Raw genomic sequence first — 57,671 nt, forward strand, 5'->3', positions numbered from 1 at the left:
GGTGTCGCCGTGGATGCCGCCTTCGAGCACGAAGAAGGCCGCGAGATCGTCACTGATCTGTTCGGTGCCGCGGAAACCCCAGCGGCTCTGGGTCGCCATGCCGCTGGTGACGCGGGTCGAGGTGCCGGCGATGCCGCCGTGGTCGGACGAGACGCCGAGATCCATCACCCCATAAAACGTGACGTTGGACTGTGCCTGTGCAACTGCGCTGGCAAAGGTGAGCAGCGAGGCTGCGATAACAATTTTCTTCACAATGTTTCTTTCCATTCTCAGATTGCGGTGACAGGTTCGGCTTGTGCTTCCGGTTCGGGAACCGGCTCGATCTTTCCGAGCACAAAGACAAAGCAGAAGATGCCGACCACGAGAATGACGCCCGCGACGAAGAAGGCATTGGTGAAGGAATTGGTGGCGCCGACGATCATGCCGGTGATAATCGGGGCAGCCGCGCCCATCAGGTTGTTCGCGAAATTCATGATGCCGCCGATGGTGCCCGCGCCGCCTTTCGGCGCGATCAGGGACGGCAGCGACCAGCCGACCGGCGCCGCCGAGGCCAGGCCGCCCAGCGCGATCGAGATCCAGAAGATGGCCCAGACCGGATCCGTGGTCTGGGTGGCGCCGAACACGGCCAGGCCGAACAGCATGCCGATCACCAGCACGCTCTTGCGCACCACGGACTCATCCTTGCCGCGCGCAATCAGGTGGTCGATCAGCCAGCCGCCGACGAACAGGTCGGTGGCGGTGGCGAAAGCCCAGGGGATGGCCGCGAAGCCGGCCGACTTCAGGATGCTCATGTGCATCGACTGCACCAGGTAGCCCGGCAGCCAGGTCAGGAACAGGTAGAAGGAATAACCGTAGGCGGCGAAGCCGATGGTCAGGCCCCAGACCTTGGTCTTGGTGAGCAGGTAGCCCAGCATGCCCAGCGCGCCCGCCTCCGACGGGCCTTCCGGCGCGCCGCCGCCATCCTTGATGTACTTGTGTTCCGCTGTCGACAGCTTCGGATCGGCGCTCGGGTCGCGGTAGATGAACAGGAAGGCGAAGAAATACAGGAAGCTCAGGAAAGCCGTCAGCCCGAAGCCCCAGCGCCAGCCGAAGGCGACCACGGTGACCGCCACCAGCGGCACCCCGATCACGTTGGAAAATTTGGCGGCGGCATCGAACAGCGCCGTGGCCATTGCCCGCTCGCGGCGTGGGAACCAGTAGCCGGTCGCTTTCGAGCTGACCGGGAATGCGGGCGCTTCCGCCACCCCGAGCAGGACGCGGGCGATGAAAATGCCGGCGAAGCCGCTGGAGAAGGCGGTGATGGTCGAGGCGATGCCCCACAGCAGCGCGCCCCAGCGGCCGACCTTGGTCGGGCCAAAGCGGTCGAGCACCATGCCGACCGGGATCTGCAGCACCGAGTAGGACCACGCGAAGGCGCTGAACAGCAGCCCGAGCTGCACCGGGGTCAGCTTGAATACATCCTGGATCTGCGGCGCGGCGACCGACAGGCCGATGCGGTCGATGTAATTGATCAGCACGCCGACGCCGAGCAGCGCGCCGATGCCCCAGCGGCGCCGCGGGATGGTGGGGGATGTCATGTTGTCTCCTGAATTGTAATTATGATGAAAGTTCAGCGGTCCTGGTGGCGACGTATCTGGTCGGCCAGGACTGCCGGGGAATTGCTGATGTCCAGCAGCACGCCGGCCTCGGTTTCGTCGAGCGGTTCGAGGTCGCGCAGCTGGCTGTCGAGCAGGGAAAGCGGCATGTAGTGCGCGGTGCGCGCCTGCATGCGTTCGGCGATGAGTTCGCGCGGCCCGCTCAGGTGGGCGAAGCGCAGGCCGGGATCGCCGGCCCGCAGCAGGTCGCGGTAGCGCCGCTTCAGCGCCGAGCAGGCCAGCACCAGGCCCACGCCGGCGGCCCGGGCAGAAGCGATCTCTTCCTGCAGGCGCTGCAGCCAGTCGGCGCGGTCGGCGTCGGTCAGCGCAATGCCTGCCGCCATCTTCGCGACGTTGGCCGTCGAGTGGTAGGCGTCCCCTTCCAGGAAACGCACCCCCAGCGCGGCCGCAAGTTCGCGCCCGACCTCGCTTTTGCCGCAGCCGCAGACGCCCATGACGACCCAGCGAACGGGTTCAACTGATGAATGTTGCATATGAGATTAGATTCCTTGAGAACTTGGTAGCGCTACCAAGTGAACGCAAGTCTAATCGCATTCCAGGATTTGTAAACGACTATCGATGCTGCAGCGCAGCGAAACCAACAGGAGGGAAAAGCGGCCAGGAAAGGCCGCCGGATCAGGCGCTCTCGCGCGCCATCAGGGTAAAGCCGAGGTCGATACGGCGCACCGGCGGGGACTCGCCATCGATCACCTTGCGCAGCAGGCTGGCCGCTTCGAAGCCAACCTTATAGCGCGGCGTGGCGATGGTGGTGACGGAAGGATTCATCCAGGCGGAAGCAGGCAGGTCATTGAAACCGCAGATCGCCATCTGCCGCGGCACCGCAATGGCGCGGCGCTGGCACTGGTAGATGGCGCCGTGGGCAAGATCGTCGTTGCAGCAGAAGATGGCGTCGGTATCGGGCGCCGCCGCCAGCATCCGCCCCAGCAGTTCGGCGCCGAGCGCGATGGTCGAGGGATCGGGAACCATGGTCACCAGTGCCGGATCGTATAGCCCCGCCTCTTCCATGGCGCGCCGGTAGCCGGCCGCGCGCTTGAGCATGCGCTCGTCGCCCTGCGCGCCCATGAAGCCGATGCGCTTGCGCCCCTTGTCCAGCAGGTAGCGGGTCATGGTGTAGCCGGCCAGTTCCTGCGAGAAGCCGACCGAGAACACATCCGGCGAAGCTGCCAGGTCCATCATCGACACCACCGGCACGTGGGCCGCCGCCAGCATCTGCTCGACCTGTTTGCTGTGCTTCAGGCCGGACAGCAGGATGCCGTCCGGGCTCGATTGCAGGTAGGTGCCGAGCAGCTTTTCTTCTTCCGCGTCGTCGTAGCGCGTGTTGCCGATCAGGATCTGGTAGCCGTCCGATTCCAGCGCCTTCTGGATGCCCGACAGCACCTCGGTAAAGACGAGGTTCGACAGCGACGGCACCAGCACCACGATGACCTTCGAGCGTGCCGAGGCCAGCGCGCGCGCGGCGCGGTTGGGCACGTAGCCCAGCTCCGCCACCGCCTGCGCCACCCGCGCCCGCAGCTCGGGCGACACCTTGTCGGGCTGGTTGACGGCGCGCGACGCGGTCATGGCGCCGACGCCGGCACGGGCGGCGACCTCGGCAAGCGTGGCGCGTCCGGTGGCACGGGTTTTTGCAGGGGGCGTCTTGGTCATCAAAAATCTTGGTAGCGTTATCAAATCCTGCCTGTGCGGTGATGCCTGCAAGGCAATGTGCTCGATTATGACAAATGTGGCGGCACTTTGGCGGGATTTGCTGCCCTGCCCTGCAGCTCGTCCTTACATCTGATTACGATTGATACAGCAACACGTCTAGTTCGCCGGAATGCCTCGCAGTAATCTAGCCCTGCCTCACCGAACAACATGCATACAAGGAGCCAAACATGGACGCGACTACCACCACCACCACCGCCAAACGCATTCACCCCCTGATGGCCGCAGCCGCAGTTTCCGTCATCATCGCCTGCGCCGCGGGCACCGCCGCGATCACGGGCCTGCTGCCCAGCTCGCACAGCGCGACCGAACCGCAGTCGAATGCAGCAGCCAACCCGGCCCAGCAACTGGCCGCGGCGCCGGGCTCCGCCGCACCGGGCGCTCCGGGCGCCGTGCCGGCTCCCGCACCGCAGCCCTACGGCCAGCCGTATGCGCAGCCCTACCAGCCGGCAGTGGCAGCCGCCGCGCCCGTGCCGAACGCCGCCGCCTACGCGCAGCCGGCCCCGGTCGAGCCCGCCCCGGCCGTGCACAAGAAGGTCGTGCACCACCACACCCAAGTCGCCCGCTATGACGACCCCGGCTACCAGCAGCGCCAGGCCGCACCGGCGCCGCACCAGCCGAACTATGTGGCGATGGGCACCGGCGCGCTGATCGGCGGCCTGGTCGGTAACCAGGTCGGCAGCGGCAACGGCCGCAAGCTGGCCACGGTGGCCGGCATCATCGGTGGCGGCATGCTCGGCAACGAGATCGCCAACCGCAACCAGAACCAGTAAGCAGGCGGCAAGTCAGGAGGCCAGCTCGGCGCGCGTCGAGCTGGCCTCTTCTTTGCGCCTCGAATGATAACGATACCGCAAGAACTATAAGGCACGCGCTTTACATTTGAAAATTTCATGGAGGAACGCGCTTCTGCTTGAGCTAATATGCCTGTGCACCAAATGATAACGTTCACACAACGGAGACAAAATGATGCATAGACAATGGTTGCCGCTGCTGTTGGCAGTGGCGCTGAGCGCATGCGGCGGTGTGGCGCCTGAGCAGCCCGCTTCGACCAAACTTCTCTCAGTGACTGGCACCACCACCACTGCCGACGAATACGACAACCTGCGCGCAAAGTGGAGCGTACAGATCACCGGCGGCAGCGGCGTGAACACGGCCGATCCTGACATCGCCGCCCAGGTCACATCGCTGACCAGCACAGCCCAACACGACTGGGACACGATGAATACCGCCAGCGGCCGCACCTACCTGTGGAGCGACCTGGCCACCTGGACCCAGTCCAGCACCAATACCAACACCTACAACCGGCTGAAAGCGATGGCGCTGGCGTGGGGCACCGCCGGCTCTTCGCTGCAGGGCAATGCCTCCTTGGCCGCCGCCATCATTTCCGGGCTGGACTGGATGAACGCCAACCACTACGGCAGCGGCATCACCAAGTACGACAACTGGTGGGATTGGGAAATCGGCTCGCCGCAGGCGCTGAACGACCTGATGGTGCTGATGTACGACCAGCTGGGCTCGACGCAGTTGAACAACTATATCGCCGCGATCGACTACTACGTGCCTGACCCCACGCTGCGCACCGGCACCACCATTGTCGAGACCGGCGCGAACCGGCTGGACAAGGCGTCCGTCGTGGCCGTGCGCGGGGTGATCGGCAAATCCTCGGCCAAGATCGGCCAGGGCCGCGACGCCATCAGCCAGACGCTCCTGTACGTCAGCAGCGGCGACGGCTTCTACACGGACGATTCCTTCATCCAACACACCAACATTGCCTACACGGGCAGCTACGGGCTGGTGCAGATGTCGGACGTCGCGCGCCTGTACTACCTGCTGAGCGGTTCCAGCTGGGCGGTGACGGATCCGAACGCGAACAATGTGTACGACTGGTACGCGAACGGCTACAAGCCGCTGGTGTACCAGGGCGCGATGATGGACGCGGTGCGCGGCCGGGCGATCTCGCGCTACAACTCGTCGGACCACGACGCCGGCCGCTCGCTGGCGGTGTCGCTGGGCCGCCTGGCGCAGGGCGCCCCGGCTACGACTGCCGCCGCGATCAAGAGCACGGTCAAGCACTGGATGCAGAGCGACACCACGTACTCGAACTATTTTTCGGGCATGTCCGTGTACGACATCAGCAACCTGAAGGCGATCCTGAGCGACAGCACCGTCACTCCCGATCCCGAGCAGATCCAGACCCACGTGTTCAGCGGCATGGCCCGCGCCCTGCACAGCTACGCCGGCTACTCAAGCGTGGTGTCGATGTTCTCGAACCGCATCTCGGCCTTCGAGTACGGCAACGGCGAGAACCTGCTGGGCTGGTGGACCGGCATCGGCATGACCAATGTGTACAACAGCGACCTCACCCAGTACTCGGCCGGTTACTGGCCCACGGTCGACCTGCACCGCCTGCCCGGCACCACCACCGACGGCTCGGGCAGCGGCACGCCGAAGAACTTCGGCAGCTACCTGAACACCTATAACTGGGCCGGCGGATCGGAAATCGACAACCTGCACGCCACGGCGGGGATGCAGTTCTCGATGACCCCGGTCACCGGCACTACGCTGCAGGGCAAGAAGTCGTGGTTCCTGTTCGGCGACAAGATCATCGCGCTCGGCGCAGGCATCAGCAACACCGATGGCCGCAGTGTCGAGACCATCGTCGAGAACCGCAAGCTGAACGCCGCGGGCGACAACGCGCTGACCATCAACGGGCTATCGATGCCCACCACGATCGGCTGGTCGGCCACCACCACCAGCGTGCAGTGGGCCCATCTGGCCGGCAGCGTCAGCGGCGCCGACATCGGCTACTGGTTCCCGTCGGCCGTCAACCTGGCGGGACTGCGCGAAACCCGCAGCGGCACCTGGCAGCAGATCAACACGGGCGGGCCAAGCACCACCGTCACCAACAACTACCTGAGCCTGTCCCTGCAGCACGGCGCCGGCCCGGCCAATGCCTCGTACGCCTACGTGATCCTGCCGAATTACACGGCATCGGGCATGGCCTCGTTCGCGGCCACCCCGACCGTGACAATCCTCGAGAACAGCACGGATGCCCAGGCGGCGCGGGACAGCGCGGCCGGGGTCACCGGCGTCAATTTCTGGAACGACATCTCGAAGACCGTCAGCGATGCGAACGGCGCCTACCTGACCAGCAACCACAAGGCCTCGGTCACGGTGCGCGATACCGGAACCGAGCTGCACATCGGCGTGTCCGACCCGACCCAGGCCAACACCGGCACCATCGCGCTGGAGCTGAACCGTAGCGCGTGGCAAGTCATCTCCAACGATCCGGCCGTGACGGTGACCCAGCTGTATCCGACCATCAAGCTGACCGTCAACGTCAATGGCTCTCTCGGGCACAGCTACAGCGTGAAACTGGCGGAAGCGACGACCATCGCGGTGAACCCGATCGCCGACACCTATGTGCAGGACGGCAGCTACGCCAACACCAACTTCGGCACCTCGAACACGCTGGTGGTCAAGAACGATGCGGTCGGCTACGCACGGCAGGCCGCGCTGAAGTTCAGCCTGCCCACGGTGCCGGGCACGCTGGTCGGCGCCACCTTCGCGATGATGCCAACCAGCGCCGGCGCGGCCAACAGCTTCACCAACCGTGTGTCGCTGCTGGCGTCGGACAGCTGGACCGAAACGGGGCTCACCTGGAACACCATGCCCGCCGTGTCCTCGGTGCTCGGCAGCTGGACGGTCGGCGCGGCGGGCCAGGCGCTGATGCTGGACGTGACCGCGGCATTCAACAATGCGATGGCGGGCGACCAGCTGCTGCCGCTGAAGGTCGATTCGCCGACCAACGTCGGCAGCACCGGCTGGACCGACTACGGATCGCGCGAGGCTACAGCCGCCAACCGCCCGGTGCTGTATGTGACCTATCATTGAAAGGCCAGCGCCAGCGGCCGCGAGTCGCTGGTGCCGCCATCATCTTGATCGCGCGCGGACGAGGCCGCGGCCGCGCGCTGCCAGCCTGCGCCGCCGCGCACGGCCGGGTCAACGGCAATGCGCGGTGGGGCCCGACATGCTCAGGGCAACGCGGCGACCGCCCCGATCGCGGCAATCGCTGTCGCATCGCCGCTGCTGCGGGAAATCCGCACGCGCACGTAACGCGCCGCGCGCGGGCGATCGAAGGACAAGTATTGCTCGATCGGGTTGGCCGCGATGTTGGCCAGCTCAGTGTCGGCGGCGTTGTCCCAGTGCCGGCCGTCGACGCTGACCTCCACCACGCAGCGCAAGGGATGGCCCGCGCCCGCCGGCAGGCGCCGGGCCGGCAACAGCGTGATGGCGGCCAGCCGCATCTCTTCTTCCAATGCCAGGGTGACCTGCGGCTGCGCGCCGCGCCCCAGCCACAGCGTGTCCGGATCGCCGTCCAGCAGCTTGTCGGCGCCGGGCGAACTGGCACTGTCGATGCGAAGCCGTGGCGCCGGCGTCCGCGCTGCCAGCGCGCCACCGGCCGCGCCTTCCCACGCTTCAGCCGGCGGCAGCAGGAACAGGCCGAAGGCACACAAGGCGGGACTGGCCGCAGCGTCCAGCACGCGCAGGCGTACGCGGCTTGTGCGCACCGGAGACACCAGCCGTAGCAAACGCTCGCTGCCCACCGACGGCGCCTGCGCGACCTCACGCCATCCGCCGTCCTGCCACGCGTCGACGGCAATCGCACCGACCCGCTGCCCGAGCGGCAGGTATTCGCGCAGCCGGACCAGGTCGAAGCGCTGTTCATCCGCCAGCGCCAGTTCGACGCTGGAAGCGGTCGCACCCTCGCCGGCGCACCAGTAGCCATCCTGCTCCGATAGCAGCTGTGCCGCGCCGCAGCCCGGATATTCGCTGCTGGCGCTTACCCTCGCGCCGCGCGCCAGGTTGGCGGCGAAAGTCTGGCGCAGCAATGCGCCCCAGGTACGCAGGCTGGCCGCATCCCGCTCCGGCACCCGGCCGCTGCTATCGGGTGGAATGTTCAGCAGCAGCCCGGCGCCCCGGCCCACCGACTCCAGGTAAATCTTCAGCAAGGCGGCGGGCGTCTTGACCTCGCTGTCCTCGCGCGCTTTCCAGAACCAGCCCGGCCGGATCGAGACGTCCGCTTCGGCCGGGCGCCAGACCGCGCCGTTACGCACGCCATGCATGTTCTTCTCTTCCGAGTACGTCCCGGTATCCATGGTCGCCCAGCACGGATCGCCGGCAAATCCCTTCTCGTTGCCGACCCAGCGCAGCTCCGACCCCGACGAGCCCCACACAGCTGCCTGCGGCTGCAGCTCGTGGACCAGGTTCCAGGTCGTCGGCCAGTCGTAATAGCGCGACGCATCGATCTGGCGCCGCTCGCGCGCGCCGCCGTACCAGCCGTCGCCGCCGTTGGCGCCGTCGAACCACATTTCGAAGATCTCGCCATACGAAGTGAGCAGCTCGCGCAACTGATTGCGGTAATACTCGATGTAGGCCGGACGCCCATATTCCGCATGGTGGCGGTCCCACGGCGACAGGTAGACGCCGAAGGCCAGGCCATGCCGGCGGCACGCATCGGACATCTCGCGCACCAGGTCCGCCTTGCCGTCCCGGAACGGGCTGTTGCGGATGCTGTAATCCGTGTAGGCACTGGGCCATAGGCAAAAGCCATCGTGGTGCTTGGCCGTGAAGATCAGGCCGCGCAAGCCGGCATCGCGCGCGCAGGCGGCAATCTGGTCGGCATCGAATCCTGACGGATTGAAGGTGGAGGCCGGGTCGCTGCCGTCGCCCCACTCGCGCCCGGTCATCGTGTTCATGCCGAAGTGGACGAAGGCGCAGGCCTGCAGCGCGTGCCAGCGCAGCTGGCGTGCATTCGGCGTCGCGCCCCAAGGCGCAGGCGGCGCCACCGCGGCCGGCGCGTACGCCATTCCCCATCCGTTGCCGGCGCAGGCGAGCGCCGCGCCGGCCAGGAAATCACGGCGCCTCATGCCGCCACCTGCGTGCGTGCTGTCGTCGTCGGGCTTGGCGGAATCGGAAAACGCGTCGTCATGAAGGCATCCTATGTGTGCACAATCGGATAACGATATCACACATAGTTTTGTGTGCGGCAAGAAAAGCCGCGGAAAGCCCTGTGTTGAGCGCTTATTCGCCGCCGAGCACGTGCAATCGGCCGCGCAGGCGGCGGATCTCGTCGCCCAGGTCGATCACCAGCGCGGCCAGCTGTTCGTTGGCGTCGAAGTCGCGCTCGATGCGCACCATGCGCCGCGCGCGGTCGAGGTCGCGGCTGTGAAAGCGCCAGCTCGTCACCTGCACCGTGACGTCGCCGTTGAGCGTGCCGGCCTGCACGTGGCGCACCACCCACTCCGGCTCGACGCCGGCGGCGCGCGCCAGCTCGTCCAGGTTCAGGGCCACCTCGTCCAGCAGCACCCCGCTGATTGCTTGGTTTGCTTGCATCGCTGTTCGTCTCCTAGCGCGGATTGAAGGCCAGGTCGCGCGCCATTTGCTGGTACAGTTCGCGCGCACGTTCGCTGTCCGCCGGCGGCAGCACCACTTCCAGGATCAGGTACAGGTCGCCCGGCGTGCTGGCCGGAATGCCGCGTCCTTTCAGGCGCAGCTTGCGGCCGGCTTGCGAACCGGACGGCACCGTCACCTCCACCTGCCCCGACGGCGTCTGCACCGCGATGCCGGCGCCGAGCGCCGCCTCCCACGGCGTCACCGGCACGTTCTGGTACACCTGCGATCCGTCGACCCGGAAACGCGGGTCGGGGTTGAACTGGATTTCGAGATACAGGTCGCCCGGCGGCCCGCCGCCGATGCCGGGATGGCCCTGCCCTGCCAGCCGCAGCTGCTGGCCCGGCGTCACGCCTTTCGGGATGTTCACGCTCAGGGTCTTTTCCTGCATGTGCACGCGGCCCTGCTCGTCGTGCTGGGGCACCCGCATCGCCACCTGGCGCGCGGTGCCGGTGTAGGCGTCGCGCAGGTCGATTGCGATCGCGGCGTGGATGTCCTCGCCGGGCATCTGGAAGGCGTGCCCGCCGCCACCACCGCGTGCGCCGCGCCGGCCGCGTCCCATGTGCGCGAACAGGTCGGCGAACAGGTCCTCGGCATCGGCGCCCGCGTAGGCGTGCTGCTCGCCCCAGTCCGGCGGCGGGCGGAACTGCTGCCCCTGCTGGTAGCCGCGCCCGAGCTCGTCGTAGGCGGCGCGCTTTTCCGCATCGCCCAGCACCCCGTAGGCCTCGTTGATTTCCTTGGTCTTCTCGTCGGCGTCCTTGTGCTTGCTGACGTCGGGATGGTACTTGCGCACCAGCTTGCGGTACGCAGCCTTGATCTCGTCGGCGCTGGCGCTCCGTTCAAGGCCGAGGATCTGGTAATAGTCCTTGTATTCCACGCGATCTCCCGAAAGCGGTTTTCGTCATCGTAACCCTGCATTGCCCCTTGCAGCGCACCCTTCGGCAAGTGATTGACAAATAAAGACATTTCCTTGCGTTCGCTGACAAACGAATACAGCAAGCAGCGCCGTATTTACATAGACTCGTCGTTTCCCCAACCTCCATGATCCTACAACATGAAACGCCGCACCCTGCTCCTCGGCGCCGCTGGACTACCCGCCTGCCTGACGGCCTGCGGCGGTGGCGGCGCATCTTCCTCGCCCAGCCCCAATCCGGTCGCCGCCAAGATCGACAGCGTGGTCATGGACAAGCCCGGTTACTTCGTCGGCGACTCGGCCAACATCACGGTGCGCTTCACCGGCACCAGCGCTCGGCTGGAACCGGGCGCGATCGCGGTGACGAATAGTGCCGACGTGACCATCGGCCCGCTCACCAAGGCCAGCACCTACAAGCTTATCGTCACGTCGGGGACCGTCGAGGTCAAGCAGGACATCCTCGTGCCGGTCGCCTATCGCCACACCTTCACCACCCTGTCCATGGGCGTCGCGCGCGCCATGCACCAGGCGGTCTTGCTGGCCGATGGCCGCGTGCTCCTGATCGGCGGCGAAGGCAATGGCGTCGCGTCGCCGGCCTCGGTCATCGCCTTCAACTGGCAAACCCGCGCCTTCTCCTCCATTGGCGAGCTCAGCACCGGAAGGACGGAACACACGGCCACCGTGCTGGGCGATGGCACCGTCCTGGTGGTCGGCGGTTCGCGCTCGACCTCGGGCACGCCGCTGGCCGAACGCTTCGATCCGCGCACCGGCACCTCGCGCGCCACCGCTGGCCAGCCGATCGACAACCGCTGGCAGCATAGCGCGACCCTTCTGCCCGATGGCAAGGTGCTGATCGCCGGCGGCCGCACCAGCGGCGCCAACGCCAACAGCGACACCATGGACCTGTTCGATCCGGCCACCGACCAGTTCACGCGACTGCCGGCGCGCCTGGCATTCAAGCGCTACGGGCACGTGGCGGTGAAGGTGACGGACAGCGCCGTCATGCTGTACGGTGGCGCGACGACTGGCGGCGGCAACGCGCCGCCCGAGCAGTACGACATTCCGGGCCGCAGCGCGGCCGCCCTGGCGCCGCGCGCGTCCGACCCGGCCACCCGGATGAACCCGGCGCTGGTCAAGCTGGCCGACAGCGATTACCTCGTCGCCGGCGGCGCACTCCTGCCGAATTTTTCGGCGCTGGCCTCGGTCACCGCGATTGCGGTCGGCGGCATCGCCATCAACGCGCTCGCGCCGATGACGGTGGCGCGCAGCGGGCTGGCCGGGGCGACGCTGGCGGACGGGCGCGCGCTGCTGACCGGCGGCGCCATCGACGATCCATCCGGCGACCCGGCCAAGCCGCAGGTCGCCCTCGCCAGCACCGAGCTGGTCGCGCTGATGCCGAACTCGGTGCAGGCCGGCCCGCCGATGGCGGTCGCACGCTACAACCACACCGCCACCGCCCTGCCCAACGGCATGGTGCTCGTCGCAGGCGGCCATGGCGCCGACGGGCTCGCCCTTGCAAGCGCCGAACTGTACTCCTGAGCACATGGTGTTGCTGCCCAGCTACCAAAAATGCGTCCAGACCGACTTTCAGTTTCGCTCAACAGGCAAGCAGTGCTAAATTTGTAACATCGAGATGTCGTCCACGACGGAGAAATCAAGATGAACAAATGGGTGAAACGCACCAGCATCTTGCTGCTTGGGTTGGTCTTGCTGGGCATCGTGATGACCGTCGCCGGCAAGGTGCTGGGCGAGCGCAAGATGATGCGGCAAGTGGCCTTCACCATGCCGCCGCTGACGGTGGCGCCGGATGCCTCGCGCATCGAACAGGGCCGCTACCTGTACGCCACGCGCGGCTGCGCCGAATGCCACGGCGGCAAGGGCGCCGGCAAGGTCGTCATTCGCGACGGCGGCATGTTCGTGGTGGCGCCCAACCTCACCGGCGGCGCCAATGGCGTGACCGGGCACTACACCGTCGAAGACTGGGTGCGCACGGTGCGCCACGGCGTCAAGCCCGACGGGCGGCCGGTGCTCATCATGCCGAGCGCCGACTACAACCGGATGAGCGACGAGGACATGGCGGCGCTGGTCTCCTATCTGCAGCGGATGCCGGCGGTGGCGGGCGAAAAGGCGCGGATCGAGGTGCCGATGCCGGTCACGGTGCTGTACGGTTTCGACGTGATCAAGGACTCGGCCGAACAGATCGACCACCAGCTGCCACCGCCGCAGGCCCTGCCGCAGGAAGCCAGCGTGGCGTATGGCGCGTATGTGGCCAACACCTGCATCGGCTGCCATGGGCCGCAACTGTCCGGCGGCAAAATTCCGGGCGGCGCGCCGACCTGGCCCGCGGCCGCGAACCTGACGCCTGGCAAGGGCAGCGCGATGGCGCGGTATCCGACGCCGGAGCTGTTCATTGCGATGATGCGCAGCGGGCATCGGCCGGATGGCGAGGTGATCAGCGCGGTGATGCCGTTTGGGTCGCTGGGCAAGATGAACGAAACCGAGCTGCGGGCCTTGCATGCGTATCTGCGGACGGTGCCGGCGCGCGATTCTGGCGGGCGCTAGCGGCCGATCAAGCGAAATGGGGTGCCCGCCTGCGCGGGAAGTCGGGCCCGGCAGTGCCGGGCACGACGAAATCTCAGTGGTAGCGCGAGCGCTATAGACCGTCGTTCCGCCGCACGCGGGAACCCCATTTTGCTAGCACACCGCTAACATCAACCTTATCAATACCGCTAAAATGACCGGTTTCCCCACTCCACCCGGCCCATGTCGTCCAGCACCGCCCTGACCCCATCCCCCACCCCGATCCGCACCGAGATTGCCACCCTGTGGCGCCTGTCCTGGCCGATGCTGGTCGGCCAGGTGGCCACGGTCGGCATGGGCGTGGCGGACGTGGCGATGACCGGCCACGTCAGCGCCGCCGAACTGGCCGCCGTGTCGCTCGGCGCCTCGGTGTGGTCGATCGTGCTGGTGACCGTGATGGGCACGATGATGGCGATTAACACCGTGGTCGCGCACGAGATCGGCGCCGCGCGCCATGACAAGATCCCGCACTCGGTCCGCTCCAGCCTGTGGAAAGGCGCGCTGGTCGGCATCATCGCCTGCCTGCTGGCCAACCTGTGCACCCTGCTGTTCGACCACATCGGCCTGGAACAGGACGTGGCCGACCGCGCCGCCACTTTCCTGCACGTGATCAGCGCCGGCATGCCTGCCTTCGCCTGCTACCGCGCGCTGTACGGCTACACGACCAGCATCAACCAGACCAAGCCGGTGATGATGATCGCCATTGGCGGCCTGCTGTTCAACATCGTGCTCAACTACCTGCTGGTGTTCGGCCACTTCGGCTTGCCAAAGCTCGGCGCGGTCGGCTGCGCGGTGTCGACCGCGGTCGGCATGTGGCTGATGCTGGCCGCGATGGTGTGGTGGGTCCGCACGTCGCCGGTCTATCGCTCGACCTTTCCCTTCTCGCAATGGGACGGCCCGGATTGGCCGGAAATCCGCGCCATGTTCAAGCTCGGGCTGCCGATCGGCGTCACCTACTTCGCCGAGGTCAGCGCCTTCGGCCTGATCAGCTTGCTGGTGGCGCGCTTCGGCGTGGTCCAGGTGTCGGCGCACCAGATCGCGCTCAACTTCACCTCGCTCGTGTTCATGGTGCCGCTCAGCTTCGGCATCGGCGTGCTGACCCGCGTCGGCCAGGCGATGGGCGAAGGCAATCCGCAGCGCGCGCGCTTCGTGGCCCACGTCGGCGTCGGCCTGTGCCTGGCCTTCGGCTTCTTCTCCGCCGCCTTCATCGCGATCTTCCGCTGGGATATTGCACGTGCCTACACGTCAGACCTGGCGGTGCAGGCCACCACGGTCAAGCTGCTGCTGTTCGCGGCGCTGTTCCAGCTGTCCGACTCGACCCAGGTCGCGGCGGCCTCGGCGATCCGCGGCTATAAGGTCACGCGCCCTCCGATGCTGATCCACATGGTGGCGTTCTGGGTGTTCGCGCTGCCGCTCGGCTGCGTGCTGGGGCTGGCCCCGCAATGGGTGCCGTTCGCGCCACGCGTGCCGATGGAAGCCACCGGATTCTGGATCGCGCTGATCATCGGCCTGACGGTGGCGGCAGTTGGCCTGTCGTGGTTCCTGGAGCGCCTGTCGCGCCACAAGGCGATGGCCTGAGGCCGCCTCGCCGGCTGCGCATATTTACAGCTTTTCAGGAACGACTCTGGTATTGTCTCGGGGTTACAAAAATTACCCCAAAGAGAGACGATTCATGCGCCTGATTTTCGCCTTGCTGGCCGCTATCGCGGTCCTGCCTGCATCTGCCGAGCAACTCACGCTCGACCGCATCTACGCCGACCCCGCCCTGTCCGGTCCCGGTGTGCGCAACCTGCGCGTGTCGCCCGACGGCGAGCGCGTCACCTTCCTGCGCGGCCGTCCGGACAACCAGTTCCAGATGGATCTGTGGGAATACAATATGAAGGACAAGACCACGCACCGCCTGGTCGACTCCAAGAAGCTGGTTCCCGAAGAACACCTGTCCGCCGCCGAAAAGGCCCGCCGCGAGCGCGCCCGCACGGCCAGCCTGTCGGGCATCATCAGCTACAGCTGGTCGCCGGATGGCAAGCAGCTGCTGGTCCCGATCGCCGGCGACCTCTACCTGGTCGACGCCGCCAAGCCGGACCAGGCGCGCAAGGTCGCGTCGGGCAATGTCGGCGATCCGAAGATTTCGCCCAAGGGCCATTACGTCTCCTTCGTGCGCGACCAGAACCTGTATGTGATCGACCTCGCCACCGGCAAGGAGCGCCAGCTGACCACCGACGGCAAAGGCACCGTGCACAACGGTGAGGCCGAATTCGTCGCCCAGGAAGAAATGTCGCAGCGCACCGGCTACTACTGGGCGCCGGACGATTCGGCCATCGCCTACCGCCGCTACGACGACGCTTCGGTGCCGAACGTCAAGCGCTACGAAATCAACGCCACCGGCATCGAGAGCTTCGAACAGCGTTACCCGGCCGCGGGCGACCCCAACGTCGAGATCGGCCTGATGGTCGTGTCGCCGACCACCGGCGTGCAGCGCAAGATCGACCTCGGCCCGGACAAGGACATCTACCTGGTGCGCGCCGACTGGAGCTCGGACGGCAAGACCCTGGTCTACCAGCGCCAGACGCGCGACCAGAAGCGCCTCGACCTGATCGCCGTGGACGGCGCCACGCTGGCCCAGCGCCCGCTGCTGACCGAAACCTCGAAGACCTGGGTCTCGATCCAGGACAGCCCGCGCTTCCTGAAGAACCGCCCGGCCTTCATCTGGGAAAGCGAGCGCAGCGGCCGCAACCACCTCTACCTGTACGACCTGAACGGCAAGCTGCTGCATCCGATCAGCAGCGGCGAATGGGGCATCGACAACGTGCTGGCGGTGGACGAAAAGGCCGGCAAGGTGTACGTGTCCTCGAACCGCGACGCGGTGACCGACAAGCAGACCTACGCGCTGAACCTGGACGGCAGCACCGCCGACCAGCCGGTGCGCATCACCAAGACCGACGGCATGCACGACGACGTGTTCGCGGCCAACGGCTCGCTGTTCGTGGACACCTTCTCGGACCCGAACACGCCGCCGCAAGTGTCGATCCGCCGTCCGGACGGCAGCATGGTCGAGTGGCTCGAACACAACGAAGTCAACGCAAATCACCCGTACTACAAGTACATGTCGAGCCACCTGCCGACCGAGTTCGGCACGATCAAGGCGCACGACGGCCAGACCATGTACTACTCGATGATCAAGCCGGCCAACTTCGACCCGAACAAGCGCTACCCGGTGTTCCTGTTCGTGTACGGCGGCCCGCACTCGCAGCAGGTCACGCGCGGCTGGGGTTCGCCGTTCAAGCAGTACATGGCGCAGCAAGGCTTCGTCGTGTTCACGCTGGACAACCGCGGCTCGAGCCGCCGCGAGCGCGCCTTCACCGACGCCATCTACGGCGAACTGGGCAAGCACGAGGTGGAAGACCAGCTGACCGGCGTCGACTGGCTCGGCAAGCAGGGCTTCGTCGATCCGAAGCGCATCGGCGTGTTCGGCTGGAGCTATGGCGGCTTCATGACACTGCGCCTGCTGGCGGCCGGTTCGGACAAGATTGCCGCCGGCGTGTCGGTCGCGCCGGTGACGGACTGGGCGCTGTACGACACCCACTACACCGAGCAGTTCATGGGCGGCGGCCCGAAAGCGATGCCGGAAGCGTATGCGCAAAGCGGCGTGTTCGCGCACCTGGACGGGCTGAAGTCGCCGCTGCTGCTGGTGCACGGCATGGCGGACGACAACGTCCTGTTCACCAACAGCACGCGCATGATCGACGCCCTCATCAACCGCAACATCCAGTTCAACCTGATGACCTACCCCGGCGCCAAGCATGGCATCTCGTCGCGCGCCGGGCAGCGGCACGTGTATGGGATGATTGCGAATTTCTTCCAGACCAAACTGGGTGAGCAAAAGTAAGTATCGCCTGGTCTGAAAAACGGCCGCGGATTCCGCGGCCGTTTTTATTTCGAGCCTCGCTTCAGGGACGAAAGCCCCTCGAATGCCCTAGTGTCAAGGCGAGAACGAGATCTGCAAACCGGCCAAAAGGCGCATGCAGTAATCGTGGAAGACTCCACTTCCCTTGCACATATACCCCCTTGGCGTGACTCATCGCCCGGAATCCTTCGATGCCGTGATAGGCCCCCATTCCGCTCGGACCAACCCCTCCGAATGGAAGATCGTCTTGTGCCACGTGCATCAGCGTATTGTTAATGCCCACGTTGCCTGAAGTCGTGCGCGTCAACAACAGCTTGCAGCGGGCGTCATTCGGCCCAAAGTAATACAGGGCAAGCGGCCGGGGCCGCGCGTTCACGTACTCGATGACTTCCAATAAGTTACTGTACGTGCAAACCGGCAGGATTGGGCCGAAGATCTCTTCTTTCATGACTGCCATGCTGTCGTCGACGTTGACAAGCAATGTCGGCGCGAATGTACGGATGTGCTTGGAGGCGTTTTCAGGCGATTCGCCGACGACAATCACCTGCGCTCCTTTGTGCCTGGCGTCCATCAGAAGGCTGGTCAGTCGATCATAGTGACGCTCGCTGATGATGGACGTATAGTCGGGACCGGCCGGTCCGTTTGGATAGAAGGCGGAGGCGGTCTCCTTGTAGAGCGAAATAAATCGCTCCAAATCATCCGCGTGAACGAGTGCGTAATCGGGCGCAACACATGTCTGCCCTGCATTTGACAACTTGCCGTACACGAGACTCTTCATGGTTCGCGTATTGACGTGCCCGGGTGCGAAGACTGCCGGGCTCTTGCCACCCAGTTCAAGCGTCACCGGCACCAGATTATCGCTTGCTGCCTTCATCACCTTGCGTCCTACCTGCGTGCTGCCGGTGAACAGCAAGTGATCGAACGCCAAGGCACTGAATGCTGCGCCAACTTCCGCTCCGCCGAGCACGACCGAAACCTCTTCTGCGCGAAACACGCATGCCAACATTCGCTGGATCAGTTCGCTCGTACGTGGAGTAAGTTCGGATGGTTTGATCATCGCCCGATTGCCAGCGGCGAACGCCGTCGCCAAGGGAATCATCGTTAGCGATAAAGGATAGTTCCATGGCGCCATGATCCCGATGACGCCCAAGGGCTGGTATTCCACGTAGGCGCTCCCCCAACGATACGGGATGCCGACATGCCTGCGCTCGCGTTTCATGAAGCGTGACAGGTTGCGCACGAGGTAGTCGATCGACTGGACGACACCCATCAACTCCATGATGCCCGTTTCGTGCCTGGACCGGTTCCCGAAATCCGCGCGGATTGCACTTTCCAGTTCCATGCGATGGGCAAGGACGACCGCTCGAAGCCGCTTCAATCGATCCTTGCGCTCCCCAATGCCCGGTGCACCCTCGTTGAGAAAAGCTGTCCGCTGCTGACAGAGCGTGACGGCCATCGGTTCTTCGCATGGGATATCAAATGGAGTAGTCATTAGAATGGTCCTGATATCGGTTCATCGAAACGCGTCGAGGAGATTCTTGCTGTCAGGCTGCCTGTCGGCTCATCCAGCGTCGATATCGCCGGGTTTTGATCATCGTGTCAAGCTGCTGCTCCAGGAAGGCAAATGCCGGCATGACGGTCGGATTGGTTTTTTTGCCGCCGCTCACCCTGCGCAATTGATGTTTGACCATCGACATATAAGCGATCGAGGCCAACACTTTGTTCTTCCACGTGATGGCGCGGAGCATGGGTGCACTTGCTTTACCCGCCTTCCACTCCTTTGGGAGACTGGGGTTCAACGCCAAGGCTGTGCCGATGCCCACCATATCGATACCGCTATCCAGCACTTGCTCAGCAACAGGAAAGCGACGAATGCCGCCGGTCACCATCATCGGCATTCCGGCGACAGTGCCAATATCGCGAGCAAACTCGAGGAAGTACGCTTCGCGCGCCAGCGTCCGGCCGTCACGGGCCTGCCCGTGCATGGCCGGTGCCTCGTAACTCCCGCCGGAAAGCTCAAGGAGGTCGACACGCAAAGGGTTCAGCATGGACACGACTTGCTTGGCATCGTCCGAGCTGAAGCCGCCGCGCTGAAAGTCGGCAGAGTTGAGCTTGACCGAAAGTGAAAACCTGGTACCCACGCGGGTCCGGATTTCCTTCACCACATCGAGCAGGATGCGGGCCCGGTTCTCGATTGCACCGCCCCAGCGGTCATTGCGCTTGTTGGTCAGCGGCGACAGGAATTGACTAATTAAGTACCCGTGCGCGGCGTGAATCTGCACGCCGCTGAAACCGAATTTTTCCGCCAACACGGCAGCGTCGACAAAGCGGCGCTTCACGTCGGCGATCTCCGCTTCCGACATTTCTTTCGGGGCCGTAAACTGTTTGGAAAAGCTCCCCATATCCATCGGCACGGCTGAAGGAGCAATCGTCTCCTGCCCCAGCGCAGCCGGCATCTGGCGGCCGGGGTGGTTAAGCTGCATCCAGATCTGTGCCCCGCGGGCGCGCGCGGCGCGTGCCCATTGTTCGAAACGTTCCCTGTTACCCTCAGACTCGAGGACCACGCCACCGGGCCCGGTCATGGCGCGGCGATCGACCATGACATTGCCAGTGATCATTAATCCGGCCTCGCCTTCCGCCCAAGCTTGGTAAAGACGAATCAGCTCATCGGAGGGGGCGTGATCGGCGTCTGCAAGGTTTTCTTCCATTGCAGCCTTCGCAAAGCGGTTGGGCAGCGTGGTGCCATTCGGCAAGGTCAACGGGGAGAACGGGCTCATTTAGGACTCCTTGGTGGGAATGGAGCGGATCGTAAGCTTAAAGTTCACTTTAATGTCAATAGGCAGATGCAGATTTTTCCTTTACTGCGGAGTAAGGAGCGCCACGTACCCTATTGACATTCAAGTTAACTTCATGTGTAGAGTTGCTGTGAGGTCGTCGCATCGGAACAAGAGCGATGCGCTCCGGTGAGACCCATTCGGGGCTCCGGATATATCGATGAGATTGGAGCAAACATGATTACCAAGATCGGCAAATGGCTGTACCTCGGAATATTTCTGGCTAGTTTCGGGCCGCTCACGCCAGGTGCAGCGTCAGGTAAGGAAGAAGTACCGCGACCAAAGGCGAAGAAGGTCCTGATTGTGATGACGAATCATTCCAAGTACCCGACACGGAGCGACACTACTGGCCTGTGGCTCACGGAATTGACTCATTTTTACGAAGTCTTCAGGGACGCAGGAATCGACTTGGATTTTGTCAGTCCAAACGGTGGCCCCGTTCCGTTGGACCAGCGGAGTCTGGGCCGTCTGTACATGGATGAGGGAGCGCGTAGTCTGCTGAAGGATCCCCAATTCAGCGCGCGTCTTCAGGAAACGCTATCACCCTCCCAGGTCGACGCCAGCAACTACATGGCAATTTTCTACACGGGCGGACACGGGACCATGTGGGACTTTCGAGGCAACGGCGAATTGAAAACCCTGGCCGAACAAATCTATCGTGACGGTGGTGTAGTCGCATCGGTCTGCCATGGCGCAGCAGGCTTGCTGGATCTGGACGGCGACAACGGGCGGCCATTAATCGTTGGCAAGAAAATTACCGGGTTCTCAAACTCGGAGGAATATCTCTCTGGTGTCCAGAACCAGGTTCCGTTCTCGCTTCAGGACGAACTCAAGAGCCGTGGTGCCGCTTATCAAAAGGCTGTGATTCCCTTCGTCTCGTATGTCGTAACTGATGGGCGAATTGTCACGGGACAAAATCCTGGTTCCAGCTCCGAAGTAGCAAAAGAAACGCTCCGCGTGATCGCTTCACAACATTCCATTGACTAGGCGCATTGGACAATGCGCCGCGACATAACAAACGCGGGGACGAAGAAATGAAAATTGGTGAGCTTGCAAAACGGAGCGGACTCTCTGCTTCCGCAATTCGCTTTTATGAGTCGAAAGGACTGCTAAAATCCGGCAGCCGATTGTCGAACGGCTATAGGGAATACCCTCCCGAAGCGGCAGCGATATTGTCCATTATCATTAATGCACAGCAAACAGGATTTACCTTGGACGAGATAAGAAGTATTTTGCCCGCGGATGCAGCAGGCTGGCAACACGACCAATTGATCGCGACACTAAGAAAAAAGATTGATGACATCGAGTCGATGGAGCGCCGTCTGGCGGAGAACAGGACACATATCATGTCCTTGATTGACTTGATCAATTCGAAACCGGAAGGAATGGAATGCAAAGACAACACGGCCAGGGTGATGGATAGCGTGGGGAGACATGCGAACAAGAAAACCGATTGATCACCATGTGCACGATACATGCTCCCACAATCATTCCCCTTGACCTTCAAGTTGGCTTGAAAGTTAGTATTCCTATGGTCGAATTCGAAAACGTCGAGATGGGAACATGACTATCAGAAATATTGGAATATTGACGGGCTTACTCTCAGGGGGAATGGCGATGGACTCCATGGCACAAAATCCAGCGATCACCAAGGTTCAGGCCAACAAAATAATTGAAATTGCGGGCAATCAAGTCCCGGTTGTGTCGGGAGGACTTTATGACCGCTACCGCTCCAATCCGCCGCTTTCCGTTATCGAAAATGAAGCACCGGATGTGGATCTGAGCTGGTTCCGAACCTTGAAGAAGACAAAGGTGGATGTCGGCTTTGAAACTTATTCACCAAATTTTTATTACAAAGACAGCAGAATTACCGCGATATTTACCGCCGACATCAATAAGCTAAGAGAACTCATTCCACCCAAGATTGGCGAACAAATCCAGCCGCTTCAAATATGGCCTGGCAGGGGCGTCATCGCATTGACTGCCTACGCCTATCATTATTGTGACAATGACAGCTACACTGAAATCTCGCTTTCCATCGTCACCAATAAGCCGGGTTCGGCAAGTTTTGGACCATTGACTTTGCTTGGCCAATCCATGTCGAAGTCATTTTGGGGTTATATCTTGAAATTACCTGTAAATACTGAACTGGCAAGGGTAAGAGGTGTAGTCGGGTACAATCTGCCGAAATGGTTGACTGAGATTAACTTTGAGGAAAATGAAACTGCAATAAAGTTTGAAATAATGGACAAGGAGTCTGACAGGTCCGATGTGGTCTTCGAAGGAAAAAAATTAAAAGATCTTTCGAAAGACGTCGAATTGATTACCAACAGCTTTACCAATGTCAACCAAAACGGGAAGTTGACTTATGGATATGCGATTTCACGGCAGCTCAGTCACGCCACAAGCACAGACCCGGATTCTGCGATGTTGAGACTTGGCGACGGCGCTTTATCCAACTACATCAAGTCCTTGAAGTTGGGTAAGCTCTTGAAATACGAATACGTTCCTGAATTCCAGAGCGCACTGTACGCGCCTCAGCCCTTGCCTGCTGATCGTTAAAGGGCAGGAGAAAGTACAGATCGCAAGTGACCTAGTGAGATTGACGACTTACCACCTTAGAGGAGTATCGATCATGGGATTTGTCACAACGAAGGATGGCGTGGAGATTTTCTACAAGGACTGGGGCCCAAGGGATGCACAGGTGATCTTTTTCCACCATGGATGGCCACTCAGCGCGGACGATTGGGATGCACAGATGCTCTTCTTCCTTGATCACGGTTTCCGGGTTGTCGCGCATGATCGGCGCGGGCACGGACGGTCCAGCCAGGTGTGGGAGGGGCATGATATGGACCACTACGCCGACGACGTAGCAGCGGTCGTCGATAATCTTGGCGTTCGGGGCGCGGTGCATGTCGGTCACTCAACGGGTGGCGGCGAGGTTGTCCGCTATATCGCCCGGCACCCGGAGGATCGCGTCGCCAAGGCCGTCCTCGTCAGCGCTGTTCCGCCATTGATGGTGAAAACCGAGGCCAATCCCGACGGCACGCCCAAAGAAGTGTTCGACAATTTCCAGGCACAGGTCGCTGCGAACCGCGCGAAGTTTTACCACGACATCCCGGCGGGGCCGTTCTACGGCTATAACCGCCTGCCGTCCGAGGCATCTGAAGCGGTCATCCTCAACTGGTGGCGCCAGGGCATGATGGGGAGCGCGAAAGCACACTACGACGGTATCGTTGCCTTCTCCCAGACCGACTTCACTGCTGACCTCCGGGGAATCACCGTCCCGGTCCTGGTCGTCCACGGCGATGATGACCAGGTCGTTCCTTACAAGGATTCGGGACCGCTATCGGCCAAGCTGGTCCAGAACGGTACACTCAAGACCTATAAGGACGCACCGCACGGCATTCCGACTACCCACGCCGGCGAGCTGAACGCAGACATCCTGGCGTTCGTACAGGACCGACATTGAGCGCGGCGGAATTCATCACCCTCTAGATCTTTCGCCAAACACTCGCCAGCCAAGGCTGCTGCTCGCGCGGCAGCCCTGTCGGCCGATAGTAGTGGTGCAAGGGCCGGAACCCCGCTGCCGTCAGGTAGCCTTCCCACGTCTCGTAATCGTAATAGCTCCCGTAGCGCTCGCCGTTCCAGCCTTCCTGGTTGTGCCCGCGCGGATTCGAACTGAACAGCACGCCGCCGGGCTTGAGCGCCGCATGCAAATCGCCAAGCACCTTGGGCAGCTGCGCGCTGGGCACGTGGAACAGGACGGCGTTGGCGAAGATGCCGTCGAACATCACAGGCGGCAAGTCCAGGTGCAACAGGTCCTGCTGCCAGACTTCGCAGCCGCTGAACTCGCGCGCCATCTCGACAAATTTCGCGCAGCCGTCCAGCCCGATCGCCTTGTGGCCAAGCGCGGAAAAAGTCTTCAGGTCACGGCCCGGACCGCAGCCGAGATCGAGAATGGTGAATGGCGGCTCCGCCTCGATGGCGCCCAGCAGCGCATCGACGTTCTGGCTGACGTCGTGGTCGATGGTGCCGGCGAAGAATGCGCGGGCGTTGTGCTCGTAGTGGTCGAGCGTGCGGCGTGAGATGTCGTCGTAGGATTCGCTCATTGCAGTTCAAGAGAGGATTCATTCCCGGGCAGGCTTATTGGCAGTATAGCCCCTGCATGCAATGAAAAAGCCGCGCCCACGGCGCGGCCTTTACTGAAGCGAATGTTGATCAGCTACCCTGGCGATTACCACCGCGGTCCAGCGGACGGTCACCCTTGTCCAGGCTGTCCTTCACGTTTTCCTTCAAGTTGCCATACTTTTCCTGCACCTTGCCTTCGACTTGCTTCGAGAGCCCCTTGGCTTGCTGTTCGCTGCTGCCGACCACCTTGCCGACTTCTTCCTGCACCTTGCCGCCAATGTCCTTGGCCTTGCCTTTGATCTGGTCCTTGTTCATCTGAAATACCTCGTCTCTGTCGTTGATACGAGCTTGTATTCTAGGCCGCGATGTCACATCGATCCGTTCGCCAGGTAACACTTAACGCGTACATACTGTAATCAGACGCCGGTTGCACCGCTGTGCAGCTAGCGAGACAATCAAACGGTTTGGGGCCTGTGCCCCGCAAAGCTGAGCATATGGATGAGCGCCGCACGAAATGGCTCGCGGTGCTGGGAATTGTCCTGGCGATAGCCTTACCCGTCGGACTGGCCGTTTTCCTGGCGCGGCATGAAAGCTTGGCCCAAGAGAAACAGCGGGCCCTCGCGTTCGCACGTGAAGTACTCGTCCGTTCAGAAGCCAGCACCGACGAAGTCGAAGCCGCCTTCGCCTCCCTCGCCAACACCACCGATCCCGAACCCTGCTCGCCCTACAACACGCAGCTGATGCGGCGGCTGGACGTGACCTCGGCTATGATCCAGGCCATCGGCATCCTCGAACACAACACGCTCGTGTGCTCCTCGCTCACCGACCGCAACCAGCCGGTTGAACTCGGCAAGCCGCAAGTGGTGACCCCCAGCGGCGCCAGGATCTGGAGCGGCGCCGAGCTGCCGTTTGCGCGCGGGGTGCGCTTCGTGGTGATCGGCCGCGGGCAGTACGCCGCCATCGTCCACCGCACCGCGCCGATCACGGTCAGCAGCGCGGACCCGCAACTGGTCGTGGCCGAGGTAGCCTTGCCGGAGCGCGTCGTGATTACCGGCCACGGCGACGTCAAGACCAGCTGGCTGAACGGCCTGAATCCCGGCACCGAGACCACCTTCTCCGACAATGAGGACGTGGTTGCCGTCGCCGTCTCGAAACGCTATGCGCTGGCCGCCATCGCCGCCTTGCCGGTCAGCCGGGTGAACGGGATGGCGTGGTCGATCGCACGCTGGCTGGTGCCCTGCGCCTTGCTGATGGGTGTGCTGCTGGCCTGGGCCGCGATTACGCTGGCGCGCGCGCAGCTGGCGCTGCCGATGGTGCTGAAGGCGGCCCTCAAGCGCAAGGAATTATTCATGGTCTACCAGCCGGTGGTGGACCTGCGCACCGGCAAATGGGTCGGCGCGGAAGCCCTGATCCGCTGGAACCGCCCGGGCGGCGAGGCGGTGCGGCCGGACGTGTTCATCGTCGCCGCCGAAGACAGCGGGCTGATCGCGCAGGTGACGCGCCAGGTGGTGCTGCAGCAGGTGCGGCGTCACGCCGAGATCCTGTTCAGCCAGTTTCCGCACTTCCACATCGCGATCAACCTGGCGGCGGAAGATTTACAGTCCGAACACACGGTGGCGCTGCTGCAGGAGCTGGTGACGGCGACCGGTGCGCGCCATGGCAACCTGATGGTGGAGGCGACCGAGCGCAGTTTCGCCGATCCCACCACCGTGCGCGGCATCGTCAACGCGTTGCGCAAGGTGGGTATCCGCATCGCCATCGACGACTTCGGCACTGGCTACTCCAGCCTGTCCTTCCTGGAAAGCGTGCACTTCGATTTGCTGAAGATCGACAAGTCTTTTGTCGACACCGTGCAAACCGGGGCGGCCACCAGCCAGGTGATCCATCACATCATCGAGATGGCCAAGGCGCTGCGGCTGGAGATGATCGCGGAGGGTGTGGAGACCAAGGCCCAGGCCCAGTTCCTGCGTGACCGCGGGGTGCAGTATGCGCAGGGCTGGCTGTTTGCGGAGCCGATGATGTTCGAGCAGATGCTGGAGGAGTTGAAGGAGCAGCAGCAGGAGGCGCCGGAGGCGGCGGCGAGCGGGACGCGGTGATGACGCTTGGGACAACCATCGCGTAAGAAAGAACGTCGTCCTCGCGAAAGCGGGGACCCCATTTCCCGTGCTGACCACTTACGATCACCGTAGTGGGATACCCGGGCGCCTAGCCCCTCCGCGGGAACGACGTTCTCTCTTTAGCTGCTGCTACCTCTGCTTTCTAGCGCGGCTGTTTACCAGACCCTCACGCGCTGCTCCGGCGCCAGGTACAGCTTCTCGCCCGGCTTGACCTCGAAGGCCTTGTACCAGGCATCGATGTTGCGCACGGTGGCGGCGCGGTACTCGGCCGGGGCGTGGCCGTCGGTCAGGATCTGGCGGCGCTCGGCGGCTTCGCGGGCCTTGGTGCGCCAGCTGTGTGCGAAGCCGATGAAGAACTCGCGGTCCGCTGCCTCGTTCGCCTGGTCGCCCAGCGCCGCATGCAGCGCGTCCAGCGACGCCGACAGGCCGGCCAGGTCGGCCAGGTTCTCGCTCAAGGTCTGCTGGCCATTGACCGCCAGGTCCGGGAACGGCTTGTAGGTCGAGTACTGCGCGGCCAGCTTCTGCGAAGCTTCCTTGAAGTGCTCGGCGTCCTGCTTGGTCCACCAGTCACGCAGGCGGCCCCGGGCGTCGAACTGCGAACCCTGGTCGTCGAAGCTGTGGCTGATCTCGTGGCCGATGATGGCGCCGATCGAGCCGTAGTTCGAGGCTTCCGACGCCTTCGGATCGAAGAATGGCGGCTGCAGGATCGCGGCCGGAAAGTTGAGCGCGTTCTGCAGCGGCAGGTTGACCGCGTTGACCAGCTGCGGCGGCATCACCCACTCGCGCATGTCCGGCTTCTGGTGCAGCTTGGCGACTTGCTGCTTGTAGCGGAACTTCTCGGCGTTCATGGCATTGGCGAAGGCGTCGGTCGGCGAGACAGCGAGGCCCTCATACGACTTCCACTTGTCCGGATAGCCCACACCCACGTACAGGGTCTTGAGCTTTTCCTTGGCCTGGGCGCGGGTGGCCGGCGCCATCCAGTCGAGCTTGTCGATGCGCTTGCCGAAGGCGGCGATGATGTTGGACACCATCTGCTGCACGCGCGCCTTGCTCTCGGCCGGGAAATACTTGGCGACGTAGATCTTGCCCACGGCTTCATCCATCGCGCCGTCGGTCGCGGCCAGCGCGCGTTTCCAGCGGGCCGACTGCTGCGGTGTGCCGGACAGGGCCTTGCCGTAGAAATCGAATTTCTGGTCCACCACCGCCTTCGGCAGCACGCCGGCGAAGTGGTTGATCTGGTGGAAGGCCAGCCAGTCCTTCCAGGTGGCCAGGTCGGTGCTGCCCACCAGCGATGCCTCGCCCTTCACCGCGGTCGGGTGCCAGACCATGAATTTGCCCTGGTCCGACAGGCCGGCGGCCTTGAAGAATGCTTTCCAGTCCATGCCCGGCGCCTTGGACGCGAATTCCTTCATGGTCCAGGTATTGTCCGCCAGGTGGACATCGGCCGATGCCTCGCGCGTGGCGTGGGTCTGGGCGATCGCGGTTTCCAGCGCCATCACACCCTGCGCGCGCTTGTCGGCGTTGTCGTAGCCTGCCAGCTTGAGCATCGCGGCAATGTGCGCCTGGTACTTGTCGCGCAGGCCAGCCATGCGATCGCTCTTGTCGAGATAGTAGGCGCGGTCCGGCATGCCCAGGCCGCCCTGCATCAGGTAGCCGATGTTGTGCGAGGGGTCGTGCAGGCCCGGCGCGATCCACAGGCCGAGCAGGTTTTCGGTGTAGAAGTTGGTGGCGTTCAGGGCGTCGACGTCGGCGCGCAGGCTTTCGCCCAGCGCGCGGGTCAGGCCGGCCTTGTCCTTGATCGCGTCGATCTTCGCGAGGGTCGGCTTGATCGGGGCCAGGCCCTTCTGCTCGATCGCGGACTCGTTCATGTAGGCGCCGTAGTAATCGGACACCCGGCGCTCGTCGGCGCTCAGGTTCTTCTGGGCCGCCAGGCCTTCGATCATCTTGACGATGCGCTGGTTGGTTTCCTCGGCCAGCTGCCCCATCGCGCCCCACGCCGCCTTGTCGGCCGGGATGTCGGTCTTCGCCAGCCACTCGTTGTTGGCCCAGGTGAAGAAGTCGTCGCCCGGCAGCATGGTGGCCGCCTTTTCCTGGCTTGGCGCCTGCGCGGCAGGTGCCTGCTGTGCGTGGCCGGGAGTGAAGACCAGCGCGGCGCCGCACACGGCCAGCGCCAGCGCGGTTTTGATCGGAGTCCAGCGAGTATCCATGGGTGTCCCTTCGTTTTAGCTGTTGTTAATCCATTTATTATCCGCCGATGTAGACAAATTGCCCACGCGGATGGTTTCTTACTTCAAGGCCTCGCGGACCTGCGGCAGCAGGCGTGCTTTTTGCGCCGCGCGGACTCGGATGCCATTGCCCACCCGCTGGGCTTCGACCAGCGCATCGGGGCCAAAGTTCTTGCGGACATAGTCTTCCATCATGTCGGCGTCGGCCGCGTTGGACGAGCCGCCCACCACGTCGGCGAAGGCATGGTCGACCGCCAGCGCGTTCAGGTTCTTGAGCAGCGCCTCGCGGTGCTCGACGGCGAATTCCCAAGCCTGCTGGGTGTGCTCGCGGCCGACGTCGGCCACCATGTGTTCGGCCAGGCTGGGCGGCAGGTCCGACGAGAGGGCCAGCGCCAGCGTGCGCGCGGCCAGCGCCGGATCGCGCACGCTGGTGAGCGCGCGGCCGAGGCGGTTGCGCTCCTCGGTATTGGTGGCCTCCAGGGTGCGCTTGGCGATCGCATCGTAAGTTGCCGCATCGGCGTAGCGGCCAGTGGTGCGCAGCACGAATTCCAGCATCGACGGGCTGACCGAGGCCGGGTCGGCCAGGTAGCGCGCGAAGCGCTGGCGCGCCTGCGCGATCGCGTCGGCATCGCCAGTCTGCGCCAGCGCCATTGCCAGCAAGGCGCGCAGGCGCTTGTCCTCGGCGCTTTCGCCGGGCCGCTCGTCCCAGCCCAGCTCGCGCATCTTCGGCGTCGCGAATTCATTGATGAAACGGGCGATCAGCGCTTGCTCCGGTTCCTTGTCCGCAAGCCTGTACAGCGCGCCCAGGTTGCCGCCGATCGATTGCCACACGGCCAGTCGTGGCTCGTGCTGGTATGCGCGCACCAGCTTCAGGTAACTGTCCAGCGGCAGGCTGCCGGCGCTGACGAGGGCCCAGGTGTCGGTCAACAGCTTCAGTCGGGTCGGGTCGGGCAGCTTGGCGGCCTGGGCCGAAAGGGCCTGGAAGCTTTGCGGGTCGTACTGGATGCGGAAGAAGCCGACGCTGTAGGGATCGACCACCAGCGCGCCCTCGCAGCCGCCCTGCTCGAAGGTGGTCGATGCGGTCGACAGCAGCGTGTAGATGGCGCGGCCGTTGACGGTGCCGACCTGCAGCGGCACATGCCACAGGCGTTGCTCGGCGGCCGGCTCGTCCACGCGGAACTGCTGCTGCGACAGCGTGACCATGCGCTTGCCGTTCTCGCAGGCTTGCTCGACTTTGATCAGCGGGAAGCCGGGCTGGGTGGTCCAGTCCGAGGCAAGCTGGCCGACCGGCTTGCCCGACGCCTGTTCCAGCGCGTTCCACAAGTCCTGGGAGGTGGTGTTGGAATACTTGTGCGTGGCCATGTAGTTGCGGATGCCCTTGCGGAAAGCATCCTCGCCCAGATAGTCCTCCAGCATGCGCAGGAAGCCCTGCCCTTTTTCGTAGGTGATGGCGTCGAACGCATTGGCGGCCTGCGACTCGTTGTCGATGCGGGTCTGGATCGGGTGCGTGGTCTTGCGCGCGTCCAGGTTCAGCACGCCTTCGCGCTCGGCGATGCCGTTCAGGTAGGGCCGCCATTCGGGATGGAAATGGTCGGTCGCCTTGGACGACATCCACGAGGCAAAGCCTTCGTTGAGCCACAGGTTGTCCCACCAGGCCATGGTCACCAGGTTGCCGAACCACTGGTGCGCGATCTCGTGGGCGTTGACCATGAAGGTGCCCTGGCGCACCTCGGGCGCGCTGCGCTGCGGGTCGACCAGCAGCGCGGACTCGTTGTAGGTGATGCCGCCCCAGTTCTCCATCGCGCCATTGAAGCCGCCGGGCATCGCGATCAGGTCGAGCTTGGGCAGCGGATACGGCACGCCGAAGTAGCCGTTGTAATAGTGGATGATCTCCTTGGCATCGGCCAGCGGCGCGGCGGCGGAACCGAGCTTGCCCTTGGTCGTGACGACGCCGATATCGACGCCGTCCTGCTTGCCGGACAGGCGCTCCAGCTCACCGGCGGCCAGCACCACCAGGTAGCTCGGCATCTTGGGCGTGAGCGCGAACGAGATGCGCTGCTTGCCGTCGGCCAGCACCTGACGCTTGTCGACCGGGGTATTCGAATAGGCGCTGAAGCTGGCGGGAACGTCGATGCTCAGCTTGTAGCGGGCGCGGAAGGACGGCTCGTCCCAGCTTGGCAGCAGGCGGCGCGCGTCGGTCGGCTCCATCGTGGTGGCGATCATCTTCTTGCTGTCGGCGCCGGACTTGTAGTTCATGTAGAACATGCCGCGCGCCTCGCGGTTGATCTGGCCGCTGAATTGCATGGCCAGCCGGTAGCGCCCCGGCTTGATCGGCTTGGGCAGGGAAAAGCTGACGGTTTGCTGCCTGGCGTCGACCGCCGGGACGAGCGTGATCGGGGCGAGGCCGTTCCCGCTGAGGGTCGCGTTGGCGATCTGCAGCTTGTCGGCGTTGAGCATGATCGCCGAGGTCGGCTTGAGGACGTCGATCTCGACGCTCTCCTCGCCGCGGAAGGTGTTGGCGGCAATGTCCGGCACGATATGGGCTGCGTACTGGATCGGCAGCACGTCCTTGGGCAGCTTGCCCGGCGTCGCGGCGAACGAAAACGGTGCTTCGGCAAACGCGGCGCCGGCATCCAGCGCAAACGCGGCCGCGATCGCGGCACGCAGCAGATGGTGCTTCATGGTCTCCCCTCTCTTGTCGTTGGCGCCCTGCTCGTGGCGAGCGCTCGCCGTGAACTGTAGGGAAAGCGTGGCCGGCCCGCAGCCTCCATGCGACAGGATGCAAAAAACCGGGCTGGAACGCCGTTTTCCGGGAATAGCCGGGCAGGAACGATGACATATCATCATCCTGTAATGACAAAAAGTTATCGACCGAAAAATATTTTAAAAAATTTACCGGGAACCCTAAAGTTCGCGAAATTGGCGCCGATAAGTCTAGAGAACCGGCAATCCGGCCGGAGTTTTGGGGACTGGAGAACGCAATGACCTCCAACGAAGTGCTGTCGATGTACGAGAATCTTGCCGGCCTGACGGGGCAGATGGCTGCCGCCGCGCAAGCAGGCGACATGCAGCGCCTGGCGCAGCTGGAAACTCGTTGCGTGATCGAAAGCGCCGCCGCGGCAACCGGCGTCCCTGCCCTGCAAGGCGCCCAGCGCCAGCGCAAGATCGACCTGCTCAAGCAGATCATGGCCAACGACCGCGCGATCCGCGAGGTCACCGAGCCGTGGATGGCCCGCGTCGACGGGCTGGCTTGCGCTCACTAAGCCACTGATTTCCTTATAAAAAAGCGCCTGCGGGCGCTTTTTTTGTTGCCGATCCGCTGAGTGAACCAAGAGTTGCCGTCGTTCCCGCGAAAGCGGGAACCCCATTTCCAGTGCGCCGACATGGCTCCGCCGTTTTGGCCCGCTCGCAAAATGGGATTCCCGCTTTCGCGGGAATGACGGCTCGTCTTTGGTGGAGTACTGAAAATGAAAAAGCGCCACACGGGCGCTTTGGGGTAGTGCGGAGAGCGAGCACCAGGTATCTCCTGGTGTCGCCTCTTGCCGGTTGCTTCCGGCGTCCGCGTCGCACTGTTGCTAGCGAACTGCTTCCGGACTCAGGCGTTTCCTCAACGTTCATCTGCTTTCCGCGCCACGCTATCGGTGGTGGCTGCGACAGATCCTGAGCCGTTCTTTGTGGTTTCAATCACCACTGAACTCAGTATAACAAAAAATGACATCCGTGCTAATTTTTTCTTGTAAGTACTAAATCAGGGTCGGTTCGATCAGCTCATCGTCGTCAACATCGTGGTCAGGCAGCGGCGCGTGCACCCTGTGGACCTTCACCTGCTTGCGGCGATGGCGCCAGAACTGCAGGCCGCCGACGGTTGCGAACACCCCGCCGCCGGCCCCGGCGATCCAGCCCCAGGGCATGCCTGCCGGCAGTTCCTCTGGCGCAGCCGGAGCTGGCGCCGCCACCGGGACCACAGCTTTCAACTTGACCGGTTTAAATACAGGCCGCGCCGGCGGCTCCTCCATCACCTGGCCGAATTTTTCGTCGGCTGCCGGGCGCTCGGCGGCTTCTTTCTTGACCGGCAGCGGCGGCTTGGCTGGCATCGCCGGCTTCGGCGCTTCAACGGGCTTGGGCGCCGCCGCGGCCTTGGCTTCCGCGGCAGCGCGCGCTTTCGCCTCGGCCTGAAGGGTCTTGACGCGCTCTTCAAGCTTGACGAGTTCGGCGCGCAGTTCCGCGTTCTTGCCGTCCAGCGCGGAACACGTGGCCTCGGCCTTCGAAGGCTCTTTCGGGCAAGCCGGGACAGGCTTTGGCTGCGGAATGACTGCGGGGTGCACCTGGCTTGCCTTCGCGGCGGCCAATGTGATCGGGGCCGGCTTGGGCTCCTCAGGCTTGGGCGCAGGCCTGGCGGCGACGGTCGGCTTGGGCTCCTCCGCCTTGGTCACTGGTTTGCCTGAAACCGCCGGCTTGGGCTCGTTCACTTTCGCCGCAGACTTGACTGGCAGCGCTGGTTCAGGCGCCTCCGGCTTTGCCTCAGGCTTGCTTGCCACCGCCAGCGTGACGGGCACGTGAGCAAGGTGTGGCGGCGGCGTCTTTTCAGCCACGCTTGCGAGCTTTGCCGGTTTCGTTACGGCCGGCACGGGCTCCGCAGGCTTACGGGCCGGTTCGGGAACTGGCTGCGCGGGTTTTGCCTCTTTAACGGCTGCAGGTTCAGGCAGTGGCCGCACCAGCTTCTGATGGCTCGCCGGCATGGCCCGGAATGGCGCGCGGACAGTCCGCTTGGGCGCAATCTCCTGCACGACAGGCGGCGCGGGAACTGGCGACGCAACGAGTCGCGGCGCAGGCGGCGCCGGGTCCGGCGTGAACCATAGGGTGGCCAGCCGCACGCCGCGCTGCCCGCCGTCGGTCAGCTCCAGGTACAGGTGCAAATGGTCGGCCTCGATCGGCCGGGTCGACGTCACATGGAGGAATTGCCTGCCATCGCGCCGCACCACGGCCAGGTTCACGCTGGACAGCACCGGCGGCAGCTCAAGGCCGGCCCCGCGGTACACATCCAGGCTGGCAACGCGCGCCAGCACCGTTCCGTTTGCATCATGGAGCGAGGTCAGTTCGATATCGGCGGATAATTGTTGGCCGAGATAGGAATTGACCTTGGCGTCTCCCAGCTCGGCGGCGCGCGCGCCCGCACCCGCGAGGACGGCGCCGGCAAACAGCAAACTGGCAAGTTGAAACGAAGGGTGGCGCGGCATCGGGCGGGTCGATTTGGATCCTAAGCGTAATTAACGGGCGCTGGAGTAAACTCTTTAGCCTAATCTGAAAAACAACAAGGATGGCCTAAATGGAAACGAGGATCGAAAAAGACAGCTTCGGCCCGATCGAGGTGCCGGCAGACCAGCTCTGGGGCGCGCAAACGCAGCGTTCCCTGCACCATTTCCATATCTCGACCGAACGCATGGCGCCGGAACTGTTGGCCGCGCTGGCCCAGGTCAAGCGTGCCGCGGCCGCGGTCAACCGCTCGCTCGGCAAGCTCGACAAGGACAAGGCCGAGGCCATCATCAAGGCTGCCGACGAGGTACTCGACGGCAAGCATCCCAACGAGTTTCCGCTCGCCGTGTGGCAAACCGGCTCTGGCACGCAGAGCAATATGAACATGAACGAGGTGCTGGCCAACCGCGCCTCCGAACTGCTGGGCGGCGAACGCGGCGAGAAACGCCTGCTGCATCCGAACGACCACGTGAACATGGGACAGTCCTCCAACGACATGTTCCCAACCGCCATGCACGTCGCGGCCGCGACGGCGGTGGCGCAGGCCGTGCTGCCGGCGCTGGCCCGGCTGCGCGGCACGCTGGAGCTGAAGTCGCGCGACTTCGCCGGCATCGTCAAGATCGGCCGCACCCACTTGCAGGACGCGACCCCGCTGACGCTGGGCCAGGAATTTTCCGGCTATGTGGCCCAGCTCGAAATCGCGGAGCAAGCGATCCGCTCCGCCCTGCCCGGCTTGCTGTTCCTGGCCGCCGGCGGCACCGCGGTCGGCACCGGGCTCAACGCGCATCCGGATTTCGCGCCGCGCATCGCCGCCGAGATCGCCTCGCGCACCGGACTGACCTTCAAAAGCGCGCCCAACAAATTCGCCGCGCTGGCCGGGCACGAGCCGATGGTGGCCGCGCATGGCGCCCTGAAGACACTCGCGACCGCGCTGATGAAGATCGCCAACGACGTGCGCTGGATGGCGTCCGGCCCGCGCTCCGGCCTGGGCGAAATCACCATCCCCGAGAACGAGCCGGGCAGCTCGATCATGCCGGGCAAGGTCAACCCGACCCAGGCCGAAGCGATGACGATGCTGTGCTGCCAGGTGTTCGGCAACGACGTCGCGCTCACCATGGGCGGCGCGCAGGGCAACTTCGAGCTGAACGTGTTCAAGCCGATGATCGCCCACAATTTCCTGCAAAGCTGCCGCCTGCTGGCCGACGGCATGCGCTCCTTCGACGAGCACTGCGCGCGCGGCATCGAGCCGAACCGCAAGCGCATCGGCGAGCTGATGGAGCAATCGCTGATGCTGGTGACGGCGCTGGCGCCGCACATCGGGTATGATCGCGCGGCGCAAATTGCCAAAACCGCACAGCATAATGACCTGACCCTGCGCCAGGCCGCGCTGCAGTCCGGCTTCGTCAATGAAGAGCAGTTCGACCAATGGATCGTGCCGATCGAAATGACGCGGCCCGACACCATCTGAGGCGCGGACCCAACCGTACGCCGCCATTTTTTTCCCGGGGATAGAATGCAACAAACAGTTATCGAATTGACATCTGAATATATCGAACTCAACCAACTGCTGAAAGTGGCCGGCCTGGTCGACAGCGGCGGCGCCGGCAAGCACATGGTCGAGAGCGGCGTGGTGTCGGTCGATGGCAAGCAGGAGCTGCGCAAGACCGCGAAGATCCGCTCCGGCCAGGTGGTGAAGGTGGGCGACGTCCGGATCAGCGTGAAATAAAAGCAAGGGCGGCGGCCTGTGCGGCGCGTTTGCGCCCAGACAAGCGCGGCAGGTCTCCCTTGTTTATATTTTAAGTGTGATCAACCGGACGAAGGTGAAGGCGATGGATACCCCGGAGGACAACCCGCACACGCAAGAGCGGCTGATCGGCGACCTGCGCGCGGTCATCGAGAATGCGGAAGAGCTGCTGAAAAACACCGACCAGTACACCAGCGTGCTGTACCAGAACGCACGCGCCAAGCTGTCGATGGCACTGACCGCCGCCAACGAGGAACTCGCCCGCTTCGAAGACGCACAGCTGACCCGCATGATCGACGCCACCCGCGACGCCAACGAACGCTTCCAGGACAAAACCGGCGAAGAGCGCATCCTGCGCGCTTTCCACTGATTAGCTTGTCGTGCCCGCGCGGGCGGGAACCCCATTTCGCTCGCGCACCGCTAGCGCTTACCCAACACGCCGCCGTCGGCCGCCAAGAAAACGCCGCCTTCCAGCCACTGCCTGAGCTGCGTGGCCACATCGAAATTGTCATCAAGCTCGCACGCCGCATCCAAGGCCTCACCCAAGGTCTTGCCCTGCTCGCAAGCATTCAAGGCCGCAAAGGCAGCTTCGGTCAGCCTCGACAGTTGCGGCTGCCACTTCGGCCGCGTCACCAACACGAAATTTTCCCGCGCCATCTCGTTGGGGAAGCCCGTTCCGGACGGCTGGTGCGCCAGCCACAGCTCGCCTACAGCCCAGCCACTCCGCACCAGTGCCGTCGCCGGATGCAGCGCCAGCCGCAGGGATTCCACCTGCTCCGGCGCCAGTCCTGCAAGGTCCGATGCAGTCAGCGCCGGTGCATCGCAAGCGTAATACGAGCGGTGCAGCTCCCACTCCAGGCGGGCCATGTCCGGCAGATACGGAAACCGCGCAACATGCTCGAACCCGGCAAGGAACCCGGCGAAGTGCTCACCAAACACGTTCAGGTCCGGATCTTGTGACGCAAGACCCTTGCCATAGGCGCGCGCAAGGCCGGTGAAAAATTCCTCGCCGACCAGTTGCCGCACGACCGGATATGCCGCGGCCAGCGCCTTGTCCCAGTTCGCCGTGAGATTGCCCCGATAAATGCCCAGCCGTTCGTCGGCGCCCTCTCCTTTCACGGCTGGCAGCGCAAGCGCGCCATCCAGCAGCGCCTCGCCGAAGGCCTGCTGGCGCGCCGCCAGCACATCCGCCGGGGAAGCGATCGAGACCGGCGCAAGCCGCATGCCAGCACCAGCAGCGGACTCATAATCCGCCGCGATGCGGTCGGCCTTGGCGGCCTCCCGCAGCAACACATCCAGCTCCGGAATATCCGTATCCCATTCGACCAGCGTCGGCACGCGGCCAAAGCGCGCCAGCGCGGCCCGATACAGCACCCACACCGGCTCGGCCACTGCCGCGCCATGATGGTCGATGACGGCATGCTCCGCCTGCAGGTGCCCGGCCAGGTGGATCTCACCGACACTGCCGAGCGGAAGCGCCGCGATGGCCGCCAGGGGATCCTCGCCGTGGTTGCGCTGGTTGACGTAGAGATTGTTCACGTCCAGCAGCACGCCGCAGCCGGTCCGCCGCACCAGCTCGGCGAGGAATTCGGCCTCGCTCATCGCATCGTCGTGGAAGCGCACGTAGGCCGACACATTCTCCAGCAACACCTGTCGCCGCAGCGCATCCTGCATGCGGCCAATGCGCTCGGCCAGCAGGTCGAGGGCCGTCCGCTCCAGCGTCAACGGCAACAGGTCGTGCAACTGGCGCCCCTGCAAGGCGCCCCAGCTCAGGTGCTCGGACACCAGCATCGGCTCGATCTGTTCGACCAGCAGACGGATGCGTTCAAGATGATGTTCAGGAAAGCCGCGCGCGGAACCCAGGCCGAGGCCGACGCCGTGCAGGCTGATGGGATAGTCACGCCGCAGCGTGCGCAGGACGTGCCAGTCCCAGCCCGAGCGCGAGAGGAAATTTTCGGTGTGAACTTCGAGCCAGCCGGCGGCCGATTTCTGCTCGAGGAAGCGGCGGTAGTGCGGCGCCCGCAGGCCGACCCCGGCCGCCAGCGCCTGCCCCGCCATCGGATTGACTCCTTACTTCTTCTCGGCGCCGCGTTTGGCGCCGAGCTTGCCGCCGACCTTTTCGCAGGTGCCCTTGGCGACGTATTTCCATTCTTTGGCGTCATTGTCGGCCGTGGCCTGGCTGGCGCAGCCGTGGGTGGCGGTGCCGCAGTCGTTCTGGCCGGCCTTGGCGACGCCGTAGCATTTTTCCTGGTCAGCCTGCCCAGCCATGCTGTCCTGGCCGTTGGCGAAGGCGGTGCTGGCGGCGCACGCGCCGGCCAGTGCGGCGGCGATCATAGCGTGGCGCTTGTTCATGGTCGTTCTCCTGATGTGTCGGACTCGTGGATTGTACCCGCACCGCCAACGAAAACAACCCGGGCCCTCGGCCGAGGCGCCCGGGTTGCATTGATCCAGCCCGGAAAACGAGGTTCAGGCCGTGGTATTGATCGTCTGGCCGAGGTGGTCCGGCAAATTCTGCACCGGTGGCGGCGACTTGATCGCGTCGAGCAGCTGGGTTGCGGTCGAGGATGCAATTTCTTCGGCGCGCTTTTGCAGGGCTACATCGACATCTTGCTTGGTGCCGGTGTCCGCAATAGTGCTCGCGGCCCGGGCGATGCTGCTGGCGTCCATCATTCGGCTCCCAATAAGGCGTATCCCCCATTTACGGCTGCTTTTCGAGGAACTTTAGGGTGTGACCGACAATTTCATCCATTCGTCCAGCCAGGCCAGCACCGACGCGGGATCGTCCAGGTCCAGCCAGGCCAGCCCGGCGCGCGCCCCTTCCGGCCGCGGCACGTTGCTTGCCACCGCGACAATAAGCTCGTCGTCGGGGTAGACGGCCGGCTGGCCGATCGACGGCCGGTGCACTTCCAGCTTGGGAATGGCGGCCCATTTATAGCCTTCCACCAGGGTCAGTGCGGCCGGGGACAGCTGCGACAGCAGTTCAGCCAGCCCGGGTTCGGGCTCCGCGCGCAGCTCGCGCACGACGGCGATGCGGTACGGCGACGCCAGCATCACCTCGGCCGCGCCGGCGCTGCGCAGGCGCGCGCTGTCCTTGTGCGGCGGCTCCAGCACGACATCATGGTGGCTATGCTTGATCACATTGACCCGCATCCCGCGCGCGGCGAGGCCGGCCACCAGGTGCTCCAGCAGCGTGGTCTTGCCGCTACCCGACCAGCCGACGACCCCGAGTACCTTGCCCATGTCAGAACGGGACACGGTAGCGGCTGCCGCGATAGTTCATCACCGCGCCTTTCGGCAGCAGCTTCTCCAGCACCAGCCCCGGCGCGACTTCCTCGCCCTCGTGGCGCAGGACGTTGTCGATCAGGATCAGGCGGTCCGCCGGGTTCGGCGAGTACATGTAGCCGCCAAACGCCACTTTCGGGATGTCGCGGCGGGTGGCCTCCGGCAGCGCGCCGAGGGCGGGCAGCGACTCTTCGCCTGCAGCCGCCGTCTGGATCGGCGCAGGAGCGGTGGCAGCGACCGGTGCAGGCTGGCTCGCAACGTGCGCGGGCGCCGCTACCGGCACCGCAGGCTTGACAACCACGGCAGGCTCGCGCTCCGGCGGCTTGGCGACCGCGACTGCATCAGGCTTCGGCGCGGCATCTGGCTTGCCGACCAGCGCAACCTGGCTCGGCGCGCTCGCGACCTGCTTCACCGGCGCCGGTTCTTGCGCGGCTGCGGGCGGCACCGGTGCAGGCGTCAGCGACGCCACCGGCGCAGCGGGAACCGGAGCAGCGGGAACCGGCGTCGCCTGGTGCCGCCACAGCATCAGCGCCGCCACGACCAGCACCACGCCGGCCGCGACGCCGATCACCAGCGGTCTGCGGTTCGCCCCCGCCTCCGGCGCCACGCTGGCGGCGGGCGCATGAATGGTCGGCGCGCTGCCCAGCTGGCGCTCGGCCTGTGCCTTTTTCAGGGCTTCGAGAATGTAGGACATCGTGTTTTACTTATCGGTCCGGTTAAGCGACAGCAGGCGCGGTTCGTCCACCCCCGACAGCTGGTTCATGCGCATGTAGGTGCGCGGCCCGGCGACGCCGTCCGCCTTCAGGTTCTGCTTCGACTGGAAATCGCGCAGCAGTCCCTGCATGCGCGGGCCCAGCGGCTGGTCCACCGGCGGCGCATCCAGCTTGTTCATCTCCGCCAGGCGCTCGGCGATCCAGTCCACATCCGGCCCATGATCGCTTGCTCCGACCTGGTCGCGGAAGCCGCGCGCGACGCGCCAGAAGGTCGTGTACTCGCCGTCGAACAGCGGCGCCAGCGCGGCCAGGTTCACGGTCTGGCGCTTGCCGTCGACGCTCAGCGTGGCGCTGGTGTCGTCCATATGCGTCAGCACCGCGTAACCGGTTTTGCCCTGGTCGTGCAGCGTGATGATCGCGGGCCGGTCCAGCAGGCGCAGTTCGTACAGGCCGCCCTTGCCCTTGTTGCAGCGCAGGTTGAGCTTGAGCGCGGCCTGGCACGCATCGCCCGCCGGCAGGGGCTCGCCCCACAGCGCCGCCAGCTCGCGCAGCGCGGCATCCTGGCTGGCATGGGCGGCAGGCTTCTGCGTCGATGCGCTCGGCTTGGGCGCCGGCGAAGCGACGGCAGCGGTCACCGGCGCGACCTTGGCGATGGTCACCGGCGCGCTGCTTTGGCGCGGCAGGATCTGCCAGGCCGCGGCGGCGCTCAGCGCGACCACGGTCAGCACGCCGCCCGCGATCACCGGCCAGCGATAGCGGCGCACATCGGCATTCTCGCCGCCAAAGACCTCCTGTGCGGCGCGGCGCAGGATCGGGCGCGTGACCTCGCGGCTGTTCTCGACATAGGCGCCGAGCAGCCCGCGATCGCACAGCAGGTTGATGCGGCGCGGTACGCCATGCGACAGGCGGTGGATCAGCGTGGTGAGCGAACTCGGGATCGGGATCGGCCCGTTGACGCCTGCCACCGCCAGCCGGTGCGCGACGTAGGCGCCGGTCTCGGACTCGGACAAAGGCCCGAGGTGGTAGCGCGCGATGACGCGCTGGGCCAGCTGTTCGAGCTCGGGGCGCTCGACCATCTCGCGCAGCTCGGGCTGGCCGATGAGGATAATCTGCAGCAGCTTGCGCTCGCTGGTTTCCAGGTTGGTGAGCAGGCGCAGCTGCTCCAGCACGTCGGCCGACAGGTTCTGCGCCTCGTCGATCACCAGCACGTTGTTCAGGCCGCGCGCGTGGGCGTCGAGCAGGTAGCCGTTGATCGCGTCCACGTAGACCTTGGCGCCGGTCGCGCCCGGGCCGCGCGGCGGCAGCTCGATGCCGAATTCGTCGCACACGGTCAGCAGCAGCTCTTCCACCGTCAGGCGCGGATTGAAGATATAGGCCAGGCGGCAGTTGTCGGGGACCTGTTCGATGAAGCAGCGGCAGACGGTGGTCTTGCCGGCGCCGATCTCGCCGGTCAGCAGGACGAAGCCGCCGCCGCTGTCGATCCCGTACAGCAGGTGCGCGAGCGCTTCCCGGTGGCGTTCGCTCATGAACAGGTAACGCGGATCGGGCGCGATCGAGAACGGCGCTTGCTTCAGGCTGAAATAGTTGTTGTACATGGCAAACCGTGGGGCGGCAGCGTTGTGAACCTCGCGCAGTATATTTTGAAATCGGCTCGGGCGGGCGCAACTGTGTCAATGGGGCTCCATTGGAACTCCGCCATTATAGTTACCGTCATTCCCGCCTCGGCGGGAACGACGATATCTTTACGCTTCACTGTCCGACGGTCCGAAACGCTGTCCTATTACGTGACAACCCCCCCTCCGCCAGCGCCCGGTTATCGTGCTGCCACGGATGAAACGACGGCTTCAGGTACTGCAAACCCGGCCTCAGGAAATGCCAGGCCATGCCGCGCCGCCCGAACCACATCCGCCCCGCGCTCGCCCAGGTCGACCGCCGCCACAAGGTCCCGTCATGCTTGAGGTTATACGCCGTCTGCCTGAATGCATCCAGCCAGAACAGCAAGCTCACATGCAGGAACCATAGCACCCGCCGTGCATACCCGCCGCCGATCGCCTGGTACACATCGAAGGCCACCGCCTTGTGCTCGGTCTCCTCGGCCGCATGCCAGTTCCACAGCAGGCGCAACTGCGGGTCGGCGCCATCGAGCCACTCCGGGTAGCGCAGCACGCCGTCCGCCAGCACCGCCGTGTAGTGTTCCAGCGCGGCGGTGACGGCCACGCGGCTGCGGATGTCGAGCCGTGAGACCAGCCGCACGCGGTCCGCCAGCGACTTCTCGATCGTGTAGTCGAAGCCCTGCCCGGCCAGTTGCGCGTTGTACTGGATGTGGACGAAGCGATGGCTGGCCTCCTGGCCGACGAACTCCCTGATCGAATCGGCCAGCTCCGGTTCGACCCATTGCGCGGCCGCGCGCAGGCTGTCGATGAACATCTGCTCGCCGATCGGGAAGCTCATCGACAATGCATTGAAAAAGTGGGTGCGGTAGGCATCGCCATTCAGCCAATGGCGCGGAAAGCCGCCGGACAAATCAACATCGAGCTTGCGAACGGTAATCGAAGACATGCGTCCAATATACCTGCTGCCGAGCTCCGGCCCGCGCACGCTTCGTCCACCCGTGGGCACCGTTAATCCCGCGATTTCGGCCGTTCGTCGGTTTCGACGTGCAGATGCGCCGGATGCGGCATATCGTGCAGTCTCCCGGCAGCCGCCGCCCCAACGACCCGACAACAATATGAAAAACGCGTTCGTCATCACCCTTCTCGCATGCCTCGCCGTGTTCGCCGTCGCCGGACAAAACCTCCCGCAACGGCGCGCCGAATCCCAACGCGCCGACTTCGCGACCGAGCAGCGCCCGATCGGCGCGTTCTCCGCGATCGAACTGGATGGCCCGTTCGACGCAGTGGTGCACGCCCAGGCCGCCAACAACGCCGTCGAGCTGTCGGGCCAGCGCCGCGAACTGGACGACATCGAAACCTTCGTGCGCGGCGACACCCTGGTGGTGCGCTCCAAGCCGCGCGTGGGCTTCTACTTCAGTTTCGGGCGTAGCCATCGTGAACCAACGCGGGTGACCATTTCGGCGCCCATGCTCAAGAGCCTGGACAACTCCGGCAGCGGCGACGTGACGGTCGACCAGCTCGGCGGCGACAAAGTCACGCTCACGGTCAACGGTCCCGGCGACCTGCACGCGTCGGGCGCAGTGCGCGACCTGAGCGTCAGCATCAGCGGCAGCGGCGACGCCGACCTGCGCCACCTGTCCAGCACCAAGCTCGAACTGAACATGTCCGGCCCCGGCGACGTGCTGGTGTCCGACGTGTCAGGCGAGATGTCGGCCAATGTCAGCGGCTCCGGCGACCTCGCCGCCGAGAACCTGAACGTGGGCCGCCTGGTCGCGCAGCTGAGCGGCCCGGGCAGCGTGGCCTTGTCCGGCACTGCGCACGAATTGAGCGGAGAGGTGTCCGGCTCGGGCGACCTGGACGCGTGCAAGCTGTCGGTGGAGGCGGTGCGCGCGCGGATGGACGGCCCTGGTTCCGCCTGCGTGGCGGGCGCCATCAGCCAGTTCGACGCCGAGGTGAATGGCTCGGGCGACCTGTCCGCCAGCGGCCTGCAGGCGCAGAGCGCGCGGCTGCGCATGAGCGGTCCGGGCGGCGTCAAGCTGCAGGGCGAAGTCGGCGAACTGAATGCCGAAGTGACCGGCTCCGGCGACCTGCATGCGAAATCGCTGAAAGTGAAGACCGCCGTGATCCGCAGCCACGGCCCTGGCGGCACGGAGCTGTCGACCGTGTCCGACACGCTCGACGCCGAACTGCACAGCAGCGGCGGACTGCAGGCAGCCCTGGCCGGCAAACGCCTGCTGCTGCAGATGGATGGGCCAGCCGATGCCGCCATCAGCGGCACGGCGGACCTGGTGCGCGCGCAGCTGTCCGGCTCCGGCAGCCTGGACGCACGCAAGCTGGTGGCCGGCCGCGCCGACGTCCACGTCGATGGACCGGGCAGCGCCGAAGTCTACGTGCTGCCGGAAGGCGCCGCGCGCGGCGCCCACGCCTCGCTGCTGACGGTGGAGCGCAACCGCACGCGCCAGGTGACAGAGTAAGCATCCATTTGTCCTTGTGCTAATGTAGCGCGGCAGCACGACTGCCGCGTTTGACATTAGAAGACCCGACCAAGGACGCCCATGAAGTCAACCATCGCCCGCCTCGCGCCGCTCGCCGGCGCGCTGCTCGTCGCCGTCCTCGCACACGCGCAGGACGGCAAGCCGCAATACCCCGCCCTGCCTTCCGAAACCCCGGCCGACTTCAATGCGCCGACGGCCGGCTTCAACTACGTCAAGCGCAGCGTGATGATCCCGATGCGCGACGGCGTGAAGCTCAACACCGTCATCATCACGCCGAAGGGCGCGAAGAACGCGCCGATCCTGCTCACCCGCACGCCGTACAGCGCATCCGACCTGACCGGCCACGCCGAAAGCAGCGATATGGCCTCGATCCTGCAAGGCTACGACAACGCGACCGACGTGATCGTCGACGGCGGCTACATCCGGGTGGTGCAGGACGTGCGCGGCAAATACGGCTCCGAGGGCGACTACGTGACGAACCGTCCGCTGAGCGGGCCGTTGAACCCCACGCCGGTCGACCATTCGACCGACACCTGGGACAGCATCGACTGGCTGGTGAAGAACCTGCCGGAGTCGAACGGCAAGGTCGGCATCATCGGCATCTCCTACGACGGCTTCCTGCCGCTGATGGCGCTGGTGAATCCGCACCCGGCGCTGAAGGTGTCGGTGCCGATGAACCCGATGGTAGATGGCTGGCGCGGCGACGACTGGTTCCACAACGGCGCATTCAGGCAGATCAACCTCTCCTACATCATGGAGCAGGTGGTCACGCGGCGGAATGAAGCTAAATGGTTTACATCGAATTACGACGACTACGACATGTATATGCGCGCCGGTTCCGCCGGTGCACTGGCGCATGCGCGCGGCGTCGAGCAGAGCGGCTTCTGGCGCAAGGTGCTGGCGCATCCGGCCTACGACAGCTTCTGGCAGCAGCAGGCGATGGACAAGATCCTCGCGAAACAGCCGGTGACGGTACCGACGCTGCTGGTGCATAGCCTGTGGGACGCCGAGGACATCTACGGCGCAATCGCGGTCTACAAGGCGATCAAGCCGAACGACCGTGACAACAAGGTGCACCTGGTGCTGGGGCCGTGGCAGCACGGCGGCGGCATCGAGGACGGCAGCAACCTCGGCGCGATCAAGTTCGGCAGCGACACCGCCCTGCACTTCCGGCAGGAGATCCTGTGGCCCTTCCTGGACCGCTACCTGAAGGACGACAACGCCGCGCCGCAGATCGCCAATGTGTCGGCATTCGAAACCGGCACCAACAAATGGCGCCACCTGAACGCCTGGCCAGCCGGCTGCAACAGCGGCTGCGCGATCAGGCCGATGCAGCTGCACCTGTCCGCCGGGGACAAGGCGGTGCTGGGCGGGACCGCGGCGGACCACGGCTTCGCCGAGTACATTTCCGATCCTTCGAAGCCGGTGCCGTTCCGCCAGCGGCCGATCCCGCCATATGGCTACGACGAGAGCAAGGGCCAGACCTGGCCGCGCTGGCTGGTCGACGACCAGCGCGAGGCATCCGGCCGCACCGACGTGCTGACCTTCACGTCCGACGTGCTCACCGCGCCGGTAAAGATCAGCGGCGAGCCGGTCGCCAACCTGGTCGCATCGACCAGCGGCACCGATTCGGACTGGGTGGTGAAAGTGATCGACGTGTATCCGGACCAGGTGGCGAGCCAGCCGGCGATGGGCGGCTACCAGCTGATGGTCTCGGGCGACATCTTCCGCGGGCGCTATCGCGAGAGCTTTGCGGAGCCGCACCCGATCACGCCGAACAAACCGCTGACCTACCGCTTCGGCCTGCCGACCGCGAACCACGTCTTCCTGCCCGGTCACCGCATCATGGTGCAGGTGCAGTCAAGCTGGTTCCCGCTGTACGACCGCAATCCGCAGACCTACGTCGAGAACATCTTCTGGGCCAAGCCGGGCGATTACAAAAAAGCGACGCAGCGGGTGTACCACAGCAGTTTTGTCGAGCTGCCAGTGGTGGAAGCCGCGAGCCCGGTATCTCAATGAACCCGTCATTCCCGCGAAAGCGGGAATCCCATTTTTTGAGCATACCGGCGCCATTTTCAATACCGAAGCAATACCAGTATATTATCCATACAGATCAATAACTTAGCTTTATAACCTGCGGCTATTGCGGCATTCCCTGCACAAAAATATGAATACCAGTTAAATACCTGTTGACAAGCCGGTATGCCCTCCCTATAGTGCCCTCACCTCCCCGGCACTCGTAATTCTCATGATCGAATTCCTCCTTGGCGTCGATGGCGGCGGCACCGGCACGCGGGTGCGGCTGGCGCGCGTCGGCGGCACTGAACTTGCGCAGGCGGCCAGCGGTCCGTCCGGCCTTTCGCTCGGCATCGACAAAGCCTGGGCCGCGGTCAACGACGCGGCTGCCAAAGCCTTCGCGGCCATCGGCATCGATGCGATCCCGTTCGCGCGCACCGCCGTCGGCCTCGGCATGGCCGGCGTCCACAACAAGGAATGGGCCGCGCAATTCGAGGCCGCCAATCCCGGTTATGCAGCGCTCGCGCTGAACAACGATGGCGTCACCACGCTGATTGGCGCGCATGCCGGCGAACCGGGCGTGATCGTGGCCATCGGCACCGGCAGCGTGGGCGAATCGCTGCTCGCGGACGGCAGCACGCGCGAAGTGAGCGGCTGGGGCTTCCCGGCCGGCGACGAGGCCAGCGGCGCCTGGATGGGGCTGCGCGCCGTGGGCCACATCGAGCAGGTGCTCGACGGCCGCAAGCCGCGCAGCGCCTTCGCCGATGCGGTGATCGACGCCTGTGGCGGCAACCGCGATGCGGTGCAGTCCTGGCTCGGCAAGGCCACGCAGACCACCTACGCGGGCCTGGCACGCATCGTGATCGCGCATGGCGAATCCGACCCGGTCGCGCGCACCATCCTTGAAGACGCGGGCCGCGAAGTCGCCGTCATGGCGGCCGCGCTCGATCCATCGGGCGCGCTGCCGGTCGCACTGTGCGGCGGCCTGGGCGAACCGCTGCGCCGCCACCTGCCGCAAGAACTGCTGGCGCGCGTGACCGCGCCGCGCGGCGACTCGGCGCAGGGCGCGCTGCGCCTCATCGAACAGCATCTGAAGAAGGCATTCCAATGAAGGGCAATATCCTCACCCCGAACGGCTGGGTGGTCGGCGACATCGAATTCGGTGCGCGCATCCTGTCGATCGAAGGCGAAGCCATCAACCCGGACGCGAACCGCGAAGACTACATCCTTCCCGGTTTCATCGACCTGCACGTGCACGGCGGCGCCGGGCGCGACATGATGGAAGGAGGCGACGCCGCCCACGTGATCGCCGCGCTGCATGCAAAGCACGGCACCACCAGCCTGCTCGCGACGACGATGACCGCGCCGGTCGAGGACATCGACAAGGCGCTGGCGGCGATCGGCGCGGCCTGCCGCGAACGCGGCAAGCAGGAGGCGCGCATCCTCGGCGTGCACCTCGAAGGTCCGTACATCAATCCCGGCAAGCTGGGCGCGCAGCCTCCGTATGCGCGCGAAGCCACGCTCGCTGAAGTCGAGCGCTTCGGCACGCTGGCGCCGATGAAACTGATCACCGTGGCGCCCGAGATGGATGGCCACCTGGAGCTGGTGCGCCAGCTCGCCGATGCCGGCATCCGCGTGCAGATCGGCCATACCACCGGCTCGTACGAAGACGGCGTCAAGGCGCTGGAACACGGCGCGGCCGGCTTCACCCACCTGTTCAACGCGATGCCGGGCCTGCACCACCGCGATCCCGGCATGGTCGGCGCGGCCCTGGCACATGCCCAGTACGCCGAGATCATCCCCGACCTGCTGCACGTGCATCCGGGCGCGATCAAGGTCGCGCTGCGCTCGATCCCGCACCTGTATTGCGTGACCGACTCCACCGCCGCCGCCGGCATGCCGGATGGCGAGTACATGCTGGGCCGCCAGGTGGTTCACAAGTGCATGGGCGGCGTGCGCCTGGCCGATGGCACGCTGGCCGGCAGCACGCTGACCATGGACCAGGCGCTGCGCAACCTGGTGAAGATCGGCCTGCCGCTGGACGAAGCTTCGCGGCGCGTCTCGACCAATGCCGCCGACTACCTCGGCGAAACCCAGCGCGGCCGCCTGGCGCCGGGCTGCTTTGCCGACATCGTGGTCCTCGACCGCGACCTGAATATCAAAACCGTTTATATCGAAGGAGAAGTGTGTGACCTCGCTGATGCTTGAAGAAGCCGTTTCCGCAGCCGACTGCGTCGCCCTGCAATTGGCGCATGACGCCGACCGCTACGCGGAGCTGGGCAAGAAGCTCAGGTCCACCAACTTCCACAGCGCGGTCACCGTGGCGCGCGGCAGTTCGGACCATGCCTCGGCCTACCTGGCCTACCTGATCATGTCGCGCATGGGCCGACTGGTGACCTCGCTGCCGATGTCGCTGATCACGCTGTACAAGTCGCCGCTGGTGACGCGCGACACGCTCGCGGTGGCGATCTCGCAGTCGGGCCAGAGCCCGGACGTGGTCGAGCCGATCCGCTACTTCCGCGGCGGCGGCGCCACCACCGTCGCACTGGTCAACGACGATACGTCGCCGCTGGCCGAGGCTGCCGAGTGGACCATGCCGCTCCACGCCGGCAAGGAGAAGAGCGTGGCCGCGACCAAGAGCTTCATCACCAGCCTGGCCGCCGGCGCGCGCCTCGTGGCGGAGTGGCAGAACGATCCCGAACTGAAGGAAGGCATCGCGGCGCTGCCGGAGGTGCTGGCGCAGGCCGCGCAGGCCGACTGGTCCGCCGCGCTGGAAGTCTTGACCCCGGCCGAGAACCTGATGGTGGTCGGCCGCGGCATCAGCTTCCCCATCGCGCTCGAATCCGCGCTCAAGTTCAAGGAAACCTCGGCGCTGCAAGCCGAAGCCTTCTCCGGCGCCGAGATCAAGCACGGCCCGATGGCGCTGATCGACGAAGGCTACCCGCTGCTGATCTACGCGACGCGCGGCCCGGCGCAGGCAGGGCTGGTGCAGCTCGCGACCGAGATGCGCGGCCGCGGCGCGCGCGTGCTGCTGGCGGCGCCGTCCGACATCGCCGAGCGCGACCTGACGCTGCCGGTCGCATCCACGCCGGACCTCGACCCGATCGCCGCGATCCAGTCCTTCTACGTGATGGCGGCGCACCTGTCCAAGGCGCGCGGCCTGGATCCGGACCGTCCGCGCCACCTGTCCAAAGTCACCAAGACCAGCTAAGCCATGAGCGCGAACTACCACCAGCTCGCCGGCCAGCTCATCATGGTGCGCCTGTTCGGCACCGAGCTGGATGCCGACACCGCCGACTTCCTGCGCGCGAACCGGGTGCGCGGCGCCTGCCTGTTCCGGCAGAACATGGCCGACGCCAACCAGCTCAAACGCTTCACGCGCGCGCTGCGCGATGCGATGGGCGATGAAGCGCTGATCGCGCTCGACCAGGAAGGCGGCGCGGTGGTGCGCGCGACCTGGGTCCCCGCCCCGCCGTCGGCGATGTCGCTCGGCGCGTCCGGCGATCCCAAGCTGGCGCACGCGGTCGGCGCGGCGGTGGCGCGCGCGGTGCGCTCGCTCGGCTTCAACTGGAATTTCGCGCCGGTGCTGGACCTGAACAACAACCCGCTCAACCCGGTCATCGCCGAGCGCTCGTTCGGGGCCGATCCGCTCAAGACCAGCGAACTGGCGCTGGCGTGGATGGCCGGCAGCGAGTCCGAAGGCGTGGCCTGCTGCGTCAAGCACTTCCCCGGCCACGGCGACACCCACGTCGATTCTCACCGCGACCTGCCGACCGTCGACAAATCGCTGGATGAACTGGAGCGCTTCGAATTCGCGCCGTTCCGCATGGCCTCGGCCAGTGCGTCGGCGATGATGACGGCGCATATCGTTTATCCCGCCCTCGACGCCGAGCAGCCGGCCACGATGTCGCGCCCGATCCTGACCGGCATCCTGCGCGAGCGCTTCGGATTCAGGGGCGTAGTCATCACCGACGGCATGGACATGCACGCCATCGCGCAGCGCTACGAGGCCGGGCAGGCAGCGGTGAACGCGCTGGTCGCGGGCGCCGACATGGTGATGGCGATCGGCAGCCGCGAAACCCAGCAGCGCACGATCGATGCGATCGCCGATGCGATCCGCGATGGCGTGCTGCCGATGGATGAAGTCGAGGCCCGCCTCGCGCGCCTGTCCGCGCTGGCCCAGGCGCACCCGTGGGGCCAGCCCGATTACGCAGCCGAGCAGCAGGACCGTGCCTTGATGGCGCAAGCATGGCAGCGCGGCCTGACGGCGCTACGCTCGCCCGCGCGCCCGGCGCCCGGCAGCAAAGTGAGGCTGGTCGCGCGCCAGGACGTGGTCAGTGACGGCGTCTCGGAAGCCGGCGTGCCGGCCGCCGGCATCGCGGCATCGCTGGGCAAGCTGTACGACGTCGACCTCGTCACCTTCGCCGACGCCGAATGCTTCGACTGGAGCGCGCTGCCGGACGATGGCCGCTTCACGATCCTGGCGTCGACTTCGCGCCGCCGCTACGGCCCGAACGCTCGCGCGAACTGGAAGCCCGACCTGCACCTCGCGCTGTGGAATCCCTACCAGGCGCTCGACTTCGATGCGCCCGCGCTGATGACCTACGGCTTCGCGCCGCCGGCGCTGGAGGCGGTCAACGCCTGGCTCGCCGGCGCGGCCAATGCAGAGGGCATTTGTCCGGTTCCGGGCTTCGCCGGTAACGCAATGTAACGACACGCCGCGCCGGCCAGGCTCTGCGGCACAATTATCCGACCCAACTGTTTGGTTTGTGGGAAAATGCGTGTTTTGTTTGAAATGGCAAGCTTGCTTTTTCCAACAGAGAACAAGTACCGCTCACCTTTTTGCTATTGATTGAAGGATTTTCCATGTCCCAATTTCGTCTCGCCCGTCTTGCCCTGATGCTGGCCGCCCTCGGCGCCGCTCCGGTCCTGATGAACAATGCCGTTGCCCAAGACAAAAACGCGAAGCCGGCAGCCGCTCCCGAGCAAAAAGGCCCGAGCGTGCGCCCGGAAGTCTTCAAACTGATCGATCCGAACGCGGTCAAGCCGCTGATGGATGCGAAGAATTACGCTGAAGTCCAGAACCGCATCACGCAAGCGCAAGCGCTCCCGAACCTGACCCCGTACGAGCAATACGCGATCACGCGCATGAAGGTGTCGGTGGCCGCCGCGACCAATAACGAAGCAGACCTGATTTCGGGGCTGAGCGCCGCGATCGACTCCGGCTTCCTCGCGCCGCAAGAAAAGGACAACTTCCTGATCTCGCTGGGCACCACCTACTACAACCAGAAGAACTGGCCGAAGGCGGTGGAAACGTTCAAGCGCTACCAGAAAGAAGGCAGCGACCCGTCGCGCGTGACCAACTACCTGATCCGCGCCGAGTACCTGAACAACGACTTCGCGAGCGCCAAGAACGACCTGCTGCCCTACGTCGAAGGTCTGGAAAAAGCCGGCAAGCAGCCGACCGAGGAAGACCTGAAGCTGCTGGCCTCGGCCGCCAACAAGGTCAAGGACAACGCGACCTACCTGAAGTCGCTCGAGCTGCTGGCGTCCTACTACCCGACCGACGACTACTGGACCGACGTGATCAGCCGCGGCGTGCTGAACAAGCCGGGCTACAACCCGGCCAACGACGCCAACGTGTACCGCCTGTCGTTCAACGCCGAATCGAAGATGTCGCCTGACTTCTACAACGACTTCGCCACACTGCTGCTGACCGACGGCTTCCCGACCGAAGCCAAGAAGGTGATGGACGCGGGCTTCGCCAACGGCGTGCTGACCGACGCCAAGGCGCGCCAGCTGCGCGACAAGGCGACCAAGGGCGCCGCTGACGACGCGAAGAACATCGCCACCGGCGAAGCGTCGGCTGCCAAGTCGAAGAACGGCGCCGGCCTGGTCAATATCGGCTGGGCGTACGTCACCATGGGCCAGTACGACAAGGGCATCGGCTTCATCCAGCAAGGTATCGCCAAGGGCGGCCTGAAGCAGCCGGACGAAGGCAAGCTGCGCCTCGGTATCGCGCAATTCCGCGCCGGTCACAAGGAAGACGCGATCAAGACCCTGCAGGAGATCAAGGCAGCGGGCGGCCTGGCCGACCTGGCGAAATACTGGATCCTGCTGATCAACCACCCGACCGCGGCGACCAACGCGGCCAAGTAAGCCGTCCGGATCGTCCCGACAAGCCCGCAGCGATGCGGGCTTTTTTCTTTGCCTGTTTTGGTATGATCGGCTGTCGCCAACCGCTTCCCATTTCGCCTTGATGAACCAGCTCGCACAGCTCATGCAGGACACGGCCGGCGCCGGCAAGCTGCCGCTGTACCAGCAGCTGCAGCGCGCGCTGCGCCAGGCGATCGACCAGGGCCTGTTCGGCCCGGCCGGCGCGCTGCCCGCCGAGCGGCAGCTCGCGACCGAACTGGCGATCTCGCGCATCACGGTGCGCAAGGCGATCGATGCGCTGGTCGAGGAAGGCTTGCTGGTACGGCGTGCCGGCGCGGGCAACTTCGTCAATGCGCGCATCGAGAAGAACTTCGCCAAGCTCACCTCGTTTTCCGAGGACATGCGTTCGCGTGGTCGCAACCCCACCAGTGTGTGGCTCAAGCGTTCGGAGGGACTGGTGACGCCGGAGGAAGCGCTGCGCTTGCGCCTGTCGCCGGGTGCGCGCGTGTACCGATTCAACCGCATCCGCTACGCCGACGATGTACCGATGTGCCTTGAGTACGCGACCATCGCGGCGACGGCCCTGCCCTCGCTGGATGCGGTTGGGACGTCGATGTATGAGGCGCTGGAGGCGTCAGGCAAGCGGCCGGTGCGCGCGCTGCAGCGGCTGTCGGCATTGCTGCTCAATGCGGAGCAGGCCAGGCTGCTGGCCTCGCAGGAAGGCGCGGCGGGCTTGTGCGTTGAACGGTTGGGGTTCCTGCGCGATGGGCAGGCGGTGGAGTTTTGCCGGTCCTACTTCAGGGGCGATATGTATGATTTCGTGGCCGAGTTGAGCGCCGCATAGCTGCTAGCAAAATGGGGTTCCCGCTTTCGCGGGAACCCCATTTTGCGCGAGCAGCGTTACAGCGCGGTCAAGCCACCGTCCAGCGCCAGCTGGTGCCCCGTAACGAAGGACGACTGCTCCGAGCACAGCCACATCACCGCATTGGCCACTTCCGCCGCCTCCGCGATGCGCCCCATCGGGTGCGCCGCGTTGAGCTTTTCTTCCAGCTCCGGATCGCGCTCGAAGGCGCGCGCCAGCAGCGGCGTGCGCACCACACCCGGGCACAGGCTGTTGACGCGGATTCCCTGGGCCGCATGCGCCGTCGCCGCGCTCCTGGTCAGTCCCACCACCGCATGCTTGGTGGCGGCGTAGATCGGGCTCGCCGGCACGCCGACCAGCCCCGAGGTCGAGGCCATGTTGACGATCGCGCCGCCGCCCTGCTTCGCCATCTGGCGCAGCTCGTGCTTCATGCACAGCCAGACGCCCTTGACGTTCACGGCCATCATGCGGTCGAACTGGGCTTCGTCGCCATCCGCGAACGAGGCCTCGTCTTCTTCGATGGTGGAGCTGTTGACGGCGCAGTCGATGCGTCCGTAGTAGTTCACGGCCTTCTCGACCAGCGCTTCGACATCGCCGGCGCGGGCCACGTTGGCGTTGACATACAGCGCCTTGCCGCCCGCTTCCACGATCATGGCCGCGGTGGCGTGGCCGCCGTCGACCGCGGTGTCGGCGACCACCACCGATGCGCCGGCGCGCCCGAACGCAATCGCGATCGCACGGCCGACGCCGGCCGCGGCGCCCGTCACCAGCACCACCTTGCCCGCGAAAGAAATGGCCGCGGCCTGCTGCTTGTTTGTGCCCTTCAAAATCCCGTCTCCACCGACACTATGCTAAACCCATACACCATAGCGTCCGCGCATCGATACGTCAAACCCCCAGGGTCAAGGATTGCCCGCTTTTTTCAGGTCGCCCGCCATCACGACCGATAACCTGGCCGGATCGATCGCCTTGCGGAAGGCCGCGTTCAGCTGCGGCAGCGTGACCGCCATCAGCTTGCGCTCGAATTCGGCCGACCAGGCGTAGGTCTTGCCCTGGTAGAGATAGGAGGTCCATCCGGTCGCCAGCGCGCCGTCGCGGGCGCGGTTCTGGATCCGCTGCTGCATCAGGCCGGACTTGGCGCCCGCCAGCTCGGCATCGGTGAAGCCGTCCTTGAGCGCGCGCGCCAGCTCCTCGCGCACGGCCTTGTCGACCCGGCGCAGGTTCTGCGGCGCGGCGATGGCGCTGACCGCGAACAGGCCGGCGCGATCGAGGTCGCCCGCCGCCAGCTCGGAACCGCCGCCGTAGGACAGCCCTTCCTTCTGGCGGATGCGGTCCATCAGGCGCGAACGCAGGCCGCCTTCGCCGAAGATGTAATTGGCCAGCATCAGCGCCGGGTAGTCGGCATCGTCGACGTTCAGGTCGAGGTTTTCGCGCGCGGTGTAGAAGCCGTTCTCCTTGTCCGGCGTGTCGAGCGTCTTCTGGAAGGGCGCGATGTCGGCGTAGCGGCGCAGCACCGGCGCCACGTGCTCCTTCGCGGTCCAGTGTCCGAACAGCTGGTCGACCAGCGGCGCGATTTCCTTGGGATCGAAGTCGCCGACGACCGCGATCTGCGAGGGGACGGAGCCGTAGTAGTCGCGGTGGAACGCCTTGACCTCGTCCAGCGTCGCGTTCTTGATGTCGGCGATGTCTTCGTCGAGCGTGGTCTCGTGGCGCACGTCGCCGCGCGGGTAGATGTCGAAGTGGGTGCCCAGCGCGCGCGATGCCACTTCCTGCGGCTCGCCCTTGCTGGCCTCCAGCCCGACCAGGGCCTGCTGGCGCAGCTGCTCGAACTCGGACTGCGGGAAGCTCGGCTCCTTGAGCACGTGCGCGACCAGGCGCAGCGCCTCGGCCAGGTTCTCGCGCGTGGTCTCGAAGTGGGTCAGGCCACCGGCGATCTTCAGCTTCTCGAAGGCGTCGGCCAGCTGGATCCGGTCGTACTTGCTGGTCCCGCGCATCAGCATCGCCGCCGTCAGGCCGGGCACGGCGTTTTTGCCGAACAGGTTCTTCTCGTCGCCGATGTGCTGGCGGATGTCCACCGACACGGTCGCGCCGCGGTTCTTCTTGGGCAGCAGCGCGAGCTTGACGCCGCCTTCCGTCACCAGCGTGGTGCGCTTGAGGATGTTCTCCTGCGTCGGCGCGAATTCCTCGGAGGTGTAATTACCGTTCTGCGGCTTGAAGTCCTTGAGCACCGAGGCGACCGTCGGCGCGGCCGGGATCGCGGCGCGCTCGGGCTGGTCGGTCGGGATGAAGGTGCCGGTGACGCGGTTGTCGCGCTTGAAGTAGCTGCCGGCGGCCTTGGCCACTTCGTCCGCGGTGATCGCCTTGATGCGGTCGCGCCCGACGAAATACAGGCGCCAGTCGCCAAGTGAGATCGCCTCGGACAGCGCGACGCCGACCTTCTGCGGATCCGCCAGGCTGCGCTCGAAATCGTTGAGGTACGAGCGGCGCACGCGGTCCATCTCTTCCTGCGTCGGCGGATGCTGGTAGAAATTCTCGACGGCGTCAGTCAGCGCGGCGCGCACCGGCTCGATCGGGGCGCCCTTCTTCACCACCGCGCCGAAAAACTGCAGGCCGGGCGCGTAGTTCGACTGGGCGAAGGCGAACACCTCGCTCGCCATGCCGCTGTCGACCAGCAGCTTGTGCAGGCGGCCGGTCGGCACGTCACCCATGATGCTGGACGCGACATCGATGGCGTCGCTGTCGGCGTGCAGGCCGGAGGGAATCTTGTAGCCGAGGGCGACGATCTGCACGTCACCCTGGCGCCGCACGGCGTAGGTGCGCTCGCCGTCCTGGGTCGGTTCCACGGTCCAGAACTGGGGCAGCGTGCGCTTCGGCTTCGGGATCGCGCCGAACAGGCGGCTGATGTTGGTGAGCGTGGCCGCCGGGTCGAATTTGCCGGCCACCAGCAGCACCGCGTTGTCGGGCTGGTAGTACTGGTGGTAGAAGGCCTGCAGGTTCGCGATCTTCACGTTCTCGATGTCGCTGCGGGCGCCGATGGTCGGGCGGCCGTAGGCGTGCCAGTCGTAGGACAGGCTCTGCATCCGCTTCATCAGCACCTGGCCGGGCGAGTTCTCGCCGCTCTCGTACTCGTTGCGCACCACGGTCATCTCGGAGTCGAGGTCCTTCTTCGCAATGAAGGAATGGACCATGCGGTCGGCTTCCATCTGCAGCGCCCACTGGAGATTGTCTCCCGAGGCGTCGAACACTTCGAAGTAGTTGGTGCGGTCGAAGGTGGTGGTGCCGTTGAACTGCATGCCGCGGTCGGCGAACTGGCGCGTGATGTCGGGGTGCTTGGGCGAGCCCTTGAACATCAGGTGCTCGAGCAGGTGGGCCATGCCGGTCTCGCCGTAGTTCTCCATGCGCGAGCCGACCAGGTAGGTGACATTGACGGTGATGGTGGGCTTGGAGGCGTCCGGGAACAGCAGCACTTTCAGGCCGTTGGGCAGGCGGTATTCGGTGATGCCTTCGACCGCGGGCCCCTGCGTCACGCCCTTCGGCAGCGCGAGCGACCACGCGGCGCCGGATGCCACGAACGCGGCGCAGCCGACCGCGACCTGCGCGGCGAATCCGCGCGCTATGCTTTTCCAGTTCATGTTGTCCCTGTCATGACGCTGGCGCCCCACGGCGCCTGATGCAAATGACAGGATGGTAACAGACCGGCGCGCGCACATCCGCGCGCGTGCTCAGTGTTTGGGATCGCCCGGCAGCGGGACGAAGCAGGCGTCGACCACTTGCAGGTCGTTGTCCTTGGCGAAGTCGACGACGAAGTGGTAAGCCAGCGGTTCGAGTTCCTTCAGCGCGCGGCTGACGACCACGGCCTTGAGCCCGTTGACCACGGTGGGACGCACGTAGGGGGAGTACTTCAGGTGGGCGTTGCGCCCGTCCTCGGGGCGAAAGCAGGACATGGCGCCGCAGAGGCGTTCGGCCCAGTCGCTGGGACGGAACTGCCGTCCGCTATTGGACATGCCCAGAATAAAGAACTCGCCGGCGAGTTCTTTGTTTTGCGATGGTGACTCGGCCATAGTGCTGCTTGCTGAAACAAGAATGCTGCGTGGAGGAGAACCTGAGTATTATATCTTATAGAAGACTTGCGGACGAGGTTTATGGGGTCCGGTGTTGCAAGTGTGAGGGCGATGGCCAGGAAAAACAATGGCGAGATGAAGGAAGATGGCGAAGTTTAGTTGGCAGAAGAAACAGGATAGTTGCCAATTGCCGTCGCCCCGGCGAAGGCCGGGGCCCATGGACAATGCGCGCTGTCGAAAAGTTTGCTTGCTGTGGCAACGGTATAAAGCGCACGTCAGCAGACTCAGCATGGATCCCGGCCTGCGCCGGGACGACGTGCTGAGGGTAGCGGGAAAGCGAATTTCGGAAGCGCGTTTAGCCCAGCAACACCGCGCTCGACAGCAGCAGCAGGAGCAGCATCCACAGCAGCAACGCGCGCCAGACCAGGCCGACCGTGCTCTGCAGTGCGCGCACGTTCGGCTCTTCGCCCGGCAGCACGTCGGCCTCGGCTTCGCTCAGGTCGACCATCGCGGCATCGGCCGGCAACAGTTGCGGTGCGTTCTCGGCCGGCGTGCCCAAGCGCACGCCCATCGCGCCGCCGCCCGCAGCCAAGATGATGCCCTTCGATTCGTCATCCCAGCGGCTGGCGAAGTTGCGCCAGGCGTACACGGCGTCCTCGAAATTGCCGACCACCGCGAACGCGATCGCCGTCAGGCGCACCGGAATCCAGTCGATCCAGTAGAAGGCCCTGGCCGCGAACCTGCCGAACTCCTCGTTCTTCATGTGCTCGGGCTCGTTCCAGGCGCGCGCCAGGTACTCGGCCACGCGGTACATCACGGCGCAGGCCGGCCCGACCGGCATCAGGAACCAGAAAAACACACCGAACACATTGCGGTGCGTCGTCACCAGCGACTTTTCGACCGCGATGCGCGCGATCTCGCTGCTGTCCATGCCCACCGTGTCGATCTTGGCCCACTCGGCCA

48 protein-coding genes (2 of these 48 cut by a window edge) are annotated in these 57,671 nt (G+C 64.8%); 23 read left to right on the forward strand and 25 right to left on the reverse strand.

The genetic code is table 11. The features are described 5' to 3' along the window. The 4 genes from NX778_RS14000 to gntR form a co-directional block, all read right to left on the reverse strand. On the reverse strand, window positions 1-252 hold the 5' end (the start) of the coding sequence (locus NX778_RS14000; RefSeq protein WP_258812364.1) for a porin. 807 nt of this gene lie to the left of the window's left edge; 252 of the gene's 1,059 nt are visible here — the first part of the coding sequence; it begins with the start codon at window positions 250-252; its stop codon lies beyond the left edge, outside the window. A 17-nt stretch (window positions 253-269) separates the two neighbouring features. Further along, a complete protein-coding gene (locus NX778_RS14005; protein ID WP_258812365.1) occupies window positions 270-1,577 on the reverse strand; it encodes an MFS transporter in 1,308 nt (435 codons plus the stop codon). A gap of 32 nt (window positions 1,578-1,609) precedes the next feature. Beyond that, entirely contained in the window at window positions 1,610-2,128 is a 519-nt protein-coding gene (locus tag NX778_RS14010; protein ID WP_258812366.1) for a gluconokinase, read from the reverse strand. A 142-nt stretch (window positions 2,129-2,270) separates the two neighbouring features. Next, window positions 2,271-3,299 carry an HTH-type transcriptional regulator GntR gene (gene gntR / locus NX778_RS14015; protein ID WP_258812367.1) on the reverse strand — a complete coding sequence of 343 codons (1,029 nt, stop codon included), beginning with the start codon at window positions 3,297-3,299 and terminating at the stop codon, window positions 2,271-2,273. A 227-nt stretch (window positions 3,300-3,526) separates the two neighbouring features. On the opposite strand from gntR, the gene NX778_RS14020 reads away from it, so the two are divergent. Next, window positions 3,527-4,129, forward strand: coding sequence for a glycine zipper 2TM domain-containing protein (locus tag NX778_RS14020; RefSeq protein ID WP_258812368.1), 603 nt, complete (start codon window positions 3,527-3,529; stop codon window positions 4,127-4,129). Window positions 4,130-4,319: 190 nt separating this feature from the next. Continuing rightward, window positions 4,320-7,250 (forward strand): polysaccharide lyase family 8 super-sandwich domain-containing protein, encoded by a 2,931-nt coding sequence (locus NX778_RS14025; protein ID WP_258812369.1) that lies wholly within the window; start codon window positions 4,320-4,322, stop codon window positions 7,248-7,250. A 140-nt stretch (window positions 7,251-7,390) separates the two neighbouring features. Here NX778_RS14025 and NX778_RS14030 read toward each other — a convergent pair whose 3' ends face one another. The 3 genes from NX778_RS14030 to NX778_RS14040 all read right to left on the reverse strand — a co-directional run bounded on the left by NX778_RS14030 (window position 7,391) and on the right by NX778_RS14040 (window position 10,686). Next, the gene (locus NX778_RS14030; protein WP_258812370.1) at window positions 7,391-9,286 is read right to left on the reverse strand and encodes an alpha-L-fucosidase; all 1,896 of its coding nucleotides are present in this window, start codon (window positions 9,284-9,286) and stop codon (window positions 7,391-7,393) included. A gap of 154 nt (window positions 9,287-9,440) precedes the next feature. Continuing rightward, a complete protein-coding gene (locus NX778_RS14035) occupies window positions 9,441-9,752 on the reverse strand; it encodes a chaperone modulator CbpM (RefSeq protein ID WP_258812371.1) in 312 nt (103 codons plus the stop codon). A gap of 13 nt (window positions 9,753-9,765) precedes the next feature. Continuing rightward, window positions 9,766-10,686, reverse strand: coding sequence for a DnaJ C-terminal domain-containing protein (locus NX778_RS14040; RefSeq protein WP_258812372.1), 921 nt, complete (start codon window positions 10,684-10,686; stop codon window positions 9,766-9,768). Window positions 10,687-10,863: 177 nt separating this feature from the next. On the opposite strand from NX778_RS14040, the gene NX778_RS14045 reads away from it, so the two are divergent. The 4 genes from NX778_RS14045 to NX778_RS14060 all read left to right on the forward strand — a co-directional run bounded on the left by NX778_RS14045 (window position 10,864) and on the right by NX778_RS14060 (window position 17,188). Continuing rightward, window positions 10,864-12,261, forward strand: coding sequence for a Kelch repeat-containing protein (locus NX778_RS14045; protein ID WP_258812373.1), 1,398 nt, complete (start codon window positions 10,864-10,866; stop codon window positions 12,259-12,261). A 120-nt stretch (window positions 12,262-12,381) separates the two neighbouring features. Beyond that, window positions 12,382-13,284, forward strand: a complete 903-nt coding sequence (locus tag NX778_RS14050; protein WP_258812374.1) for a c-type cytochrome — start codon at window positions 12,382-12,384, stop codon at window positions 13,282-13,284. Window positions 13,285-13,485: 201 nt separating this feature from the next. Continuing rightward, complete coding sequence (locus tag NX778_RS14055; protein WP_258812375.1) at window positions 13,486-14,880, forward strand: MATE family efflux transporter; 1,395 nt, start codon at window positions 13,486-13,488, stop codon at window positions 14,878-14,880. 94 nt (window positions 14,881-14,974) lie between these two features. Further along, window positions 14,975-17,188, forward strand: a complete 2,214-nt coding sequence (locus NX778_RS14060; RefSeq protein ID WP_258812376.1) for a S9 family peptidase — start codon at window positions 14,975-14,977, stop codon at window positions 17,186-17,188. Window positions 17,189-17,249: 61 nt separating this feature from the next. On the opposite strand, the gene NX778_RS14065 is transcribed toward NX778_RS14060, so the two are convergent. Together NX778_RS14065 and NX778_RS14070 are read right to left on the reverse strand one after the other, a co-directional pair. Then, window positions 17,250-18,662, reverse strand: a complete 1,413-nt coding sequence (locus NX778_RS14065) for a coniferyl aldehyde dehydrogenase (RefSeq protein ID WP_258812377.1) — start codon at window positions 18,660-18,662, stop codon at window positions 17,250-17,252. Window positions 18,663-18,750: 88 nt separating this feature from the next. Further along, complete coding sequence (locus NX778_RS14070; RefSeq protein WP_258812378.1) at window positions 18,751-19,983, reverse strand: NADH:flavin oxidoreductase/NADH oxidase family protein; 1,233 nt, start codon at window positions 19,981-19,983, stop codon at window positions 18,751-18,753. Window positions 19,984-20,217: 234 nt separating this feature from the next. Here NX778_RS14070 and NX778_RS14075 point away from each other — a divergent pair, with 234 nt between their 5' ends. From NX778_RS14075 to NX778_RS14090, 4 genes are all read left to right on the forward strand, one after another. After that, entirely contained in the window at window positions 20,218-21,027 is an 810-nt protein-coding gene (locus NX778_RS14075; RefSeq protein ID WP_258812379.1) for a type 1 glutamine amidotransferase domain-containing protein, read from the forward strand. A gap of 47 nt (window positions 21,028-21,074) precedes the next feature. Next, window positions 21,075-21,497: a MerR family transcriptional regulator gene (locus tag NX778_RS14080; protein ID WP_258812380.1), complete on the forward strand. Its 423-nt coding sequence runs from the start codon at window positions 21,075-21,077 to the stop codon at window positions 21,495-21,497. A 106-nt stretch (window positions 21,498-21,603) separates the two neighbouring features. Further along, entirely contained in the window at window positions 21,604-22,602 is a 999-nt protein-coding gene (locus NX778_RS14085) for an acetoacetate decarboxylase (ADC) (protein WP_258812381.1), read from the forward strand. 73 nt (window positions 22,603-22,675) lie between these two features. Continuing rightward, window positions 22,676-23,512 carry an alpha/beta fold hydrolase gene (locus NX778_RS14090; protein ID WP_258812382.1) on the forward strand — a complete coding sequence of 279 codons (837 nt, stop codon included), beginning with the start codon at window positions 22,676-22,678 and terminating at the stop codon, window positions 23,510-23,512. A 22-nt stretch (window positions 23,513-23,534) separates the two neighbouring features. Here the strand turns inward: NX778_RS14090 and NX778_RS14095 are convergent, their stop codons facing one another. Together NX778_RS14095 and NX778_RS14100 are read right to left on the reverse strand one after the other, a co-directional pair. Then, on the reverse strand, window positions 23,535-24,152 hold the full coding sequence (locus NX778_RS14095; RefSeq protein ID WP_258812383.1) for a class I SAM-dependent methyltransferase: 618 nt from the start codon (window positions 24,150-24,152) through the stop codon (window positions 23,535-23,537). 109 nt (window positions 24,153-24,261) lie between these two features. Beyond that, window positions 24,262-24,486, reverse strand: a complete 225-nt coding sequence (locus tag NX778_RS14100) for a CsbD family protein (RefSeq protein ID WP_258812384.1) — start codon at window positions 24,484-24,486, stop codon at window positions 24,262-24,264. 278 nt (window positions 24,487-24,764) lie between these two features. Here NX778_RS14100 and NX778_RS14105 point away from each other — a divergent pair, with 278 nt between their 5' ends. Continuing rightward, window positions 24,765-26,267, forward strand: coding sequence for an EAL domain-containing protein (locus NX778_RS14105; protein ID WP_258812385.1), 1,503 nt, complete (start codon window positions 24,765-24,767; stop codon window positions 26,265-26,267). 176 nt (window positions 26,268-26,443) lie between these two features. On the opposite strand, the gene NX778_RS14110 is transcribed toward NX778_RS14105, so the two are convergent. Further along, the gene (locus tag NX778_RS14110) at window positions 26,444-28,495 is read right to left on the reverse strand and encodes a M13 family metallopeptidase (RefSeq protein WP_258812386.1); all 2,052 of its coding nucleotides are present in this window, start codon (window positions 28,493-28,495) and stop codon (window positions 26,444-26,446) included. 78 nt (window positions 28,496-28,573) lie between these two features. Continuing rightward, window positions 28,574-31,195, reverse strand: coding sequence for a M1 family metallopeptidase (locus tag NX778_RS14115; protein WP_258812387.1), 2,622 nt, complete (start codon window positions 31,193-31,195; stop codon window positions 28,574-28,576). 299 nt (window positions 31,196-31,494) lie between these two features. On the opposite strand from NX778_RS14115, the gene NX778_RS14120 reads away from it, so the two are divergent. Then, a complete protein-coding gene (locus NX778_RS14120; protein WP_258812388.1) occupies window positions 31,495-31,776 on the forward strand; it encodes a flagellar protein FliT in 282 nt (93 codons plus the stop codon). A 480-nt stretch (window positions 31,777-32,256) separates the two neighbouring features. Here NX778_RS14120 and NX778_RS14125 read toward each other — a convergent pair whose 3' ends face one another. After that, complete coding sequence (locus NX778_RS14125; RefSeq protein ID WP_258812389.1) at window positions 32,257-33,750, reverse strand: FimV/HubP-related protein; 1,494 nt, start codon at window positions 33,748-33,750, stop codon at window positions 32,257-32,259. 89 nt (window positions 33,751-33,839) lie between these two features. On the opposite strand from NX778_RS14125, the gene fumC reads away from it, so the two are divergent. From fumC to NX778_RS14140, 3 genes are all read left to right on the forward strand, one after another. Beyond that, window positions 33,840-35,234 carry a class II fumarate hydratase gene (gene fumC / locus NX778_RS14130; protein WP_258812390.1) on the forward strand — a complete coding sequence of 465 codons (1,395 nt, stop codon included), beginning with the start codon at window positions 33,840-33,842 and terminating at the stop codon, window positions 35,232-35,234. Window positions 35,235-35,279: 45 nt separating this feature from the next. After that, a complete protein-coding gene (locus tag NX778_RS14135) occupies window positions 35,280-35,492 on the forward strand; it encodes an RNA-binding S4 domain-containing protein (protein WP_258812391.1) in 213 nt (70 codons plus the stop codon). Window positions 35,493-35,595: 103 nt separating this feature from the next. After that, complete coding sequence (locus NX778_RS14140; RefSeq protein ID WP_258812392.1) at window positions 35,596-35,880, forward strand: DUF883 domain-containing protein; 285 nt, start codon at window positions 35,596-35,598, stop codon at window positions 35,878-35,880. 50 nt (window positions 35,881-35,930) lie between these two features. Here the strand turns inward: NX778_RS14140 and bufB are convergent, their stop codons facing one another. From bufB to NX778_RS14175, 7 genes are all read right to left on the reverse strand, one after another. After that, on the reverse strand, window positions 35,931-37,568 hold the full coding sequence (gene bufB, locus NX778_RS14145) for an MNIO family bufferin maturase (RefSeq protein WP_258812393.1): 1,638 nt from the start codon (window positions 37,566-37,568) through the stop codon (window positions 35,931-35,933). Between the two features lie 12 nt (window positions 37,569-37,580). After that, window positions 37,581-37,862, reverse strand: a complete 282-nt coding sequence (locus tag NX778_RS14150; protein ID WP_258812394.1) for a BufA1 family periplasmic bufferin-type metallophore — start codon at window positions 37,860-37,862, stop codon at window positions 37,581-37,583. A 114-nt stretch (window positions 37,863-37,976) separates the two neighbouring features. Further along, window positions 37,977-38,180 (reverse strand): YjfB family protein, encoded by a 204-nt coding sequence (locus NX778_RS14155; RefSeq protein ID WP_258812395.1) that lies wholly within the window; start codon window positions 38,178-38,180, stop codon window positions 37,977-37,979. 51 nt (window positions 38,181-38,231) lie between these two features. Further along, the gene (gene mobB / locus NX778_RS14160; RefSeq protein WP_258812573.1) at window positions 38,232-38,750 is read right to left on the reverse strand and encodes a molybdopterin-guanine dinucleotide biosynthesis protein B; all 519 of its coding nucleotides are present in this window, start codon (window positions 38,748-38,750) and stop codon (window positions 38,232-38,234) included. A 1-nt stretch (window position 38,751) separates the two neighbouring features. After that, window positions 38,752-39,486, reverse strand: coding sequence for a general secretion pathway protein GspB (locus NX778_RS14165; protein ID WP_258812396.1), 735 nt, complete (start codon window positions 39,484-39,486; stop codon window positions 38,752-38,754). A gap of 6 nt (window positions 39,487-39,492) precedes the next feature. Further along, window positions 39,493-41,100, reverse strand: a complete 1,608-nt coding sequence (locus NX778_RS14170; protein ID WP_258812397.1) for an ExeA family protein — start codon at window positions 41,098-41,100, stop codon at window positions 39,493-39,495. A 154-nt stretch (window positions 41,101-41,254) separates the two neighbouring features. Next, window positions 41,255-42,064, reverse strand: a complete 810-nt coding sequence (locus NX778_RS14175) for a metal-dependent hydrolase (RefSeq protein WP_258812398.1) — start codon at window positions 42,062-42,064, stop codon at window positions 41,255-41,257. 169 nt (window positions 42,065-42,233) lie between these two features. Here NX778_RS14175 and NX778_RS14180 point away from each other — a divergent pair, with 169 nt between their 5' ends. The 8 genes from NX778_RS14180 to NX778_RS14215 all read left to right on the forward strand — a co-directional run bounded on the left by NX778_RS14180 (window position 42,234) and on the right by NX778_RS14215 (window position 52,629). Next, window positions 42,234-43,592, forward strand: a complete 1,359-nt coding sequence (locus NX778_RS14180) for a head GIN domain-containing protein (RefSeq protein WP_258812399.1) — start codon at window positions 42,234-42,236, stop codon at window positions 43,590-43,592. 81 nt (window positions 43,593-43,673) lie between these two features. Beyond that, window positions 43,674-45,632 (forward strand): CocE/NonD family hydrolase, encoded by a 1,959-nt coding sequence (locus tag NX778_RS14185; RefSeq protein WP_258812400.1) that lies wholly within the window; start codon window positions 43,674-43,676, stop codon window positions 45,630-45,632. Between the two features lie 229 nt (window positions 45,633-45,861). Next, a complete protein-coding gene (locus NX778_RS14190) occupies window positions 45,862-46,740 on the forward strand; it encodes a glucosamine kinase nucleotide-binding domain-containing protein (protein WP_258812401.1) in 879 nt (292 codons plus the stop codon). Further along, window positions 46,737-47,837 carry an N-acetylglucosamine-6-phosphate deacetylase gene (nagA, locus tag NX778_RS14195; RefSeq protein WP_258812402.1) on the forward strand — a complete coding sequence of 367 codons (1,101 nt, stop codon included), beginning with the start codon at window positions 46,737-46,739 and terminating at the stop codon, window positions 47,835-47,837. Before NX778_RS14190 ends, nagA begins: the two co-directional genes overlap by 4 nt. Then, a complete protein-coding gene (locus NX778_RS14200) occupies window positions 47,830-48,840 on the forward strand; it encodes an SIS domain-containing protein (RefSeq protein ID WP_258812574.1) in 1,011 nt (336 codons plus the stop codon). The genes nagA and NX778_RS14200 overlap by 8 nt, the downstream gene beginning before the upstream one ends. 3 nt (window positions 48,841-48,843) lie before the next feature. Continuing rightward, window positions 48,844-50,340: a beta-N-acetylhexosaminidase gene (nagZ, locus tag NX778_RS14205; RefSeq protein WP_258812403.1), complete on the forward strand. Its 1,497-nt coding sequence runs from the start codon at window positions 48,844-48,846 to the stop codon at window positions 50,338-50,340. Window positions 50,341-50,495: 155 nt separating this feature from the next. After that, entirely contained in the window at window positions 50,496-51,788 is a 1,293-nt protein-coding gene (locus NX778_RS14210) for a tetratricopeptide repeat protein (RefSeq protein ID WP_258812404.1), read from the forward strand. Window positions 51,789-51,888: 100 nt separating this feature from the next. Continuing rightward, window positions 51,889-52,629: a GntR family transcriptional regulator gene (locus NX778_RS14215; RefSeq protein WP_258812405.1), complete on the forward strand. Its 741-nt coding sequence runs from the start codon at window positions 51,889-51,891 to the stop codon at window positions 52,627-52,629. A 56-nt stretch (window positions 52,630-52,685) separates the two neighbouring features. Here NX778_RS14215 and NX778_RS14220 read toward each other — a convergent pair whose 3' ends face one another. The 4 genes from NX778_RS14220 to NX778_RS14235 all read right to left on the reverse strand — a co-directional run. Next, on the reverse strand, window positions 52,686-53,474 hold the full coding sequence (locus NX778_RS14220; RefSeq protein ID WP_258812406.1) for a glucose 1-dehydrogenase: 789 nt from the start codon (window positions 53,472-53,474) through the stop codon (window positions 52,686-52,688). Window positions 53,475-53,549: 75 nt separating this feature from the next. Then, window positions 53,550-56,279 (reverse strand): M16 family metallopeptidase, encoded by a 2,730-nt coding sequence (locus NX778_RS14225; RefSeq protein ID WP_258812407.1) that lies wholly within the window; start codon window positions 56,277-56,279, stop codon window positions 53,550-53,552. Between the two features lie 90 nt (window positions 56,280-56,369). Then, window positions 56,370-56,708 (reverse strand): DUF3579 domain-containing protein, encoded by a 339-nt coding sequence (locus NX778_RS14230; protein WP_258812408.1) that lies wholly within the window; start codon window positions 56,706-56,708, stop codon window positions 56,370-56,372. A 355-nt stretch (window positions 56,709-57,063) separates the two neighbouring features. Continuing rightward, window positions 57,064-57,671 carry the 3' portion of a CobD/CbiB family protein gene (locus NX778_RS14235; RefSeq protein ID WP_258812409.1) on the reverse strand. The gene runs 352 nt beyond the window's last position, so the window shows 608 of its 960 coding nt (coding positions 353-960); its start codon lies beyond the right edge, outside the window; it ends in the stop codon at window positions 57,064-57,066.

It is taken from the genome of Massilia terrae (genome assembly GCF_024753145.1).
GTDB lineage: Bacteria > Pseudomonadota > Gammaproteobacteria > Burkholderiales > Burkholderiaceae_D > Telluria > Telluria terrae.

Bases quoted from the DNA above. Each gene is read 5' to 3' on its own strand.
- NX778_RS14005 (WP_258812365.1), bottom strand. From the start codon at position 1,577: ATGACATCCCCCACCATCCCGCGGCGCCGCTGGGGCATCGGCGCGCTG.
- NX778_RS14010 (WP_258812366.1), bottom strand. From the start codon at position 2,128: ATGCAACATTCATCAGTTGAACCCGTTCGCTGGGTCGTCATGGGCGTC.
- gntR (WP_258812367.1), bottom strand. From the start codon at position 3,299: ATGACCAAGACGCCCCCTGCAAAAACCCGTGCCACCGGACGCGCCACG.
- NX778_RS14020 (WP_258812368.1), top strand. From the start codon at position 3,527: ATGGACGCGACTACCACCACCACCACCGCCAAACGCATTCACCCCCTG.
- NX778_RS14025 (WP_258812369.1), top strand. From the start codon at position 4,320: ATGATGCATAGACAATGGTTGCCGCTGCTGTTGGCAGTGGCGCTGAGC.
- NX778_RS14030 (WP_258812370.1), bottom strand. From the start codon at position 9,286: ATGAGGCGCCGTGATTTCCTGGCCGGCGCGGCGCTCGCCTGCGCCGGC.
- NX778_RS14035 (WP_258812371.1), bottom strand. From the start codon at position 9,752: ATGCAAGCAAACCAAGCAATCAGCGGGGTGCTGCTGGACGAGGTGGCC.
- NX778_RS14045 (WP_258812373.1), top strand. From the start codon at position 10,864: ATGAAACGCCGCACCCTGCTCCTCGGCGCCGCTGGACTACCCGCCTGC.
- NX778_RS14050 (WP_258812374.1), top strand. From the start codon at position 12,382: ATGAACAAATGGGTGAAACGCACCAGCATCTTGCTGCTTGGGTTGGTC.
- NX778_RS14055 (WP_258812375.1), top strand. From the start codon at position 13,486: ATGTCGTCCAGCACCGCCCTGACCCCATCCCCCACCCCGATCCGCACC.
- NX778_RS14060 (WP_258812376.1), top strand. From the start codon at position 14,975: ATGCGCCTGATTTTCGCCTTGCTGGCCGCTATCGCGGTCCTGCCTGCA.
- NX778_RS14065 (WP_258812377.1), bottom strand. From the start codon at position 18,662: ATGGCCGTCACGCTCTGTCAGCAGCGGACAGCTTTTCTCAACGAGGGT.
- NX778_RS14070 (WP_258812378.1), bottom strand. From the start codon at position 19,983: ATGAGCCCGTTCTCCCCGTTGACCTTGCCGAATGGCACCACGCTGCCC.
- NX778_RS14075 (WP_258812379.1), top strand. From the start codon at position 20,218: ATGATTACCAAGATCGGCAAATGGCTGTACCTCGGAATATTTCTGGCT.
- NX778_RS14080 (WP_258812380.1), top strand. From the start codon at position 21,075: ATGAAAATTGGTGAGCTTGCAAAACGGAGCGGACTCTCTGCTTCCGCA.
- NX778_RS14085 (WP_258812381.1), top strand. From the start codon at position 21,604: ATGACTATCAGAAATATTGGAATATTGACGGGCTTACTCTCAGGGGGA.
- NX778_RS14090 (WP_258812382.1), top strand. From the start codon at position 22,676: ATGGGATTTGTCACAACGAAGGATGGCGTGGAGATTTTCTACAAGGAC.
- NX778_RS14095 (WP_258812383.1), bottom strand. From the start codon at position 24,152: ATGAGCGAATCCTACGACGACATCTCACGCCGCACGCTCGACCACTAC.
- NX778_RS14100 (WP_258812384.1), bottom strand. From the start codon at position 24,486: ATGAACAAGGACCAGATCAAAGGCAAGGCCAAGGACATTGGCGGCAAG.
- NX778_RS14110 (WP_258812386.1), bottom strand. From the start codon at position 28,495: ATGGATACTCGCTGGACTCCGATCAAAACCGCGCTGGCGCTGGCCGTG.
- NX778_RS14115 (WP_258812387.1), bottom strand. From the start codon at position 31,195: ATGAAGCACCATCTGCTGCGTGCCGCGATCGCGGCCGCGTTTGCGCTG.
- NX778_RS14120 (WP_258812388.1), top strand. From the start codon at position 31,495: ATGACCTCCAACGAAGTGCTGTCGATGTACGAGAATCTTGCCGGCCTG.
- NX778_RS14125 (WP_258812389.1), bottom strand. From the start codon at position 33,750: ATGCCGCGCCACCCTTCGTTTCAACTTGCCAGTTTGCTGTTTGCCGGC.
- fumC (WP_258812390.1), top strand. From the start codon at position 33,840: ATGGAAACGAGGATCGAAAAAGACAGCTTCGGCCCGATCGAGGTGCCG.
- NX778_RS14135 (WP_258812391.1), top strand. From the start codon at position 35,280: ATGCAACAAACAGTTATCGAATTGACATCTGAATATATCGAACTCAAC.
- NX778_RS14140 (WP_258812392.1), top strand. From the start codon at position 35,596: ATGGATACCCCGGAGGACAACCCGCACACGCAAGAGCGGCTGATCGGC.
- bufB (WP_258812393.1), bottom strand. From the start codon at position 37,568: ATGGCGGGGCAGGCGCTGGCGGCCGGGGTCGGCCTGCGGGCGCCGCAC.
- NX778_RS14150 (WP_258812394.1), bottom strand. From the start codon at position 37,862: ATGAACAAGCGCCACGCTATGATCGCCGCCGCACTGGCCGGCGCGTGC.
- NX778_RS14155 (WP_258812395.1), bottom strand. From the start codon at position 38,180: ATGATGGACGCCAGCAGCATCGCCCGGGCCGCGAGCACTATTGCGGAC.
- mobB (WP_258812573.1), bottom strand. From the start codon at position 38,750: ATGGGCAAGGTACTCGGGGTCGTCGGCTGGTCGGGTAGCGGCAAGACC.
- NX778_RS14165 (WP_258812396.1), bottom strand. From the start codon at position 39,486: ATGTCCTACATTCTCGAAGCCCTGAAAAAGGCACAGGCCGAGCGCCAG.
- NX778_RS14170 (WP_258812397.1), bottom strand. From the start codon at position 41,100: ATGTACAACAACTATTTCAGCCTGAAGCAAGCGCCGTTCTCGATCGCG.
- NX778_RS14175 (WP_258812398.1), bottom strand. From the start codon at position 42,064: ATGTCTTCGATTACCGTTCGCAAGCTCGATGTTGATTTGTCCGGCGGC.
- NX778_RS14180 (WP_258812399.1), top strand. From the start codon at position 42,234: ATGAAAAACGCGTTCGTCATCACCCTTCTCGCATGCCTCGCCGTGTTC.
- NX778_RS14185 (WP_258812400.1), top strand. From the start codon at position 43,674: ATGAAGTCAACCATCGCCCGCCTCGCGCCGCTCGCCGGCGCGCTGCTC.
- NX778_RS14190 (WP_258812401.1), top strand. From the start codon at position 45,862: ATGATCGAATTCCTCCTTGGCGTCGATGGCGGCGGCACCGGCACGCGG.
- nagA (WP_258812402.1), top strand. From the start codon at position 46,737: ATGAAGGGCAATATCCTCACCCCGAACGGCTGGGTGGTCGGCGACATC.
- NX778_RS14200 (WP_258812574.1), top strand. From the start codon at position 47,830: ATGCTTGAAGAAGCCGTTTCCGCAGCCGACTGCGTCGCCCTGCAATTG.
- nagZ (WP_258812403.1), top strand. From the start codon at position 48,844: ATGAGCGCGAACTACCACCAGCTCGCCGGCCAGCTCATCATGGTGCGC.
- NX778_RS14210 (WP_258812404.1), top strand. From the start codon at position 50,496: ATGTCCCAATTTCGTCTCGCCCGTCTTGCCCTGATGCTGGCCGCCCTC.
- NX778_RS14215 (WP_258812405.1), top strand. From the start codon at position 51,889: ATGAACCAGCTCGCACAGCTCATGCAGGACACGGCCGGCGCCGGCAAG.
- NX778_RS14225 (WP_258812407.1), bottom strand. From the start codon at position 56,279: ATGAACTGGAAAAGCATAGCGCGCGGATTCGCCGCGCAGGTCGCGGTC.
- NX778_RS14230 (WP_258812408.1), bottom strand. From the start codon at position 56,708: ATGGCCGAGTCACCATCGCAAAACAAAGAACTCGCCGGCGAGTTCTTT.